Annotated in this window: 48 protein-coding genes, 2 tRNA genes and 2 riboswitches (2 of these 52 cut by a window edge); of the genes, 32 read left to right on the top strand and 18 right to left on the bottom strand. The window is 63.9% G+C overall.

The window, feature by feature from the left end; all coding sequences use genetic code 11:
- Together xth and PO883_RS10070 are read right to left on the bottom strand one after the other, a co-directional pair.
- Positions 1-716: the 5' portion of an exodeoxyribonuclease III gene (xth, locus tag PO883_RS10075; RefSeq protein WP_289309626.1), read on the bottom strand. 73 nt of this gene lie to the left of the window's left edge; only the first 716 of its 789 coding nucleotides appear in the window; it begins with the start codon at positions 714-716; its stop codon lies off the left edge, out of view.
- 86 nt (positions 717-802) lie between these two features.
- On the bottom strand, positions 803-1372 hold the full coding sequence (locus PO883_RS10070) for a hypothetical protein (protein ID WP_289309625.1): 570 nt from the start codon (positions 1370-1372) through the stop codon (positions 803-805).
- A 177-nt stretch (positions 1373-1549) separates the two neighbouring features.
- On the opposite strand from PO883_RS10070, the gene PO883_RS10065 reads away from it, so the two are divergent.
- The 8 genes from PO883_RS10065 to PO883_RS10030 all read left to right on the top strand — a co-directional run bounded on the left by PO883_RS10065 (position 1550) and on the right by PO883_RS10030 (position 14241).
- A complete protein-coding gene (locus tag PO883_RS10065; RefSeq protein ID WP_289309624.1) occupies positions 1550-3118 on the top strand; it encodes an ATP-binding protein in 1569 nt (522 codons plus the stop codon).
- Positions 3115-3804 (top strand): response regulator, encoded by a 690-nt coding sequence (locus PO883_RS10060; protein ID WP_289309623.1) that lies wholly within the window; start codon positions 3115-3117, stop codon positions 3802-3804. The genes PO883_RS10065 and PO883_RS10060 overlap by 4 nt, the downstream gene beginning before the upstream one ends.
- A 137-nt stretch (positions 3805-3941) precedes the next feature.
- Positions 3942-8576, top strand: coding sequence for an S-layer family protein (locus PO883_RS10055; RefSeq protein WP_289309622.1), 4635 nt, complete (start codon positions 3942-3944; stop codon positions 8574-8576).
- Between the two features lie 171 nt (positions 8577-8747).
- Positions 8748-9668 carry an STM4015 family protein gene (locus PO883_RS10050; RefSeq protein WP_289309621.1) on the top strand — a complete coding sequence of 307 codons (921 nt, stop codon included), beginning with the start codon at positions 8748-8750 and terminating at the stop codon, positions 9666-9668.
- Positions 9669-9701: 33 nt separating this feature from the next.
- A complete protein-coding gene (locus tag PO883_RS10045) occupies positions 9702-10961 on the top strand; it encodes an STM4014 family protein (RefSeq protein ID WP_289309620.1) in 1260 nt (419 codons plus the stop codon).
- Complete coding sequence (locus PO883_RS10040) at positions 10951-11784, top strand: STM4013/SEN3800 family hydrolase (protein ID WP_289309619.1); 834 nt, start codon at positions 10951-10953, stop codon at positions 11782-11784. The genes PO883_RS10045 and PO883_RS10040 overlap by 11 nt, the downstream gene beginning before the upstream one ends.
- Positions 11781-13160, top strand: coding sequence for an STM4012 family radical SAM protein (locus PO883_RS10035; RefSeq protein ID WP_289309618.1), 1380 nt, complete (start codon positions 11781-11783; stop codon positions 13158-13160). Before PO883_RS10040 ends, PO883_RS10035 begins: the two co-directional genes overlap by 4 nt.
- A gap of 145 nt (positions 13161-13305) precedes the next feature.
- Positions 13306-14241, top strand: coding sequence for an STM4011 family radical SAM protein (locus PO883_RS10030; protein WP_289309617.1), 936 nt, complete (start codon positions 13306-13308; stop codon positions 14239-14241).
- Between the two features lie 144 nt (positions 14242-14385).
- Here the strand turns inward: PO883_RS10030 and PO883_RS10025 are convergent, their stop codons facing one another.
- From PO883_RS10025 to PO883_RS10005, 5 genes are all read right to left on the bottom strand, one after another.
- Positions 14386-15630: a PepSY domain-containing protein gene (locus tag PO883_RS10025; RefSeq protein ID WP_289309616.1), complete on the bottom strand. Its 1245-nt coding sequence runs from the start codon at positions 15628-15630 to the stop codon at positions 14386-14388.
- 1 nt (position 15631) lies between these two features.
- Positions 15632-17803: a TonB-dependent siderophore receptor gene (locus PO883_RS10020; RefSeq protein WP_289309615.1), complete on the bottom strand. Its 2172-nt coding sequence runs from the start codon at positions 17801-17803 to the stop codon at positions 15632-15634.
- 571 nt (positions 17804-18374) lie between these two features.
- Positions 18375-18944 carry a hypothetical protein gene (locus PO883_RS10015; RefSeq protein ID WP_289309614.1) on the bottom strand — a complete coding sequence of 190 codons (570 nt, stop codon included), beginning with the start codon at positions 18942-18944 and terminating at the stop codon, positions 18375-18377.
- A 123-nt stretch (positions 18945-19067) separates the two neighbouring features.
- A complete protein-coding gene (locus PO883_RS10010; RefSeq protein WP_289309613.1) occupies positions 19068-20003 on the bottom strand; it encodes an NAD(P)/FAD-dependent oxidoreductase in 936 nt (311 codons plus the stop codon).
- 91 nt (positions 20004-20094) lie between these two features.
- The gene (locus PO883_RS10005; protein WP_289309612.1) at positions 20095-21009 is read right to left on the bottom strand and encodes a cation diffusion facilitator family transporter; all 915 of its coding nucleotides are present in this window, start codon (positions 21007-21009) and stop codon (positions 20095-20097) included.
- A gap of 128 nt (positions 21010-21137) precedes the next feature.
- Between PO883_RS10005 and PO883_RS10000 the strand changes: the two genes are divergently transcribed.
- The 12 genes from PO883_RS10000 to PO883_RS09945 all read left to right on the top strand — a co-directional run bounded on the left by PO883_RS10000 (position 21138) and on the right by PO883_RS09945 (position 32104).
- Positions 21138-21214, top strand: a tRNA-Val gene (locus tag PO883_RS10000).
- A 67-nt stretch (positions 21215-21281) separates the two neighbouring features.
- Positions 21282-21358: transfer RNA gene (locus tag PO883_RS09995), tRNA-Val, on the top strand.
- Between the two features lie 207 nt (positions 21359-21565).
- Positions 21566-23473 (top strand): threonine--tRNA ligase, encoded by a 1908-nt coding sequence (thrS, locus tag PO883_RS09990; RefSeq protein ID WP_289309611.1) that lies wholly within the window; start codon positions 21566-21568, stop codon positions 23471-23473.
- Positions 23427-24044: a translation initiation factor IF-3 gene (infC, locus tag PO883_RS09985; RefSeq protein ID WP_082692043.1), complete on the top strand. Its 618-nt coding sequence runs from the start codon at positions 23427-23429 to the stop codon at positions 24042-24044. The genes thrS and infC overlap by 47 nt, the downstream gene beginning before the upstream one ends.
- Before the next feature lie 460 nt (positions 24045-24504).
- Positions 24505-24702 (top strand): 50S ribosomal protein L35, encoded by a 198-nt coding sequence (gene rpmI, locus PO883_RS09980; RefSeq protein WP_054262960.1) that lies wholly within the window; start codon positions 24505-24507, stop codon positions 24700-24702.
- A gap of 27 nt (positions 24703-24729) precedes the next feature.
- Complete coding sequence (gene rplT / locus PO883_RS09975) at positions 24730-25089, top strand: 50S ribosomal protein L20 (RefSeq protein WP_054262959.1); 360 nt, start codon at positions 24730-24732, stop codon at positions 25087-25089.
- Positions 25090-25213: 124 nt separating this feature from the next.
- Entirely contained in the window at positions 25214-26230 is a 1017-nt protein-coding gene (pheS, locus tag PO883_RS09970; protein WP_099878065.1) for a phenylalanine--tRNA ligase subunit alpha, read from the top strand.
- Positions 26231-26247: 17 nt separating this feature from the next.
- Positions 26248-28674 (top strand): phenylalanine--tRNA ligase subunit beta, encoded by a 2427-nt coding sequence (pheT, locus tag PO883_RS09965; protein WP_289309610.1) that lies wholly within the window; start codon positions 26248-26250, stop codon positions 28672-28674.
- A 107-nt stretch (positions 28675-28781) separates the two neighbouring features.
- Complete coding sequence (locus PO883_RS09960) at positions 28782-29129, top strand: integration host factor subunit alpha (protein ID WP_054262956.1); 348 nt, start codon at positions 28782-28784, stop codon at positions 29127-29129.
- 9 nt (positions 29130-29138) lie between these two features.
- Entirely contained in the window at positions 29139-29549 is a 411-nt protein-coding gene (locus PO883_RS09955; protein ID WP_167086287.1) for a MerR family transcriptional regulator, read from the top strand.
- A gap of 188 nt (positions 29550-29737) precedes the next feature.
- Positions 29738-30370, top strand: a complete 633-nt coding sequence (locus PO883_RS09950; RefSeq protein ID WP_054262954.1) for a response regulator transcription factor — start codon at positions 29738-29740, stop codon at positions 30368-30370.
- Between the two features lie 201 nt (positions 30371-30571).
- On the top strand, positions 30572-32104 hold the full coding sequence (locus PO883_RS09945) for a CHASE3 domain-containing protein (RefSeq protein ID WP_289309609.1): 1533 nt from the start codon (positions 30572-30574) through the stop codon (positions 32102-32104).
- Here the strand turns inward: PO883_RS09945 and PO883_RS09940 are convergent.
- The gene (locus tag PO883_RS09940) at positions 32004-32813 is read right to left on the bottom strand and encodes a Crp/Fnr family transcriptional regulator (protein ID WP_289309608.1); all 810 of its coding nucleotides are present in this window, start codon (positions 32811-32813) and stop codon (positions 32004-32006) included. The two genes, PO883_RS09945 and PO883_RS09940, sit on opposite strands and share 101 nt — an antisense overlap.
- Positions 32814-33134: 321 nt before the next feature.
- On the opposite strand from PO883_RS09940, the gene PO883_RS09935 reads away from it, so the two are divergent.
- From PO883_RS09935 to PO883_RS09895, 9 genes are all read left to right on the top strand, one after another.
- Positions 33135-33800, top strand: coding sequence for a response regulator transcription factor (locus PO883_RS09935; protein ID WP_167086290.1), 666 nt, complete (start codon positions 33135-33137; stop codon positions 33798-33800).
- Complete coding sequence (locus tag PO883_RS09930) at positions 33797-35140, top strand: sensor histidine kinase (protein ID WP_289309607.1); 1344 nt, start codon at positions 33797-33799, stop codon at positions 35138-35140. Before PO883_RS09935 ends, PO883_RS09930 begins: the two co-directional genes overlap by 4 nt.
- A gap of 151 nt (positions 35141-35291) precedes the next feature.
- Positions 35292-35876 carry a GspH/FimT family pseudopilin gene (locus PO883_RS09925; protein ID WP_289309606.1) on the top strand — a complete coding sequence of 195 codons (585 nt, stop codon included), beginning with the start codon at positions 35292-35294 and terminating at the stop codon, positions 35874-35876.
- Positions 35877-35891: 15 nt separating this feature from the next.
- Complete coding sequence (pilV, locus tag PO883_RS09920; protein WP_289309605.1) at positions 35892-36335, top strand: type IV pilus modification protein PilV; 444 nt, start codon at positions 35892-35894, stop codon at positions 36333-36335.
- On the top strand, positions 36332-37144 hold the full coding sequence (locus PO883_RS09915) for a PilW family protein (RefSeq protein ID WP_167086369.1): 813 nt from the start codon (positions 36332-36334) through the stop codon (positions 37142-37144). The genes pilV and PO883_RS09915 overlap by 4 nt, the downstream gene beginning before the upstream one ends.
- Positions 37144-37698 carry a PilX N-terminal domain-containing pilus assembly protein gene (locus PO883_RS09910; protein ID WP_289309604.1) on the top strand — a complete coding sequence of 185 codons (555 nt, stop codon included), beginning with the start codon at positions 37144-37146 and terminating at the stop codon, positions 37696-37698. Before PO883_RS09915 ends, PO883_RS09910 begins: the two co-directional genes overlap by 1 nt.
- A gap of 32 nt (positions 37699-37730) precedes the next feature.
- The gene (locus PO883_RS09905) at positions 37731-41201 is read left to right on the top strand and encodes a pilus assembly protein (protein ID WP_289309603.1); all 3471 of its coding nucleotides are present in this window, start codon (positions 37731-37733) and stop codon (positions 41199-41201) included.
- Entirely contained in the window at positions 41198-41614 is a 417-nt protein-coding gene (locus PO883_RS09900) for a type IV pilin protein (protein WP_167086296.1), read from the top strand. The genes PO883_RS09905 and PO883_RS09900 overlap by 4 nt, the downstream gene beginning before the upstream one ends.
- A 118-nt stretch (positions 41615-41732) precedes the next feature.
- Positions 41733-43394, top strand: coding sequence for a peptide chain release factor 3 (locus tag PO883_RS09895; protein ID WP_289309671.1), 1662 nt, complete (start codon positions 41733-41735; stop codon positions 43392-43394).
- Positions 43395-43401: 7 nt separating this feature from the next.
- Here PO883_RS09895 and PO883_RS09890 read toward each other — a convergent pair whose 3' ends face one another.
- The 5 genes from PO883_RS09890 to PO883_RS09870 form a co-directional block, all read right to left on the bottom strand.
- Positions 43402-45318: a putative bifunctional diguanylate cyclase/phosphodiesterase gene (locus PO883_RS09890; protein ID WP_373890048.1), complete on the bottom strand. Its 1917-nt coding sequence runs from the start codon at positions 45316-45318 to the stop codon at positions 43402-43404.
- Entirely contained in the window at positions 45315-45854 is a 540-nt protein-coding gene (locus PO883_RS09885; protein WP_289309602.1) for a YfiR family protein, read from the bottom strand. Before PO883_RS09885 ends, PO883_RS09890 begins: the two co-directional genes overlap by 4 nt.
- Positions 45844-47856: a TonB-dependent siderophore receptor gene (locus tag PO883_RS09880; RefSeq protein WP_289309601.1), complete on the bottom strand. Its 2013-nt coding sequence runs from the start codon at positions 47854-47856 to the stop codon at positions 45844-45846. Before PO883_RS09880 ends, PO883_RS09885 begins: the two co-directional genes overlap by 11 nt.
- 104 nt (positions 47857-47960) lie before the next feature.
- Positions 47961-48347 (bottom strand): cupin domain-containing protein, encoded by a 387-nt coding sequence (locus tag PO883_RS09875; protein ID WP_308605841.1) that lies wholly within the window; start codon positions 48345-48347, stop codon positions 47961-47963.
- On the bottom strand, positions 48344-48718 hold the full coding sequence (locus PO883_RS09870) for a hypothetical protein (protein WP_289309600.1): 375 nt from the start codon (positions 48716-48718) through the stop codon (positions 48344-48346). Before PO883_RS09870 ends, PO883_RS09875 begins: the two co-directional genes overlap by 4 nt.
- A gap of 215 nt (positions 48719-48933) precedes the next feature.
- On the opposite strand from PO883_RS09870, the gene PO883_RS09865 reads away from it, so the two are divergent.
- Complete coding sequence (locus tag PO883_RS09865) at positions 48934-49371, top strand: cache domain-containing protein (RefSeq protein WP_308605858.1); 438 nt, start codon at positions 48934-48936, stop codon at positions 49369-49371.
- Position 49372: 1 nt separating this feature from the next.
- On the top strand, positions 49373-50995 hold the full coding sequence (locus PO883_RS09860; RefSeq protein WP_289309598.1) for a methyl-accepting chemotaxis protein: 1623 nt from the start codon (positions 49373-49375) through the stop codon (positions 50993-50995).
- A 73-nt stretch (positions 50996-51068) separates the two neighbouring features.
- Here the strand turns inward: PO883_RS09860 and gcvP are convergent, their stop codons facing one another.
- The 3 genes from gcvP to gcvT all read right to left on the bottom strand — a co-directional run bounded on the left by gcvP (position 51069) and on the right by gcvT (position 55629).
- Positions 51069-53966: an aminomethyl-transferring glycine dehydrogenase gene (gene gcvP / locus PO883_RS09855; protein ID WP_289309597.1), complete on the bottom strand. Its 2898-nt coding sequence runs from the start codon at positions 53964-53966 to the stop codon at positions 51069-51071.
- A gap of 102 nt (positions 53967-54068) precedes the next feature.
- Complete coding sequence (gene gcvH / locus PO883_RS09850; RefSeq protein ID WP_054262937.1) at positions 54069-54449, bottom strand: glycine cleavage system protein GcvH; 381 nt, start codon at positions 54447-54449, stop codon at positions 54069-54071.
- Between the two features lie 61 nt (positions 54450-54510).
- Entirely contained in the window at positions 54511-55629 is a 1119-nt protein-coding gene (gcvT, locus tag PO883_RS09845) for a glycine cleavage system aminomethyltransferase GcvT (RefSeq protein ID WP_289309596.1), read from the bottom strand.
- A 72-nt stretch (positions 55630-55701) separates the two neighbouring features.
- Positions 55702-55807: riboswitch (glycine riboswitch) on the bottom strand.
- 18 nt (positions 55808-55825) lie between these two features.
- Positions 55826-55911, bottom strand: a riboswitch (glycine riboswitch).
- A gap of 126 nt (positions 55912-56037) precedes the next feature.
- Here gcvT and PO883_RS09840 point away from each other — a divergent pair.
- Positions 56038-56598 carry an ATP-dependent Clp protease proteolytic subunit gene (locus PO883_RS09840; protein WP_167086303.1) on the top strand — a complete coding sequence of 187 codons (561 nt, stop codon included), beginning with the start codon at positions 56038-56040 and terminating at the stop codon, positions 56596-56598.
- A gap of 174 nt (positions 56599-56772) precedes the next feature.
- Here the strand turns inward: PO883_RS09840 and PO883_RS09835 are convergent, their stop codons facing one another.
- Positions 56773-57051: a hypothetical protein gene (locus PO883_RS09835; RefSeq protein WP_289309595.1), complete on the bottom strand. Its 279-nt coding sequence runs from the start codon at positions 57049-57051 to the stop codon at positions 56773-56775.
- Between the two features lie 182 nt (positions 57052-57233).
- Positions 57234-57671, bottom strand: the 3' portion of a protein-coding gene (locus tag PO883_RS09830; protein ID WP_289309594.1) for a hypothetical protein. 165 nt of this gene lie beyond the right edge of the window; 438 of the gene's 603 nt are visible here — the last part of the coding sequence; its start codon lies off the right edge, out of view; it ends in the stop codon at positions 57234-57236.

The following is a 57671-nucleotide window of genomic DNA, read 5'->3' as shown; positions in this document are numbered from 1 at the left end:
ACGTCGCGGTCGACATTGGCCGCCGTCAGCGCGCCGGCCAGCATGGGACTGAGCAGCAGATGGTCGATGCGCAGGCCGGCATCGCGTCCGTACGCATCGCGGAAGTAATCCCAGAAGGTAAAAATACGCTGGTCCGGATGCATGCTGCGCAGCGCGTCGGTCCAGCCCTGCGCCATCAGGCGCTGGAAGGCGTCGCGCGTTTCGGGCCGGAACAGGGCGTCGGTGACCCAGCGCTCGGGCTTGTAGGCGTCCAGTTCGGTCGGGATGGCGTTGAAATCGCCCGCCAGCACCACCGGCGCGCCGCTGGCCAGCAAGTCTTCGGCATGGGTAATCAGGCGCTCGAACCAGGCCAGCTTGTAATCGAACTTGGGACCGGGAAAGGGGTTGCCGTTGGGCAGGTACAGGCAGGCGACCAGCACGCCGTCGATGGCCGCTTCCAGGTAGCGGCTTTGCTCATCCGCATCGTCGCCCGGCAAGCCGCGCCGCACTTCGACCGGCGTGGTGCCGCGCGCCAGGATCGCCACCCCGTTCCAGCTCTTCTGGCCGATCCAGAGGGCCTGGTAGCCGGCCTCGTTGATCGCCGCTTCAGGAAAGCGTTCCTGCGGCGCCTTGAGTTCCTGGAGGCAGGCGACGTCCGGCTGGGTTTCTTCCAGCCATTCAAGCAGGGCGGGAAGGCGGCTGCCGATGCCGTTGATGTTGAAGGTGGCGATGCGCATGGGGTCTCCGCGTGAAGTGTCTGGGATGCTATTTTGACCGCAAATGCGCATCGGCTGCCGCACATGATGACCTTGGGTAGCGCCCCTTATTGCTCCGGCGGCCAGTAGGCTTCCGGCTGCGCGTCCCCGACCGGGGGCGTGACCGTCATCGCCACGAAGCCGACAATGTCGTCGTCGCCGGTCAGGATGCCGGCTTGCAGGAATACATGGCGCCCGTTGACGAACCAGTAGCGGGTACGGTCGCTGTCGCAGTCCATCAGGGCGCCCTGTTCGTATTCCGGCGTCCATTCGGTGTCGTCGCGGCTGTCGCCCTCGTGGTCGTCGTCGTACTCCCCGACATCCATCACGCTGCTCCAGTCGCGCGGGCGGTGGCCCAGCGGCGCACCGAGCACCTGCCCGGCTTGCTCCAGCACCTGGTCGAACGCGGCCCAGATGCGCACTTCCAGTTCATCGTCGTCGTCTTTTTCGGCATCCTCGTCGTACTGGAAGTCCACGCCGTCGCTGGTGAAGACGAGCACTTTGCGGTGCGGACCGTTGCGGAAAAAATTGGTGACCCTGCTGTACAAGGTTTGGTCGACGGGTTCTCCGACCTCGGCGGGGAAGCCGGTGAGGATGGCTTCTTTCAGCTGTTCAAGTTTGGCGGCGATGTCGTGCATGGGCTTGTTTATCGGCGTTGTGATGGCCGGTGCAGTATATCGCCATGCGCCTTAGTGACGCAGCAACAACTTTCCATGTGCAGATTGCTTTTAGGAATTGATAGTTTCGGATAGAATTGCTTTTTCCTGCGTACTGACGCGCGCGCTTTCCCGAGGTACGCTGTTGTTCACTTTCCCATGACCTTACGCTGGCACAGCACGCCCCTGGCGCGCACGGTCCTGGTTTGCCTGGTGGTCGGGGCGACCTGCCTGCGGCTGGACTGGCTTGCCACGCAGTCCTTCCATGCGCGCGAGCACGCACGGGTGGCCGAACATGTCGCCGCGCTGCGCTCGATGCTGGAACAGCGCCTGCACCTGCATCTGGCGCCGCTGGCGGCCGGGGCGGCCGTGATCCAGCTGAAACCGGATTTGACGCCGCAGCAATTCCAGCGTCTTGGCCAGAGCTTGCTCAAGGATGCGCCCGCCGTGCGCACCCTGGCGCTGTCGCCGCATGCCGTGGTGCGCGATGTGTTTCCTCCCGAGCAAGCGCGCGAGCTGCATGCGATGCCCGGGGTGGAGCAAAGCGCGCGCGACGGCACGCTGCGGCTGGCCGGACCGATGCGGCTCAGCGATGGCGCGCTCGGCATCGTGGCGCGCCGCCCGGTCTACCTGGACCCGGACAGCCGCCTGCAATTCTGGGGGTTTGTCAGCGCGGTGATCGATTACGAACGCTTCATCGTGCTGGCGCGGCCCCTGCTGGCGGCGCCGGATATCGACATCGCGCTGCGCCATGTCAGTCCCTCCGGCGCGCCGGGGGCCGCTTTCCACGGTGTGCCCGCCACCTTTGATGGACTGGCGGAAACGGCGCTGATCTCCACCCCCGACGGTTTCTGGCAGGTCGGCGCGCGCCTGCGCGGCGGCTGGGACCAGCCGCGCCCGTACTCGCTGGCGCTGCGCCTGCTGATGCTGGCCGTCCTGCTGGTCACCGGCACGGCCACGTGGCTGCTGCGTGCCCGTGGTTTGCGCAACAAAATGCTGCTGCGCAAACTGGAGTCGGGCGAGGCGGCCAGGGTGCAGTGGGTGGCCGACACCTCGCACGAGTTGCGCACGCCGATCACGATCCTGGCGACCCACCTGGATGCCATGCAGGACGGCATCATCGCGCCCACGCCGGCCAAGCTGGCGGTACTGTCGGACACGGTCAAGGAGATGGAGAGGCTGGTATCCGACCTGCACGTACTGGCGCGCGCCGACGCGGGTGCGCAGGCACTGCGCTGCGAACCCGTCGATCTGGCCGAGCTGTGCGGCGAGGTGGCGGCCGCCTTCGCGCCGCGCCTGGCCAGCCATCCGCTGCGCTACAGCCTGGCTGACACCTTGCCGGCCGGCTGCGTGGCGCAGGGCGACCGCCAGCGTCTGGGCCAGGTGCTGGCCAATTTGCTGGGCAATTCCCTGCGCTACACCGATGCCGGCGGCCAGCTGCGGGTGGCGCTGGCGCTGGAAGGCCAGCAGATCGTCATCCGTGTCGAGGATTCCGCCCCCGGCGTGCCGGATGCCGCGCTGGGGCGCCTGTTCGAGCGTTTCTACCGCGTCGACGAGTCGCGCAGCCGGGCCAGCGGCGGTTCCGGGCTGGGCCTGGCAATCTGCGAGGCCATCGTGGCCGGCCACGGAGGCCGCATGCAGGCCAGCCATTCGGCGCTGGGCGGCCTGTGCATCGACATCCTGCTGCCGGCCCACGCGCCGCGCGCCCACCACGGAGATTGCCCATGACATTGCCCCTCGTTTTGCTGGTCGAGGATGAGCCGCGCATTGCCGAGATTCAGCTTGCCTACCTGCGCCAGGCCGGCATGCGCACCGAGCACCTGCTGCGCGGCGACGAGGTGGTCGACTGGGTGCGCGCCAACAGGCCCGACCTGGTGCTGCTCGACCTGATGCTGCCCGGCCTGGATGGCACCGCCGTGTGCGGCCAGTTGCGCGCCTTTACCGACGTGCCGGTGATCATGGTCACCGCGCGGGTGGAGGAAATCGACCGCCTGCTCGGTTTCGACGTGGGGGCCGACGATTATCTGTGCAAGCCGTTCAGCCCGCGCGAGCTGGTGGCGCGCGCGCAGGTCTGCTTGCGCCGGCGCGGCAAGACTGCGGCCGGAGCGCGCACGCCGACCAGCGCACTGTCGATCGACGAGGAACGCCAGTGCGCCACCTGGAACGGGGCGCGGCTGGAGTTGACGGCGCAGCAATTCCGCCTGCTGAGCGTGATGGCGCGCCAGCCGGGCCGTATTTTTTCACGCGCGCAACTGCTGGAACTGGCGTTCGAGGCTGGCAGCGAGCGCTTCGACCGCGCCATCGATAGCCAGATCAAGAATCTGCGCAAAAAGCTGTCCCTGCAGGTTGCGGACCAGGAATTGATTCATTCGGTGTACGGCGTCGGCTACCGCTTCGAATACCAGCCAGCCTGATCGCCATAGCGGGCGCCCTCCTGGAGGCCATGCCCGAATCCATCATTGCTCCACATTTCGCCATCATTGCACCACATTTGCTCTTCAATATGCAGGCTCGGCACATATCGATGCCATCCATGCACCAGGGAGAGAAAATGAGTTTTGGAAAATGGGTCAAGAAAACAGTCAACAAGGTCGGCAAGTCGTTTAGCGATGTCGTCAACGACACGGTCAAGGATATCGGCAGTGGCATCGACGACATCGGCAAGAGTTTCGACGACATGGGCGACGCGGCGCGCGGTATTGCCGAGGACATCGCCAAACTGGGCTATACCAAGAAAAATTTCGGCAACGGTAACGACAATTTCACGTCCAGTTCGGTAGGCGGCAACTTTTTGTATGGGGGCGGCGGCAACGATACCCTGCGCGTCACGGCCGGGGCGTACAACGTGCTCAAGGGCGAAGATGGCGACGATACGCTCAGCGTGCAGGTCGGCGGCTACAACAAGCTCGACGGCGGCAACGGCAACGACAACCTGTCCGTCAGCGCGGGCGCCGATAACATCCTGATCGGCGGCGAAGGCGACGATACCATCTCGATCGGGGCCGGCGCGAGCGCCGAGATCGATGGCGGCGGCGGCAACGACCGCATCAGCGTGGCGGCCGGCGGCGCGGTCAAGGTGACCGACTGGAACGGCAACAACACCATCAGCTACAACGCCTTGTCGGGATCGGTCAACACGGGCGGCGGCAACGATACCGTCACCGGCACCGGCGGCAAGAACACCATCAATACCAATGATGGCGACGACAAGGTCGACATGAGCGGCGTGAGCAACACGGTGAACGTGGGCAACGGCAACAATACCGTCAACCTGGGCGGCGGCAGCAATGTGGTCAACGCCGGCAACGGCAGCGACCGCATCACGGTTGGCGGCGGCCGGAATGTGGTCAACGCGGGCGATGGCGCCAACGTCATCAAGGCCGATGGCATCGCCAACAAGATCGCGACCGGCAGCGGCGCCGACAAGGTGACCGTGGGTGCCGTGTCGAACGAGATCAGTACCGGCGCGGGCAACGATGACGTCATTGCCAGCAGCGCCAGCAACATCATCGATACGGGCGACGGCAACGATACGGTCAAGGTCGACGGCGCATCGAACATTGTTCGCACCGGCAACAACGACGATAGCGTCAATGCAACGGGCGGCTCGAATGTGCTGGAACTGGGCAGCGGCAACAACAGCGCCAATGCGGCCGGCTTGTCGAACGTCATCAAGGCGGGCGATGGCAATGACAGCGTGGTGGCCATGGGCGGCGTCAACACCGTTTCGCTCGCCCACGGCGACAACAGCGTCACCGTCGGTGGCGGCGCCAACATCGTGACGACCGGCAATGGCAACGACCAGATCAACGCTGACGGCGGCAGCAATACTTTGACCATCGGCAACGGCAGCGACAAGCTGGTGGCGCTGGGCGGCATCAACGTGGTGGTTGCGGGCGATGGCAACGACAACCTCATCGCCGGTGGCGGCGCCAACGTGATCGGCAGTGGCGGCGGCAGCAACAGCGTCCTGGTGGGTGGCTTGCTGAACGTGGTCTACAGCGGCGGCGGCAGCAACAAGGTCGGCGCACTCGGCAATACCAACGCGCTGGTGAGCAATGGCGCGTCGAACCTGCTGGCGGCGGTCGGCAATACCAATGTGGTGCTGGCCAACGGCGGCAAGAATACCGTGCTGGCGGCCGGCATGGGCAATCTGGTCGCCAGCACGGTCGGCGGCAACACGGTCGCGGCGGTCGGCGGCGCCAATGTCATCCTGACCGAAGTGGGCGGGATGCTCGATGCCGCCAGCGGCGGCCTGGGCAAGGTGCTGGCCGGCGCGGTGCCGGACAAGACCATTGCCACGGCGATCAACAGCGCCACCGGCAAGCTGAGCGCCGCCATCCAGAGCGGCAGCGGCAAGGATGTGGTGATCGCGGTCGGCGGCACCAACGTAATTTATACAGGCGCGCAGGACGATGTGGTCGCTGCCATCGGCGGCAATAACGTGCTGCTGGCCAATGGCGGCAATAACGTCAGCACGGCCATCGGCTCGAATAACCTGATGATCAATAGCGCCGGCAACAACGTGATCACGACTCTGGGCAGCGCAAATGTGGTGCTGACCGGCGTGGGCGAGGGCATCACCGACCTGGCCAAAAAACTGGACAAGGCCGTGTCCGGCAGCGCCACCAGCGCGATTTCCAAATTCCTCGGCAACACCTTGGCCAAGGGCGACGGCAATGACATCGTCACCGCCATCGGCTCGGCCAACGTGGTCTACACCGGCACCGGCAACGATGTCGTCACCACGCTGGGCTCGACCAACGTGGTGTGGGCAGGCGCGGGCAACGACGTGGTGACCACGGCTGGCTCGAACAATATCGTGTGGGCCGACGCTGGCGTGGATCTCGTCAGCGCTGCAGGCAACAATAACCTGATCGTGACCGGCAATTATGCAGAGGTGGCAGCCACCGCCGTCGGCCTGGTCGATGCGGTCGCCGCTGGCGTCGCGGCCATCGATCTGGTCGGCAAGGCCGGCCTGGCTGGCGCGGCCAGCAGCCAGGGCGGCACGGAAGTGGTCACCGTGATGGGCAAGAACAATGTGGTGGTCGGCGCCAGCGGCGCGACCGTGATCACTGCGCTGGGCAGCAATAATCTGCTGGTGACCGGCGCCGGTGACGATGTCATCAGCGCGGCCGGCAGCAAGACCGGCATCGTGGCCGGTGCCGGCAACGATGTGGTGACCGCGCTCGGCTCGACCAACGTGGTCGTGGCGGGCGAGGGCAACAACGTCGTCACCGCCATCGGCAAGGGCAACCTGCTCAGCGGCGGAAGCGGCAACGATGTGCTCACGGCGATTGCGGTCGGCTCCGCCGGCACCACCAAATCGAACCTGAACGTGGTGCTCGGCGGCGACGGCAACAATGTCATGACCGTGGTCGGCAAGGACAATATCGCCATCAGCGGCAGCGGCAAGGATGTGCTGGTCATGGCATCGTACGGCTCGCAAGAGAAAACGACCGAAACCGGCAAGGAAGGCGCCGATACCACGACCACCAGCACCACCAAGTTCGACACCCAGTCGAACGTGGCCTGGACCGGCGGCGGCGACGACACCGCCGTGCTGTACGGCTCCCACAATGTGCTGGTCGCCGACAGCGGCAACGATACCGTGATCGTGGTCAATGCCGGCAGCAAGCTCGATTACAAGAGCGAAACGACGAATGGCGCCAATGAAGTGGTGTCGTCGACCAAGGTCAGCGCCGATACGGGCTTTAATTTCGTGCACACCGGCAGCGGCAACGATACGCTGGTGCTGGCCGGCACCACCACCATCGGCATGGGCGGCGAGGGCAATGACTTGATCGTCACCGCGGCGCAAAACAATATCGCCATCGGCGGTGCGGGCAATGACGTCATCATCGGCTTGTCGGAAATGACGGTCTTCAATGCGGTGGAAAGCCTGGTCGAGAACGACTTCGAGTCGGCCGGCGACTGGATCGGCGGAGCCATGAACTACAACTTTGTCTCGTCCCAGGTCAAGGCATTGACCAGCGGCAGCCTGAGCAAGCTCAATCTCGTCGGCAACGTGTTGCTGGGCGGCGAGGGCAACGATACCGTGTTCGCCACCAATGCCGGCACCTACATCAGCGGCGGCAATGGCGACGACGTGATGATGGGCATGGGCTGGGGTGTCATTACCCAGTTGCTGGGCAAGGATGCGAGCAAGCTGAACGGCGCCTGGACGTCGATGAGTGGCGGCTTTGCCGACCTCAGCAAGTATGTGGGCGACACCATGCTCAAGGACCTGTCGAGCGGCTGGGACCAGATGGGCGCGGGCATCAAGGCCAAGCTGGCGGCGGCAACCAGCAGCGCCGGCAGCCTGGGCGCGAGCCTGGACGGCGTGAGCGGCAAGGCGCTCGACGCGGTGTCGAGCGTGAGCGGGCTGGAACTGAGCGATTTCAGCGTCGCCGGTGGCCTGAAAAGCGCGGTCAATGGCGTGTCGGGCGGCGTGAACAGCGCGGTGGCGGGCATCGGCAAGGGCTTCAGCTATGCGGCCGACGCCGATGTGGCGGGCGCCTTGGCGGATAGCGCGAGCTTCCTCAGCAGCAAGGTTGCCGTGGGCAGCGAGGCGACCTTCGATGGGCTGGAGTGGCTGACCGACAAGCTGGGCATCGACATGAACTTCGGCAATTTCAATGGCGCCGAAGGCCTGGTCGGCGGCTTCCTCGCGTATCTGATCGGCTACAAATATGCGGGCGACAACGACTTGCATGGCGGCGCCGGTAACGACACCTTGTACAGCGGCATGGGCAACGATGACTTGCGCGGCGACAGCGGCACCGATACCTACGTTATCTCGATGGGCGACGGCAAGGACACGATCTATGAAACCGCGGGCGGCAATGACATCATCAAGTTCGCGGCCAACAGCATTTTCTCGGGCGTGAAGATGGAGGCGGCCGGCGTCAAGGCCAGTTTCAGCGGCAAGGACCTGGTGCTCAATTACGTCAACGACAAGGTCTCCTTCGCCAAGGTCATCATCGCCGACTATGCCAGCGTCGACCTGAAGGAAGTGCAGGTGATCGACCAGGCCGGCGCCCTCGTGTCTACTATTGGTATGCATAGCCTGATCGCCGGCGCTGGCGACAGCGACCCGTACGCGATGACCTCGGTGTGGACAGTGAACCATCTCGATGCCTTCGCCGAGCTCATTCTCGTGGGCACGCACCAGCAGGCGGCATAAAGCGGCTTGGCCGGGACAAAAAACGCAGCGCGCGCAAGCCGCTGCGTTTTTTTGTTGCTGGCCCTGTCGCGCGGCGTAGGCAAGGCAGTAATCTTTCCATCAGCATGGTAAAATTTCAAGATTGCCAGGGCGATTGGCGCCATCGGCCTCTACTTTTTCCGGACGCACAACATGTCGATTTCAGAAAGCACTGTCACCTTTTTCAACAGGACGGTCACCGAGTACGATGGCGAAGAACCGGTCGAGTTGTCCGACCATATCGTCTACCGTTTGTCACTCGACTACGACGACGAGCGCACGATGACGGAACTGATCGAAGAGTTCCTCGGCCGCGTCGACAAATCCCAGCTCGACGCGCTCATTATCGGCAAGTGGAGCGATGACTGCGATGAGAGTTCGGAGTCCATCGTCAATCTCCTGGTCGCGCATGCGGCCGAGCTGCCCGCGATGCGCGCCCTGTTCATCGGCGACATGACGTATGAAGAGTGCGAAATTTCCTGGATCATGCAGAGCGACGTGACGCCGCTGCTGAACGCGTTTCCGCTGCTGGAAGAGTTCCGCGTGCGCGGTTCCAACCATCTGGAAATTCAACCGTTCACCCACGCGCACCTGCGCAAGCTGGTGATCGAAAGCGGCGGCTTGCCGTCCGAACTGGTCGAAGCGCTGACGGCATCGACCATACCGGCGCTGACCCATCTGGAGCTGTGGCTGGGCACCGATGAATATGGTTTCTCCGGGAGCGTGGACCTGTACCAGCGCCTGGTGGCCAAGCTGCGCACCCCGACCCTGGAATACCTGGGCTTGCGCGATGCCTCCATCGCCGACGAACTGGCCGAGTGGCTGGCGCAAGACGAGGTGGTCGCTTGCCTGGACACGCTCGACCTGTCGCTCGGCATCCTCGGTGACGTCGGCGCCGAAGCCTTGTTCAACAGCCCGTACGTGCCCAAGCTGCAAACCCTGGACCTGGAACACCACTACATTTCCGAAGCGTGGCAGGAAAAGCTCAAGACCTTGCCGATCACGGTCGACCTGTCCGATCCGCAAGAGATCGACGACGAGGACGACTCACGCTACGTGGCCGTCTCCGAGTAAGGTGGCGCCACTGTCCGAGCCGGGCTGGCGCGCATGCTAGACGGCATCCATGGCGAACGCAGGCCGGACGGCGAGCCGAAAGGCAAGCCGAACGCCGATCCGAACGCCGATCCGAACGGCGATCCGAACGGAAAGCCGAACGCCGATCCGAACGGCGATCCGAACGGCAAGCCGAACGGCAAGCCGAACGGCAAGCCCTTCGTGTTGTTGGGTGTGCGTGGCGGCAAGCGGGAAAAGCTGGCCCAGGCGGGGCGTGCCGCGCTCGGCCTGCCTGCGGCGGAACTCGTCGATTGGGCCGAGTGGCTGGAACAGCCGGCGCTGCTGAGCGCCAGACTGGCCAGGGAGCCGTGCGTGTTCAAGATTGACTCGCCGGGCGACGATGCGCGCCTGCACGATATGCTGATCCGCCTGGGCTGCAAGGAGCTTGGCCTCGGCATGCCGCGCTTGCCTGATCGCGGGGAAATTTCCGTATCCGGTGCATGGTTCGCCGGGTTCACCCAGGCCCTGCGGGGCTTGGCGGCGGAGCTTTCGGCGCTGCCCCATGTCCAAACGATGAACGCGCCGCATGAGCTGCTGCTGATGACGGACAAGCTGGCTTGCCAGCAGCACTTTGCTGCGCGCGGCATTCCGGTTCCCCGTTTGCTCGGTCCCATCGAGGGGTATGCGCACCTGCGCGCCGTTCTCGACGAGCACGGTCTCAATCAAGTTTTCCTGAAAACGCGCTACGGATCGAGCGCGTCCGGCGTGGTGGCGTACCGCCGCAACAGCCGCGGGGCCGAGCAAGCCACCAGTTCCGCCGACCTCGTGCACGGGGAGGGCGGGGCGCGTCTCTACAACGTCAAGCGCTTGCGCAGCTACAATGCGCAGGCCGATATTGTGCAACTGGTCGACTTGCTGGCGGGCCAGCAAACCTACGCCGAAGCGTGGATTCCCAAACCGCGCCACGGCGATGGCCATTACGACGTGCGCGTGGTGACCCTGGGCGGCCAGCCGGCGCACCGGGTGGCGCGGGTCGGCACGCGCATGATGACCAATCTGCACCTCGACAACCAGCGCGCCGACGTGGCGAGCTTGCTGGGTGAAAAGGATCATGCCGCGCTGGAACAGACCGCGCGCGCGGCAGCCGCTACTTTTCCGCAAAGCCACGTCATCGGCCTCGATATCGTCGTGCGCAAGGAACGCGCTCACGTGCTCGAAGCGAATGCCTTCGGCGACCTGCTGCCCAAGCTGTTGTGGCAGGGGCACGATACCTATGCCGCACAGTGGCACACCTTCGCATCCCATGAAGCCTGATCCACGCTCGATTCCCGACATGAACCGGGTGGTCGGCAGTCATGACATTGTGTTCATCACGCTCGACACCCTGCGCTACGACGTGGCCCAGCGGATGTACGAGGCGGGCGAGCTGCCGGTGCTCGGACCGCATTTGCCGCCCGGCGGCTGGGAATGCCGGCACAGCCCGGCCAGCTTTACCTATGCGGCCCATCACGCGTTTTTTGCCGGCTTTTTGCCCACGCCCGACCGTCCCGGACGGCATCCGCGCCTGTTCGCGACCGCTTTTCGCGGCAGCGAGACGACCTCGGCCCACACCCACGAATTTGCGCAGGAGAGCGTACCGGCCGGGCTGGCTGGCGCTGGCTACCGTACCATCTGCATCGGCGGGGTCGGCTTCTTCAACAAGGAAACGGCACTCGGCTGCGTCTTGCCGGGCATGTTCCAGGAGAGCCACTGGAAGCGCTCGCTGGGCGTGGAAGGCCGCGACTCGACCGAGCGCCAGGTGGCGCTGGCGATTGCGCGTTTGAATGCGCTGGGCCAGCAGCGGGTGTTCTTGTTTATCAACGTCGCGGCTATCCATGCGCCCAATCGTGGCTACCTGCCGGGCTGCAAGAGCGACAATCTCGACAGCCACGCCGCGGCGCTACGCTATGTGGACGGGGCGCTGGCGCCCCTGTTCGCCGCCTGCGCGGCGCGGGCGCCGACGTTTGCCATCGTCTGCTCCGACCACGGCAGCGCCTACGGTGAAGATGGCTTTCGCGGCCATCGCATCGCTCACGAAACCGTATGGAACGTTCCATACGCACATTTCTTTATCGACTTTAAGGGAACGACGCCATGAACCATCCCGCCACACCCGGCACGCTCGCCCAGCGCATGCGTCACACGCCGTACCAGGCGTATTCCTATTCCTATCCGCACAAGGCGGCCTACCGAACGCTGGCGGCGCCAGCCTCGCTGGAGGATTTATGGGCCGGACAGGACCGTTCGGCCCTGTTCGCCTATATCCACATCCCGTTCTGCGAAATGCGCTGCGGTTTCTGTAATCTGTTTGCGATGGCACGTCCGCAACCGGACATGGTGGAACGTTATGTGGCGCAGGTGGTCCAACAGATGCGTGTACTCGACAAGGTGCTGGGCGAGCGCAAGTTTGCGCGTTTTGCGCTCGGCGGCGGCACGCCCACGTTCTTGTCGGCGGCGCAGTTGCAAACGCTGCTCGACGGCGCGCGCGATATCCTGGGCATCGATTTGCAGACCACGCCGGCCGGCATCGAAGCCTCGCCCGAAACCGTGACGCCGGAGCGCATGGCGGTGTGCCGCAGCATGGGCATCGACCGTGTCAGCCTGGGCATCCAGAGCTTTGCGGCGGGCGAGATGCGGTCGCTGGCGCGGCCGCAGCAGAACGAGGTGGTGACGCGGGCGATCGGCTATATCCGCGATGCGGGTTTCCCGACGCTCAACCTCGACCTGATTTACGGCATTGGCGGGCAGACGGTGGAGAGCCTGCTGGCGTCGATCGACAGTGCGCTGGCGTTCAAGCCGGAGGAGTTGTATCTGTATCCCTTGTACGTGCGCCAGCATACGGGGCTGGGCAAGATTGCCAACAGAAAGGGGGCCGCTTCATTCGATCCGATTGTGCTCAATCAAGAAGGCGACAGCCGTATGCAATTGTACGAGGCGGCGCGCGACCATTTGCGCGCGCGTGGCTACGTGCAGGTGTCGATGCGCATGTTCCGCGCACCCCATGCGCCTGATGACGCGGGGCCGTCCTATTGCTGCCAGAACGATGGCATGGTGGGTTTGGGTACCGGTGCGCGTTCGTACACGCGGGACCTGCATTATTCGACCGATTACGCGGTCGGGCGGGCCGACACGATCGGCATCATCGACAGTTACCTGGCGCTGGACGCCGACAGTTTTACCCATGCGCACCATGGTTTTGCACTTGGGCCGGACGAGCAGCGGCGCCGCTATGTGATCCAGTCGCTGCTGACCGATCCGGGGCTCGATCCGGCGGCGTATACGCAGCGTTTCGGCGGCGATTGCATGCAGGATTTGCCGCAGTTGCATGAGCTGGGCGAGCTGGGCTTGCTGGAAGAGGGCAGTGCGATGCTGCGCCTGAACGACCGCGGGTATGAATACGCCGACACCATTGGTCCGTGGCTGGCGTCGGAAGGCGTGCGCCTGCTGATGGCTGACGGCGGCACGACATGCTGAGCATTTGTCTGGGCGAGCGGTATTGGGTGGGCAATTCCGGCGCCATCCCGCACCCGAATGAGCGGAGCGTTGGCGGCGCAGTCCGGGGTGGACCGTGGCTCGCCCCGCAAGGCGTACGCCTGCCGATGATCGACGGCGGCACGGCATGCTGAGCATGTTGCCGGCTGCCGCGCTTGGGCAAGCGCAAGGGGCGCAAGCGCCCGTGCAGCCGCCGCTGTTGTCGCTGCTGTATCGGGGCACTCTGTCGGGATGCAATTACGACTGTGCCTACTGCCCCTTCGCCAAGCGGCGCGACAGCCGGGCCACGCTTGCCCGCGATGCACTCGAAGTGGCGCGTTTTGTCGCCTGGGTGGGTGCGCAAGAGCGGCCCATCAGCGTGCTGTTCACCCCGTGGGGAGAGGGCATGATCCGGCGCCACTATCGCGATGCCATCACGGCCCTGTCCGGCATGGCGCACGTGCGGCAGGTGGCGATCCAGACCAATCTGTCGGGGCCGCTGGCCTGGCTGGAACAGGCCGACAAACGCAAGGTGGGGCTGTGGTGCACTTACCATCCGAGCCAGGTGCGGATGGAGCGCTTCGTCGAGCGTTGCGAGCGGCTGGAGCGGATGGGCGTTCATTTTTCGGTGGGCATCGTGGCGATGCGCGAGCATTTCGACGCTATCCGCGCCTTGCGCGCCGCGCTGCCGCAACAGCATTATCTCTGGCTTAACGCCTACGACCGGCGTGGACCGGCGTACTACCAGCCCGAGGATCTGGCGTGGCTCGATGCCATGGACCCGTGGTTCGGCTACAGCCGTAATCCCGAGATGTCGCGCGGGAAAGCGTGCCGCGCCGGGTCGGAAGCGCTCTCAGTTGATGGCGATGGCGAAGTGCAGCGCTGCCATTTCGTGCCGCAGCGGCTGGGCAATCTGTACGCGGATCGCCTGGACGACATGCTCGTCGAAAAGCCGTGCAGCCGCCTGAGGAAATGCGACTGCTATATCGGTTATGTGCACCGCCAGGACTTGCCGTTTTATGATGACTTCGGCGCGGGTGTGCTGGCGCGGATTCCATTGAGGCTAGTGCCGGTGCGGGGTTGAATTTCATTGCTGCCCGATGGCCCAGATAGAGGTCTCGGCAGGCTAACTGGCTAGCGCAAGCATTTGGAGTAAGTCGCTCCATGCCATAAATTACTGAACGAAAATGCCCCGCTCTACATCCTGCGGGGCGCCATTGCACGCGATTTACTCAAGCACGGTTGCGCTTCCCTGGCGTACCGGTTGCAGCGCTGGTGCGGGAACGGTGCGCGTCACCAGCCGCGCGCGCCGCTTGCGCACCCAGATGATCACCCCCGTCACGCTCAGCATGGCCACCATCACGCCCAGGAAGGACAGGATGATACGGCCGGTCAGGCCTGCAATCCGCCCGGAGTGCAGGGGGAACTGGAGTTGCAGGAAGATATCGCCCGCGCTGCCGGTACCGGGTACGCGGTCGGCGATCAGCCTGCCATCCTTGCCGTCGAAATAGAGCCAGGGGTTGCCCAGGCCGACATCGCCGTGGTCGTTGCCCGGCTCAAAGAAACCGACCCCGTACAGCCCGAATGCCGACGCGTAAAACACCCCGCCGACCGGCGCTGTCCAGCCGCGTTTGGTCCCTTCGACGCGCGCCAGCGCCGCCACCTCGTTGCGGCTGAGAAGTGCCGGTATCGGTTTGTCCGGCGGATTCATGGTCCGGCTGGAGAAGGCATCCGGGCTCAGTGTGGAGACGGCGGACACCAGCGGCCGCACCACGGGATCGGTCAGGTTCATCGACACCGAGGTGATTGCCAGCACCAGCAGCAACAGCCAGACCCACACCCCGCCGGAGCGGTGCAGGTCGAAGTTGAGCTTGTGCCCGCCGGCTTGCCAGCGGAAGGCGAAGGACTTGCGCCAACTGCGCCAGGTGGGAAACGACAGGTACAGCGCGATGACGCAATCGAGTACCCAGACCATGGCGATGATGCCCATGAACCAGATCCCCAGTTCGATGCCTTTGACTTCCGGAATATGCATCGAGTAGTGCAGCTTGTACAGGAAGGGCAGCAGGTTCTCGCGCGACAGCGAAATCTCGCCCCACTGGCGCTTGGCCTGCACCTTGCCGGTCACCGGATCGACGCCGATCTGGTTGAATCCCAGCTCGTACGGCTTGCCGGTGGCCGGATCGATCTTGCCCTCGACCGACATCATCGAGGTGTGGCCCGGCTCGACCCCGGTCATGACGTAACCGATGCGCAGGCGCGGATCGGCCGCTTCAATGGCGCGCGCCAGTTCGTTGCCGGGAATCTGGCGCTGGGCTGTCTCGCCGCTGTGGGCGTGAAACAGGTCCGGGTTCAGGGCCGCGTCCAGTTCATGGTCGAACGAGATCAGGGCGCCCGTTGCACCGGAAATGAACAGGAAGATCGCTACGCCCAGTCCGAACCAGCGGTGGAGCAAGACCAGTGCAGGGCGCATATCAGTATGTCCAGTTGAGGGTGGCGCTGGCGTTGCGTGGCGCCGCGTAATAAGCCTGGTTCCAGTACAGCGAGGTCAGGTACTTCTTATCCGTGACGTTGTTCAGGTTCAGGGCGAGCGTCACGTTGCGGTTGATCTCGTAGCGCGCCATCAGGCCCAGCACGGCGTAGCTGTCCTGGCGCGTGACGACGCCTGGCTTGTGCTCGCGCTTGATATCGCTCTGCCAGTTGAGGTTGGCGCCGACCTTGAGCTGCGGCACGGCCGGGAGGCGCCAGGTGGTCGACATGCGCAGCAGGCGGCGCGGCACGTAGGTCTTGGCGGCCTTGCCCTGGCTGTCTTCCACCTTCAGGCGGGTAAAGCCGGCGCTGGCCATCCAGCCTTTGCTCAATTCGCCCGAGAGTTCCACTTCGGCGCCGGTCGATTCGGCATCGATGCCGTGATAGTAAGCCTTGGCGCCATTCATGTCGGCCTGTTCGGCGGTATTGTTCTGGCGCGCGCGGAAGATGGCGCCGGAGAAGCTGGCCTTGCCATCGAACAGGTCGCCCTTGAAGCCGGCCTCGGCGCTGCTGCCCATGATCGGATCGAGCGCGACGCCGTTGATGTCCTGTTCGCTTTGCGGGCTGAAAATCTCGGTGTAGCTGGTGTACAGGCTGAGCTGGGGCGCCAGGTCGTAGACCAGGCCCACGTAGGGCGAGGTCTTGCTGGCCGATTTTTGCTTGCTGCTGCCGTAGGACAGGCCGCTGGAATCGGCCTTGGTCGCGTTAAAGCCGGCCAGCAGCTTGAGCTTGTCGGCCAGCGCGAAGCGTGCCGCCGCGTACACGGTCTTGCGCGCGTCTTCGTAGCTGCTGCCGTCGAAACGGTCATCGAATTCCGGTTGCGGATAGCCGCCGGTAAAGTCGGTGGCCGCCGTGAGCGGGGTGCCGATGCCGCAGCCGTAGCCGGACAGGTCGCCCAGGCGCGAGCGCGACCAGCTGGCCCCAAAAGCCAGGTCGTGCTGGCGCCCCGCCAACGTGAACTGTCCGCTGGCGCCGATGTCGAACAAGGTCTGGCTATGATCGGAGCGGTAGGCGGACGGGTAGGAAAACAAGCCGGCGCCTGTTGCTTTGTCCGGCGTGCCGTACACGTAAAACAATTTCGAGCGGGACGATTCCTTGTTGTGGCTCAGGGTCGATTTGAGCGCCCAGCCCTGGCCCAGTTGATGATTCAGTTCGGCAAAGCTGCCGTTGGTCTTGTTATCCCAGTGCGACCAGTTGGCCGAGGTGTTGGTGCCGCTCGGGTAGTTGGTCGGGCTGCCGTCGGTGTAGTACAGGGGCAGGGCGCCCCACATGCCGCCGCTGGACTTGTTGTCTTGCCAGGCGTGGCCGATGCTGAGCAGGGTATCGCTGCCCAGTTTGGCTTCGACGATGCCGTAGGCAACGTTTTTCCTGGTGGCGTAGCGGTCCAGGTAGGAATCGCCCTGCTGGCTGACCACCACCACGCGGCCCTTGACGCTGCCGCTGTCGTTGAGCGGGCTCGACACGTCGGCATCGAGCCGGCGCGTGTCCCACGAGCCGAGGGTCAGGCCGGCGCTGGCCGCCAGGCTGGGGCCGGGACGCTTGCGGATGAAATTGACGGTGGCGGACGGGTTGCCGGTGGACGCGGCCAGGCCATTGGCGCCGCGCACGATGTCGACGCGGTCGAACAGGGCGGTGTCGAGCTTGCCCATCATGTTGCCGAATACCAGAGGCGTGCCGACCCCGTCGACCTGGAAATTGATGATGTCGAAGCCGCGCGCGACATAATAGGTGCGGTCGGTTTCGACTTTTTCGACGGTAACGCCGGTGGTGTTGGCGAGCACGTCGTTGACGTTGTCGAGACGGAAATCGTCCATGCGCGCGCGCGTGACGACCGATACCGACTGCGGGGTTTCGCGCAGGGTCAGGTTGAGTTTGCTCGCGCTATCGCTGTCGCGTGCCTGGTAGCCGTTCTGGTCGTTCGCTCCGGTGATTGTAATGACGGGCAAGACGGCCGCGTCGGGCGCCGTAACGGGCGCCGTAACGGGCGCCGTAACGGGCGCCTCGTCGGCGGCGCTGGCGGCGCCGGCATGGCCGAGCGCGAGCGACAGGGCGAGAACCAGCGGGCGCAAGCGGGGATGGGAAGACGACGGGACGGACGTGTTGATACGGCGCGGCATGCAAAAACTCCTGGAGTGAGAAAGATCGTCACTGGCTTGGAGACTGCAACCTGGCTTGTCAACGATGGGGTGCACTGCCGTAAAGACAAATGCGAATGATTCTCATTTTACCAAAAAGGGCAAGCGGGCGCAAACCTGGGGGGATGGTGATGGGCGGTGGGCAATAGTGTGTCGGCTGCGAGTGGCAGTGCATTGAAGCGGAGCATCTGCCCAGGCCCTATTGAAGGGCCATTACCAGATCGTCCCCCCCGCGCAGGCGGGAACGCATGCGTTCCCGTCCAAGGCCTGTGCATTATCGCGGGCTTCGGCCCCCGCCTGCGCGCTACACATTGCCTATATCCTTGCAACACTCAATAAAATCAAGCACTTACAGCGGCTTTCAGTGACGCAACTAGCTTCTACGTGTTTGATTTTTAAGCTGGTTTCAACAATGTGGGCATAGCATAACGCCTGCGCCTGCGCGGGGGCGACGGCTTTGAGGAAAGCGCGCATTGCCGATCACGCCTGCTACAGCCCGCCCGCGACCCGCAACGTGGAGCATCGCAGACAGTACGGCCATCTGGGGTGATGGTTAATAGTCGCAGCGGTAGAAATTTCCCATGATCGGCACCACGCGGCCGGCGCATTCGGCGAAGGGGAACAGCTCGCTGCTGGACCATGCCACGTGACCCTTGGGCTCGGCAATGCGGCCGCTGGCATCGTAGATCACATAGGTGGTATCGGTCCCGACCGTGCCCCAGTCATAGGCCAGCACGGGGCGCTTGCCGGGCGGGTGGGTTTGCATCTTTTTATCGAAGGCCTGGCCTTCCGACATCAGGTGCACCACGTTGGAGGCGCGCCCGACAGTGGCTTGCAGCAGTTCCGGCACGGAAAACAGCGCCGCCAGCACGACGATGTAGGTCGCCATCGAGGCGGCCCGGCGCCAGTGGTGGTGGTGCAGGGCGCGCACCAGCCCGAACACCGAACACAGGCCGCCAAGCAGCGCGACCGGGAGGATCAGCATCCCCGCCACGCCCGAAAATGGCACTACCAGCACGAAGGCCAGCAGCGATGCGCTCAGGAGCCAGATGGGCCAACTGAAGTAGGCGTCGCCGCGGTGTGTGGGCGACGCGTGTTTGCTGCCGTGGGCGATAGTTGCCATGATCGTAAGCTTTCGCAAGTTGACTGGCGGCGTGTTTTTGTCCTGCCCGGCCAGTGGCGTGGCCTATATTGTCACTACCTTGCCGTTAGCGCAATTTGTTTTTGCTGTCGTGCTGGCCTTCCTCTATACGGGCCGCTCGCGAAAATGATAAGGCAAGACATTGTGAATCCGGGTTGCGGCCACTGCGGCTTGCCCGGCGGCTACACTAATCTGGTTCAATCCCTGGGCCACGTCGCCGATGGCGTACACGCCTTGCACGGTGGTGGACTGGTGCCGGTCGACCTTCAGTTCCATGCAGGCCGAGGTCTGCGCGCCGAGGGGCACCGCCAGGTCGGAACGCGCCGTTTCGCCCAGCATGGGGTAGAGCACGTCGCTGTGGTAGGACTCGCCGTCTTCCGTGTGCATGACCGGCGTCATGCGCTCGCTCATGGTCACGCCCAGCAGCGGCGAGGTGGTGTAGCGGATGCCGGCCTCAAGCAGGCGCTGGCGGTCGGCCGGGTCGACCAGGGCTTCCCGGGTACGCTCGAACAGCATCACGTCGGCGGAAAAGGTGCGCATGAACAGCGCATGCCCGACCGGGTTGGTGTCGGAGGTGACCACGGCAATTTTCTGGTCGATCACGTCGAAACCATCGCACACGGGGCACAGCCGGACCGCGCCGCAGGCCACGGCTTCGAGGAAATTTTCGATGGGCATGCCGGTATCGGCGATGCCGGTCGCCAGCAGCACGGTGCGGGCGCGGATTTCTCCGCCCTCATGCGCGGCCACGAAGCAGCCGTCTTCGCGTACCAGGCGGGTCACTTCGCCCTGGATTACCTCGCCGCCGTAGCGCTGGAGCTGGTGGCGCAGTTTGTCGAGCAATGCCTGGCCGTGGATGCCGTCCGGGAAGCCGGGATAGTTATGCGTGACCGGAATCCAGCCGAGCCGGCTGTTGCCTTTGTCGACCAGGATAATATTGCGGCGGAAACGGCGCAGGTAAATGGCCGCCGTCAGCCCGCCGGGGCCGCCGCCAATGATCAGGGTGTCGTGGATGATGGGGGAGGGCGTGTAGGGGATCATGCCGCATTATCCCAACGGCACCTCAGGCGCGGCATCGGTGCGCCTCCCGCTGTCGGGTAAGACGGGGCTTACAGCGCCACGTGACGGCGAGTTAGTCGTGCGACTCGGGTTGCAGGGTCACATGGTCGATGCCGTGGCGGGTCAGCAGCATCTCCTTGACCGTGGCCAGCACCTGCGGCCAGTCGCGCAGGTTGCCGATGCGCAGATGGCCGATCAGGGCCGGTTGTCCCGGCGACATATCCCACACGTGCAGGTCGTGCACCGACAGCACGCCCGGCACGGCGGCCAGGTCGGCGCCGACTTGCAGGTAATCGATCTGGTGCGGCACACCTTCCATCAAGGCGTGGTAGGAGTCGCGCAGGATGCCGACGGTCGACTTCAGGATCAGCATGGAGACAAAGAGCGACAGCAGCGGGTCGATCGGCATCCAGCCGGTGAAGTAAATCACGGCGCCGGCCGCGATCGCCGCGATCGAGCCCAGGATGTCGCCCATCACGTGCACCAGCGCGGCACGGGTGTTCATGCTTTCCTGGTCGCGCGAGAGCAGCCAGGCCACCAGCAGATTGATGGCCAGGCCGATGAAGGCGACCACGAACACGGTGCCGCCCTGTACCTGCTGCGGCGCGCTGAAACGGTGCACCGCTTCAAATACGATCCAGCCGACCACGGCCAGCATGGCCAGCGCGTTGACAAAGGCGGCCAGCGCTTCGGCACGGCCGAAGCCGAACGAGTGGCGCGCCGAAGGCGGACGCTTGGCGATCTGTTGCGCCAGCAGCGCCAGGCCCAGCGCGGCGGCGTCGGTGACCATGTGGCCGGCGTCGGAAATGAGGGCCAGCGAATGGGAGAGGAAGCCGGTCAGCACTTCGATCACGGCGAATGCCAGGGTCAGGCTCAGGGCGAAGGCGAGCGCGCCCTGGCTGCGGCCGACGCTGACGTGGGCATGTTTGGCATCGCCCTTGTGGTGGGCGTGCAGGTGGGCGGAGGAGGGTGTCGGTTTAGCGTGCATGGGCAGGAGTGTAATGGAAAAAGGTGTCCGATTTCCCTGCCGCCAGCCGGGGTACTTTCCGGCACCTGAACATTGCGTTTAAAAAGCGCTTGTCATCCCGGGGATGGCTCTCTATAATGCTGGTCTTCGGGCGGTTAGTTCAGCTGGTTAGAATACTTGGTCGACATCCAAGGGGTCGGGGATTCGAATTCCTCACCGCCCACCAGTTTTTGCAGTACAAGGTAGTAAATGCAGTAAGGCAGAGTTGTTCCAGCAACGCTCATGCTATATCAGGGCGGTTAGTTCAGCTGGTTAGAATACTTGGTCGACATCCAAGGGGTCGGGGATTCGAATTCCTCACCGCCCACCAGAACATGCAGTACTGAGTAAGAGAGAGAAAGGCACCATGGTTATGACACCGCGAACTACGACGGAGTTGTTCCAGCGACGCTAGTCGAGGTGTTTTCTTTTGCTTATTCAAAATGAAAAAACGCGGCTAGTCCGCGTTTTTTTTCGTCCGCGTTTTTGTTTGCACTTTTGTTTGTACTTAAATAGCAGTTTCGTTCAGGAGAACAGCATGGTTTCAGTCCGCCTTCCCGATGGTTCAGAGCGCCAGTTTGATGGCCCAGTCACCGTAGCCCAGGTCGCAGCCAGCATCGGTACAGGCCTGGCCAAAGCGGCGCTGGCCGGCAAAGTCGACGGCAAAGTCGTCGATACCTCCTTCCTGATCGAGCAAAATGCCGATCTGGCCATCATCACCGATAAAGATCCCGAAGGGCTGGACGTGATCCGTCACTCCACCGCCCACTTGCTGGCTTACGCGGTCAAGGAACTGTATCCGGAAGCCCAGGTCACCATCGGCCCGGTCATCGAGAATGGCTTCTTCTACGATTTCGCGTATAAGCGCCCGTTCACGCCGGAAGACCTGGTGGCGATCGAAAAGAAAATGGCCGAACTGGTCAAAAAAGACGAGAAAGTCACGCGCAGCGTGCTGCCACGCGACGAGGCGGTGGCCTACTTCAAGTCGATCGGCGAAGCCTACAAGGCGGAAATCATTTCCTCTATTCCTGCCGGTGAAGACGTGTCGCTGTACGCCGAAGGCGGTTTCACCGACCTGTGCCGCGGCCCGCACGTGCCGAACACCGGCAAGCTGAAAGTGTTCAAGCTGATGAAAGTGGCGGGTGCCTACTGGCGCGGCGACTCCAAGAACGAAATGCTGCAGCGTATCTACGGCACCGCCTGGCTCAAGAAGGAAGACCAGGAACTCTACCTGCACAATCTGGAAGAGGCGGAAAAGCGCGACCACCGCAAGCTGGGCAAGGCGCTCGACTTCTTCCACTTCCAGGATGAAGCGCCGGGCTTGATCTTCTGGCATCCGAAGGGCTGGTCGATCTGGCAACAGGTTGAGCAATACATGCGCAATGTGTACCAGGTCAATGGCTATCAGGAAGTCAAGGCGCCGCAGATTCTGGACCGCGGCCTGTGGGAAAAAACCGGCCACTGGGATAACTATCGCGACAATATGTTCGTCACCGAGTCGGAAAACCGCTCGTACGCGCTGAAGCCGATGAATTGCCCTGGCCACATCCAGATTTTCAATTCCGGCATGAAGAGCTACCGCGACCTGCCGCTGCGCTACGGCGAGTTCGGCCAGTGCCACCGCAACGAGCCGTCCGGCGCGCTGCACGGCATGATGCGGGTGCGCGGCTTTACCCAGGACGATGGCCACATTTTCTGTACCGACGAGCAGATTCCGGGTGAAGTGGCAGCCTTCCACGCACAGGCGATGGAAGTCTACACCGCCTTCGGTTTTGAAAACATCGACGTCAAGCTGGCCCTGCGTCCGGACAGCCGCATCGGCAGCGAGGAAAGCTGGGATATCGCCGAGGAAGCGCTGCGCAGCGCGCTGCGTGCTTGCGGCGTCTCGTGGACCGAACTGCCGGGCGAGGGTGCGTTCTACGGACCGAAGATCGAGTACCACCTGAAAGACAGCCTGGGTCGCGCATGGCAGGTCGGTACGGTGCAGATCGATCCATCGATGCCGGGCCGCCTGGGTGCCGAGTACACGGCTGCCGACAACACCAAGAAGGTGCCGGTCATGCTGCACCGCGCGATCGTCGGTTCGCTGGAGCGTTTCATCGGCATCCTGATCGAAAACTACGCCGGCGCGATGCCGCTGTGGCTGGCGCCGGTGCAGGTGGCGGTGCTCAATATCTCGGACGCGCAAGCCGACTACACCCAGGAAATCGCAACGAAGTTGCGCAAACTGGGGTACCGCGTTCACGCTGATTTGCGCAACGAGAAAATTACGTTTAAAATACGTGAACATTCCGTCCAAAAACTGCCGTACATCCTCGTGATTGGCGACAAGGAACGGGATGCCAACACTGTGGCCGTGCGAGCTCGTGGCAATGTCGATTTGGGCGTAATGTCCATCGATGCCCTGGTGGAACGCCTCAAACACGAGGTCGATTCCAAGGCTTGAGAGTTCATTCTCGACGCGGCTAATTCATCAGATTTTAAAAGGAAACAACATAGCTACTGACAAGTCGCATCGCATCAATGGCGAAATCACCGCCCCCGAAATGCGTTTATCCGGGGTGGAAAACGAGCCGCTTGGCATTGTGAGCCTGGCTGAGGCTTTTCGTCTGGCCGAAGAAGCGAACGTAGATCTGGTGGAAATTGCGCCAACCGCGCAACCACCGGTATGCCGTCTGATGGACTACGGCAAGTTCAAATATTCGGAACAGAAGAAGGCGCACGAAGCCAAATTGAAGCAAAAGATCATTCTCGTGAAGGAAGTCAAATTCCGTCCGGGTACTGATGATGGCGATTACAATATCAAGCTGAAAAACCTGATGAAGTTCCTCGATGAGGGTGACAAAACCAAGATCACGCTGCGTTTCCGCGGCCGTGAGATGGCGCACCAGGACATCGGCTTCCGCATGCTGGAACGTTTGAAGGCCGATCTTGAGCCGTATGGCCAGGTCGAGCAGTTCCCGAAGATGGAAGGTCGTCAGATGATCATGATCCTCTCGCCGAAGAAGAAGAAATAAAGCAAAGAACGGGCTGCCCAGGCAGCTTGTGCAAAGAAGCGCCCCGCCACGCAAGTGCCAGGGGCGCTTTGTTTTGTGGGGCGGCTATACAGCATCGTCGTCCATTTCGCTATCTTTTGATCCGTCGTTCCCGCGCCACGGCGGCACTCGGCGGGAACCCAAGTCCGTTCCGTAGTCGATGGCTGCGTTGCGAACTTGGGCCCCCGCCGAGTACCGTCTTGGCGCGGGGGGGGGGGCGACGGTTTTGAGGGGGGGGGCTTCCGAGATCGCTTCGATATGTAACCGTGTACCCCAAAGAAACTTTGCCCCCACAAGCTTGCATTCGCAGGCACTTTCTGTGTTATGATCTCCGGCTTCCTCCTTCACTGGCGGAAGACAATGTGAAAGCAGGCATCTAAGTGCAGCACAGCGTTGCCACCTGCAATCCTATAATGGAGCTGTCCGGAAGGACAGAACTGCTATGCCTAAAATGAAGACCAAAAGCTCCGCGAAGAAGCGTTTTCGCGTGCGTCCAGGTGGAACCGTTAAATCGGGTCACGCTTTCAAACGTCACATCCTGACCAAGAAAACCACCAAGAGCAAGCGCCAACTGCGCGGAATCACGAACGTCGATGCAGCGGATGTCAAGTCCGTCATGCGTATGATGCCGTCGGCTTAATCTCACCACTCAATTTAAGGAGTTACTATGCCTAGAGTAAAACGTGGGGTTACAGCTCGTGCCCGTCATAAGAAAATTCTTGTACAAGCTAAAGGCTACCGTGGTCGCCGCAGCCGTGTATACCGTGTTGCCAAGCAAGCAGTCATGCGCGCTGGCCAATACGCTTACCGCGATCGCCGCAACAAGAAACGCGTATTCCGCCGCCTGTGGATCGCCCGTATCAACGCCGCTTCCCGTGAGCATGGCGTAACGTACAGCGTATTCATGAACGGCCTGAAAAAAGCATCTATCGAACTGGACCGTAAAGTCCTGGCCGATATGGCTGTGATGGACAAGCCGGCCTTCGCCGCGATTGTCGCAGCAGTGAAAGCCAAGATCGCTGCGTAAGCAATGATCGATGCAAGTGCCATCTCCGGGTGGCGCGCAAAGAGCGGGGCAGAGGTTCAAACCTGTGCCCCGTTTTTGATTGTGGCGCGTGCGCCAGTCCCGCTCAACAGGAAAAAAACATCGCATGAACTCCCTGGAAGAACTCGTCGTCTCGGCACAGGCTGACTTTATCGCCGCCGAAGATGCTGCCGCACTGGAAAACGCCAAAGCCAAGTACCTTGGCAAGACTGGCCAGATTACCGAGCAAATGAAGGGCCTGGGCAAGCTCGACCCGGAACAGAAAAAGGCCCAGGGCGCGCTGATCAACGCCGCCAAGGTCCAGATCGAAAACGCCCTGACCGCACGGCGCGATGCGCTGGCTAATGCCCAGCTCGAAGAGCGCCTGAACGCCGAAGCGATCGATATCACCCTGCCGGGGCGCGGACGCTCTGGCGGCGGCATCCACCCGGTGATGCGCACCTGGGAACGGGTCGAGGAAATCTTCCGCTCGATCGGTTTCGATGTGGCCGACGGCCCCGAAATCGAGACCGACTGGACCAATTTCACGGCGCTCAACAGCCCGGAAAACCACCCGGCCCGCTCGATGCAGGATACCTTCTACATCGAAGGCAACGACAGCACCGGCAAACCGCTGCTGCTGCGCACCCACACCAGCCCGATGCAGGTACGCTACGCGCGCACCCACACGCCGCCGATCAAGGTGATCGCGCCCGGCCGCACCTACCGCGTCGACAGCGATGCGACCCACTCGCCGATGTTCCACCAGGTCGAAGGCCTGTGGATCGCCGAAGACATTTCGTTTGCCGACCTGAAGGGCGTGTACCTGAACTTCGTCAAGGCTTTCTTCGAGACCGACGACTTGCAGGTGCGCTTCCGTCCCTCGTACTTCCCGTTCACCGAACCGTCGGCCGAGATCGACATTGCCTTCGGCAGCGGCCCGCTCAAAGGGCGCTGGCTGGAAGTGTCGGGCGCCGGCCAGGTGCACCCGACCGTGGTGCGCAACTTCGGGCTCGACCCGGAAAAATTCATTGGCTTCGCGTTCGGCTCCGGCCTCGAGCGCCTGACGATGCTGCGTTATGGGATCAACGACCTGCGCCTGTTCTACGAAGGCGACCTGCGCTTCCTGAAGCAATTTAACTAATTCAAGGTTCACTGATTATGCAATTTTCCGAAAATTGGCTCCGTACCATGGTCGATCCGAAGATGACTTCGGATGAACTGGCTCACCTGCTGACCATGTCCGGCCTGGAAGTGGAAGAAGTCGAAGCGGTCGCGCCGCCATTCTCGAACGTGGTCGTGGCCGAAGTGCTGGAAGTGGCCAAGCATCCGAACGCGGACCGCCTGAACGTGTGCAAGGTCAACGTCGGCACCGGCACCTTGCTCAATATCGTGTGCGGCGCGCCGAATGTGCGCGCCGGCATGAAGGCCATCTGCGCCATGGCTGGCGCGATCCTGCCGCCGGGCGCGGACGGCAAGCCGTTCGTGATCAAGGTCGGCGAGCTGCGCGGCGTGGAATCGCAGGGCATGATGTGCTCGGCCAAGGAATTGAAACTGTCCGAGGAAACGAGCGGCCTGATGGAGTTGCCGGAAGATGCGCCGGTCGGCCAGAATATCCGCGACTACCTCGCGCTGAACGACCTCAAGTTCACCATCAAGCTCACCCCGAACAAGGCGGACTGCCTGTCGGTGCTGGGCGTGGCGCGCGAAGTGTCGGCCCTGACCGGCACCCCATTGACCCTGCCGCAGACCCGTTCCGTGCCGGTCAACGGCAGCGAAATCCTGCCGGTGAAGATCAGCGCGCCGGACCTGTGCGGCCGCTTTTCGGGACGCGTCATCCGCGGCCTGAACGCCAGGGCAGCCACGCCGGACTGGATCCGCCAGCGCCTCGAGCGCAGCGGCCAGCGTCCGCTGTCGGCCCTGATCGATATTTCCAACTATGTCATGCTGGAACTGGGCCGTCCGTCGCACGTGTTCGACATGGACAAGATCCATGGTGCGCTCGATGTGCGCTGGGGTAAGAAGGGCGAGTCCCTGAAACTCTTGAACGGCAATACCATCGAGGTGGACGACTGGGTCGGCGTGATCGCCGACGACAAGGAACTCGAATCGCTGGCCGGCATCATGGGCGGCGACGCCACTGCGGTCTCGCTCGACACCAGCAATATCTACCTGGAAGCGGCGTTCTGGTGGCCGAACGCCATCCAGGGCCGCGCGCGCCGCTTCAATTTTTCAACCGATGCGGCGCACCGCTTCGAGCGCGGCGTCGATTTCGCCACGACCGTCGAGCACATCGAGCGCATCACCGCGCTGATCGTTGAAATCTGCGGCACCCAGGACACCGTGGTCAGCCCGATCGACGACCAGATCGTCAACGTGCCGCTGCCGAAAGCGGTCACCCTGCGCACCGCGCGCGCGCAAAAGGTGATCGGGGTGCCGATCACCGACGCCATGGTGGCCGACATTTTCACCCGCCTGGGCTTGCCGTTCACGCAGGAACCCGGCCTGTTCTCGGTCACCGCGCCGACCTACCGTTTCGACATCGAAATCGAGGAAGACTTGATCGAGGAAGTGGCGCGCGTGTATGGCTTCGAGAACATCCCGGCGCTGCCGCCGGTGGCTGCCAGCCAGATGATCATCGCGCCGGAAAACACCCGTTCGCTGTTCGCCGTGCGCCACCAGCTGGCCGACCTCGGCTACCAGGAAGTGGTGAACATGAGTTTCGTCGATTCCGCATGGGAAACCGACTTCTCGGACAATACCGACCAGATCAAGCTGGTCAACCCGATCGCCAGCCAGATGAACGTGATGCGTTCCTCGCTGATCGGTTCGCTGGTGGCCAATGTGCGCTATAACCTGAACCGCAAGGCGGGCAGGGTGCGCGCATTTGAAGTGGGCGCGATTTTCCGCCGCAATGCGCAAGCGCTTGATGGTCCGCTGTCGGTGGCCGGTTTCGACCAGCCCAAGCGCGTGGCGGGAGTTGCCTACGGTCCGGCGCTGGACGAACAATGGTCGCTCAAGTCGGCCCCAGTCGACTATTTCGACGTCAAGGCCGATGTGGAAGCCCTGTTCGCGCCGCGCACCCTGCGCTTCGTGAAGACGGCCCACCCGGCCCTGCATCCGGGGCGCTCGGCGGTCATCGAGCTCGACGGCAAGGATATCGGTTTCATCGGTGAACTGCATCCGCGCTGGCTGCAAAAATACGATTTGCCGCAGGCACCGGTCTTGTTCGAGGTGGATGCCATTGCATTGCAGCTACGATCCGTGCCAAGCTATGAAGAGATCTCGAAATTCCCGGGCGCCACGCGCGACCTGGCGTTCGTCGTCAAAAACACGGTGGCGGCGCAAGACTTGCTCGATGCTTTTGCCGCGGAACTGCAAGTAAATCCAGCAGGAAAGATTGTGCAAGCCATTGTTTTGTTTGATGAATATCGCGGAAAAGGGATCGAGGCCGACGAAAAAAGCCTTGCTTTCCGCTTTGGCTTGCAAGATACTCAAACCACCCTGCAGGACGATGTGGTCGAAGGCGTCATGAAGGCGCTGGCGGCCTCGGCCCAGCAGAAACATGACGCGAAGCTGCGTTCATAACCGATCCCACGAGCAGTAACGATACGAGGCAGGGCTGTAAAATTAATAACAACGACGTTGATTCCGCCGTACTCCAGTCGGCGCTGGCAGCCGACCTGCACCGTGCGATGCAGGTCGCCAGGGTTCGCCAGGACGCGGAGAAGAATCTCCCGACCCTGACCAAGGCCGAGCTGGCCGAACTGCTGTTCGAGCAGGTCGGCCTGAACAAGCGCGAAGCCAAGGACATGGTCGAGACCTTCTTCGACGAGATCAGGAATGCGCTCGAACGCGGCGAAGCGGTGAAGTTGTCGGGCTTCGGCAACTTCCAGCTGCGCGACAAGCCGCAGCGGCCCGGGCGCAATCCCAAGACCGGCGAAGAAATCCCGATCACGGCGCGCCGCGTCGTGACCTTCCACGCCAGCCAGAAGCTCAAGGGCATGGTCGAAGAAACCAGCCCGATGGCGCGCGCCGCCTAAAGTGAACCGATGAACGATCGTGCGAGCAAGGCTGATCTGATCGTGCTGCCGGCTATCCCGGCCAAGCGCTATTTCACGATTGGCGAAGTGAGCGAGTTGTGCGGCGTCAAACCGCACGTACTTCGCTACTGGGAGCAGGAATTTACCCAGCTTAAACCGGTCAAACGACGAGGAAACCGCCGCTATTACCAGCACCATGAGGTGTTGCTGATCCGTCGTATCCGTGAACTGTTGTACGAACAAGGCTTTACGATCAGTGGTGCGCGCAATAAACTCGATAGCCGCTTCGGGCAGCTGCTCGCGCCGCCGTCCGACGATGCTGGCGCGGCTGACGCCGTGGCGGCGCCGCCCAAGCTCGACCGGGCGGCGATCCGCAGCGAACTGGTCGCCATTCTGGCCCTGCTCACAGGCCCGGGCTAGGGCGGCGCGGGGGTCGCACCGTGCAGCGCAGGGGCCTCGTGCCCCTTTGCCGTTTTTGCAGCGCCGCGCGCGCTGTCATACGTGTTTGTACTGAACAGCCAGAGTGCTAGAATACTAACGCATGCGCAGTGCCGGGCGCGTGGTTTGCCTCGGCTCTTTCCTATGCAAGGATAATTTAAGGGAAGACAATGATACGCGTTGCCATATGTGACGATCACCAGATAGTACGTGCAGGTTTTAAACAGATTTTTTCTTCGTCGCCCGACTTCGATGTCGTGGCCGAAGGGGCCACCGGGCGCGAAGCGCTGGACATCGCGCGCCGCGAAATTTGCGACGTGCTGCTGCTCGATATCGCCATGCCTGACCAGAGCGGCATCGACATCCTGCGCACCATCCGCCAGGGGCAGCCGAACCTGCCGGTACTGATCCTGTCCGGCTATCCGGCCCAGCAATATGCGCTGAACCTGTTCAAGATGGGCGCCAACGGTTATCTGAACAAGGAATGCGAGGCCGACGAGCTCAAGACGGCGGTGCGTACCGTGTTCCAGGGCCGCCGCTACGTCAGTTCGACCGTCGGCGAATTGCTGGCCCAGAGTTTCGACCGCGATCCCAACACGGCGCTGCATACCGAGCTGTCGGACCGCGAGTTCCAGGTCTTCCTGCGCCTGGCCAAGGGCGCGACCGTGTCCGATATCGGCGTGGCCCTGTCGCTGAGCATCAAGACGGTGTCGACCTACCGCACCCGGATCATGGAAAAAATGGGCTTGCAGTCGAACAGCGACCTGACCTATTACGCCATGAAAAACAACCTGCTCGACTGATCCGCCGCCGGGCTGGCCCCGGCGCCGCCTGGCCCGCACCGTCCCGCCCTGCCGCCCGGCGCGGCGCCACCATCCCCGCCGCGCCATGCGCGCGCACCTGCCCGTCACTACCCCTTACAGTCCAGCTCGGCTGCGCCCCGGCAGTTACGGGACTATAATTGCCCCCTGGCCGGCTCTGCAGTGCGCAAAAGGATTTCCTGGATGTATTTTTCCACCGAACCACCCGTCGCAACCGGGTTACCGTTCTATAAGACGGTGGTGTGCCTGACGTGCGTGCTGATCCTCATCATCAATGGCGTCAGCCTGTTCCTCAACCTCGGTTCGCTCAAGGGCGCCAACGAGATCCAGGGCCAGACCGCCAAGGTGATCGACAAGGTCCAGTATGTGAACGTGCTGATCATGGATGCCGAAAGCAGCTTGCGCGGCTATTTCCTGTCCGGTTCCGAAGTCTACCTGGGGCCGCTGCGCACGGCGTCGTCCGAGATCGATGCCCAGTTCGGCGAACTCGACCGCCTGCTGGCCGACAGTCCTTCCCAGCGCCGCAACCTGGCCCAGCTGCACACCCTGGTCTACCGCCGGCTCGATACCATGAACCAGGTGCTCGACGTGTACCGCCAGGGCGGGCTGGCGGACATCCTCAAGATTGCCGGGACCTCGGACAGCAAGGCCGAGATGGATGAAATCCGCCTGCAAGTGGTGATCCTGGTGCAGGAACAGAATGAATTGCTGTCTGCCCGCAGCGCCACCTTTTACCGCGAATACCAGCATGCGGTGTTCTTGGGAATCAGCATCAACGCCATGGCGATCCTGGTGCTGGCCCTGTTCTACCGCCTGATCCGGCGCAGCTACTTCGCCCGCGCCACGACCCAGCGCGCGCTGGAAAACGCCAACGACAACCTCGAATCGATGGTGGTGCTGCGCACCGAACAGCTGTCGGTGCTCTCGCGCCACCTGATCAGCGTGAGCGAGGAGGAAAAGGCGCGCCTGGCGCGCGAGCTGCACGATGAACTGGGCGCCAATCTGACGTCGATCAATATCGACATGAATGCCGTGGCCGACACCGTGCGCGCCACCCAGCCCGCGCTGGCCGTGATGCTCGACCGCGCACGCGCGACCCTGGTCGATACGGTGGAATTGAAGCGCCGCATCGTCGAAGACTTGCGCCCCAGCCTGCTCGACCACCTGGGCTTGTCCGCCGCCGTGCAAAGCTATTGCGAGGAGTTCGGCCGGGTCACGGGGCTCGATTGCGAAGCGCTGATCGATGGCGACGTCGATGTCGCCGGCCCCATGCACGCGATTGCCGTGTTCCGCATCGTGCAAGAGTCGCTCAACAACATCGCCAAGTATGCCCAGGCGCGCCAGGTGATCGTGCACCTGGGGCGCGAAGCGGGTGGCTTGTCGCTGGAAGTGAGCGATGACGGCGTCGGCATCGAGAGCGAGGCCGTGGCCAAGCCCAAGTCGCACGGCTTGCTGGGAATGCGCGAACGCGCCTTGCTGCTGGGGGGGAGTTTGCGGGTGAAGCGCGGAGTCAATAACCTGGGAACCTGCGTGGAAGCGTTCATTCCCCTGTCGCGCGTCGCCGACAGCGGCGACAACGGCAACCCGGCGCCGCAAGACCCGACGCCGCTGCCATTTAGCGGGCTACATCCATCAGAAGGCGATCGTACTCGGTCTTTGCGACCTTATAGCATTCGCCGGCATACTCCTCCAGGCCCTGACGGTCAATCACCGTGATATTGCCGCGGCGGTATTGAATCAAGCCATCGTCCTGCAGCTTGCCGGCGGCGGCCGTGATGCTTTCACGGCGTACGCCGAGCATGATGGAAATGAGTTCCTGGGTCACTTTCAGTTCGTTCGATGCGGAGCGGTCGAGGCGGTCGAGCAGCCAGCGGCACAGCTTTTGTTCGATCGAGCTGTGCCGTCCGCCGACGGCATTCTGGGCCATCTGGGCGAACAGCGCATTGGTGTAGCGCATCAGCAGCTGGGGCAGGGCGCCGCCCTGGTTGAAGGCGTCGCGCAGGTACTGGGTCTTGAGGCGGTAGCCGTAGCCCGCGCTCTGGACCACGGCGCTGCACATGGCGCGTTCGCCCATGAACAGCGACATGCCGACCACGCCTTCATGTCCGACCACGGCGATCTCGGTGGTGGCGCCATCTTCCATGACGTACAGCAGGGAAACGATGGCCGTCGTCGGAAAGTACACGTTTTCGAGCTTGCTGCCGTATTCAAACAGTTCTTTGCCAAAAGGCAGGGCCACGAGTTCCAGGTGATCGAACAGGGTTTCGAGATCGTGACGGGGAAGGGCGGCCAGCAACTCGTTCTGCTGGGTACCGCTAAAGCTGACAACGGGGCGGGACACAACTTTTAACTCGTGCGCTTTGGCAGGAATCTGGCCGACCGGCGCTGGGTTTTGGACGGTAGCACCAAGTTGAGTGTTGTTCATTTTTATTCCTCACTATCTGAGACGGACTTCAAGGGCGCTTCACCTGGACTTGCAGCGAATCGCGATGTACGAACAGTAAAGCCTCCGTCTGTTGGCGAACATAAGACTGGTAGTCGCCCCCCTGTAGGTTCAAAGCATAAATCCTTGTGGGCCCAGTCCTACTGGGGGAAATCGCTACAAATGGTCATCCTGCTCATCTTTTTAGGTGGGTGAACGCACGGAATATGCACAAAACCGCCCTTGTGGCCTGCGGCAAGGCTTGGGATTTGCCCCTGCCATGCCTCATAATATGAATATCACAACTTACCGAGAGCCACGCGCATGCACGTATTACTGGTCGAAGACGATGCCGTGCTGGCCGATGGCCTGACCCGCCTGCTGCAAGGCCACGGCATGGTGGTCGACGTGGTCGGCAGCGGTACCCAGGCCGACCAGTTGCTGCAGCGCGCCGAGGTGGCGGTGGTGGTGCTCGATATCGGCCTGCCCGGCATCGATGGCTTCGAGGTGGTGCGGCGCTTGCGCGCGCGCGGCAGCAATGTGCCGGTGCTCTTGCTGACCGCGCGCGACGCCATCGAAGACCGGGTGCGCGGGCTGGAACTGGGCGCCGACGATTACCTGGTCAAGCCCTTCGCCACGCCCGAACTGGTGGCGCGCATCAAGGCCCTGGCCAGGCGCAACACGCCCAAGCCGGTCAGCCTGTCGCTGGGACGGCTGACGCTCGACACCTACACCAAGCGCGCCCGCATCGACGAGCGCGTGATCGACCTGTCGGTGCGCGAGTGGGCCGTGCTCGAATACCTGCTGCAGCACGGCGCGCGGGTCGTGTCCAAGCAGCAGATCATCGACGCCATCCTGCCGTGGGGCGAAGACCTGACCCTGAACGCGGTCGAAGTCTATATTTCGCGCCTGCGCCTGAAGATCGCCGACGCCGGCATCAGCATCCGCACCATCCGCGGCTTTGGCTACATGCTCGAACAGCATCCATGATCAGTATCCGGCTGCGCCTGCTGAAATGGCTGATCGTGCCGATTTTGCTGATCAATGTGGCGGGCGCGGCGCTGACCTACATGCTGGCCTGGATTCCGGCCCAGCTGGCGTTCGACCAGAGCCTGGCCGATGCCGCCGGTGCGCTGGCGGCGCGCCTGCGTCCGGGCCATGGCAGGGCCGAGATCGACCTGCCGCGCCAGGCCGAGCAGGTGCTGCGGGCCGACGATGCCGATGTCCTGTATTTCATCGTGCGCGGCGAGGATGGCAAGGCGCTGGCCGGCGACAGCGATTTTCCGGCGCTGGCCACGCCCAGTAGCCAGGCCTATGACGACACCATCCGCGGCGAACCGGTGCGGGTCACCAGCCGCATGGTGCTGGCCGGCGGCGAAAAGATCCGCATCGGCGTGGCCAAGACGCTGCGCAAGCGCAAGCAAATCCGCTCGGCCACGGTGCGCGCGCTGATGCTGGTCGAGTCCCTGTTTACCGTGGCGCTGGTCGGGCTGATCTGGTTTTCGGTCACCAACGGCCTGCAACCGCTGGCGCGCATGCGCGCCAACCTGCTGGCGCGCGAGGGTAACGAGCTCGCGCCCATCGATGGCGCCGCCATTCCCGATGAACTCAGTCCGGTCGTCAACGCCTTCAATGAGCTGCTCGACAAGGTGCAAACCGGCGCGCGCGCCCAGCACGATTTTTTGGCCGACGTCGCGCACCAGCTGCGCACGCCCCTGGCCGGGCTCAAGCTGCAGCTCGAATGGCTGGGCGCGCGCCACCAGGCCGACCCCGACACCGTCCATTCGGTGCGCCTGATGCTGCTCTCGAACGAACGCATGATCCGCCAGACCAACCAGTTGCTGGCCCTGGCGCGCGCCGAGCCGGCCCGCTTCGAAAAAACCCGGCTCGAACGGCTCGACCTGGCGGTGCTGATCGAGCAGGTAATCCAGTATTTCGTCGACGAAGCGGGCAAGAAACGCATCGATATCGGTTTCGAGCTGCAGCCGACCCGGGTCAGCGGCGACAGTTTCCTGCTGCGCGACCTGATCGACAACCTGATCGACAATGCCGTGCGCTACACCCCGGACGCGGGCACCGTGACGGTCCGCTGTTATCGGGAAGGCAAGTGCGGGGTGCTGGTGGTGGAAGATTCCGGCCCCGGCATCCCGCCGCACCAGCGCGCCACGGTGTTCCAGCGCTTCGTGCGCCTCGACGACAAGATTCCCGGCAGCGGCCTGGGGCTGGCGATCGTGCGCGACATCGCCCAGGCCCACGGCGCCACGGTCGAGATCGGCAACGGCCCTGGCGGCGCCGGCGTGCAATTCGTGGTCAGGTTTCCCGCCAGCTGAGCATGGTTGTCGTATTTATCGCGCGAAAAGGCGGTTTACTTCGCCTTGTCAGCATTCTGTCAGCCTTTCCTCAGTGTAATGCAAGCTTCGTTCTTTATAATTAGCAACAACAGGGGCATTCCGTCCCGGCTATCTACTTCAAAGGTGCAGGATGATGTTATCTGCGAAACCAAACAGAGCACGCGGCTTTTCGCTCACCGAGTTGCTGGTCACGCTGACCATTATCGGCGTGACCAGTGCCATCGGCTTTCCCATGTTGACCGAATACGTCGACGATGCGGCCGTGTCGACCCAGGCCGATCTGATGCTCGACACGCTCAATTACACCCGCTCCGAAGCGGTCAAGCGCAATACCCGGGTCACGATGTGCCGCAGCGCCACGGGCACGAGCTGCGCGGTGGGGGTCACCTCCGGCGACTGGCGCATGGGCTGGATTGTTTTTGTCGATGACACCGTCGGCGGCACTGTCGGGCAGGTCGACGCCACCGAAACCGTGCTGCGCGCGCAATCGAAGTTTTCGGGACGCGGCCAGCTGGTCGCTACCGGCGGCGTGCAGAACTTTGTGTCGTATGCCAGCAATGGCCAGACCAGGGATCAGGCCGGGTTGGCCATTGCCGGCAATTTCTTCATGTGCGGCAAATCGGTCAAGACCAAGCGCAGGCGCATTGCGCTGACCGCCGGCACCGGCTGGGTCGGAGCGACGATCCTCAGCCCCGCAAGCAGCTGCTCAGCTTAAAAAGGAGATTCAGAAATGCGACGTCAACAGGGTTTTTCGATGCTTGAAGTATTGATCACGATGATCGTGATCAGTGTCGGCTTGCTCGGCATTGCCGGGCTCATCATCACCAACATGAAAGCCAACCACAGCGCCTACTCGCGCGGCCAGGCGACCATCCTGGCGATGGATATCATCGACCGCATGCGCGCCAACCGCAATATCGCCCAGGCCGGCGCGCCGTACGTGATCGATGTCAATGCGGCCACCCCGGCCGCGGCGGCGACCGTGGGCGACCGTGACATCAAGGAATGGCGCGATGCGCTTGCCAGTGCGCTCAAGGAAGGCACCGGCGGGGTGGCCTTCGACGTCTCTGGCAATGTGACCGTCACCATCCAGTGGGACGACACGCGCGCCACGGGCGACGGCAGCAAGATCGGCCTGAAGAAGCAAACATTTACGCAGGAGACGCGGTTATGACAGTTCGTCCAAGCGCGCCGCGCCAGCTCGGCGCAAGCAAGCAGCAGGGTATCGGCCTGGTAGAAGTGCTGGTGGCCATGACGGTCGGCCTGGTGCTGCTCGGTGGGGTGGGCTATATGTTCATCGGCTCGAAGCAGATGAACACGGCCCAGACCGATATGGTTCGCATCCAGGAGAGTACCCGCAATGCCCTCGACGTGGTTGGCACGGCCCTGCGCCAGGCCGGCTACCGGCTCAATATGAACCGCATCGAAATCGAGGGCCGGTCGGTCGAAGGCACCGTCGGTGGCGACTCGGATACCCTGATCGTGCGCCACGATCCGAACTGGGTTGTCGATACGGCCGTGCCGCCGAACCGCATGCTGGGCCGCGAGCGCAACTGCGTCGGGGTCGACATCACCTCCGACAATGCATTCAATCCGGCGACGGCGGGTGCCCAGATCAACAATAACCTGATCATCTACCAATTCAGGGTCTTGAACGGTCAGCTGATGTGCTACGCCAACGCCTCCGCGACAGCGCCCGGCACGGGCGTGGTCGTGGCCGACAATGTCGAGCGGATGAAGATCACCTACGGGATCGGCGTCGGGGGCGGCCAGGAAACGGTCACCACCTATGTGGCGGCACCGGCCGATTTCACCCACGTGTCGGCCGTGCGCGTCAGCCTGCTGTTGCGCGGCCCGTCCGGCGGCGTCACGGTCGGCCCGCAAACGGTCAGTTTCAATGGTGCCAACGTCACCACCAATGATGGCCACCTGCGCCGGGTTGTCACCGCCACCTTCAACGTTCGCAATCGGTCGAGGTTCTAATGTCCCACGCTACTTTTTTCCGTCCACGGGCCACGCAATCGGGCGCCGTTCTGGTGACCGGACTGGTTTTTTTACTGGTCCTGACGATGTTCGTCCTCGCCCTGGTGCGTAGCGGCACGCTCGAAGAGCGCATGGCGCGCAATGCGCGCGACCAGCACATGGCGCGGGAAGCGGCCGAAGCGATCTTGCGCGACGGCGAAACCGTGTTGTTCAACAAGGCGCCCTTCGATCCTTACGATTCCTCGGCGTTTTCGCCGAAGTGTCCGAATGGGCTGTGCTTCAAGCCGGGCGCCGCGTCCAGCTGGGATAGCGTCGACTGGAAAGATCCGGCCGTCACGCGCGGCTTCTCCGCTGCCACCCTCGACCTGGCTGAGATCACGACCCAGCCACGTTATATCGTTGAAATGATCACGCCACCTGCGAAGGCAAGCAGTTCCGGAGACTGCGATTACGGTGTCGTACGGCTTACCGCGCGTGGCCAGGGTAATGGCGGCGCGACCTCCTTTGTGCAAACCACCGTGCGCTTTCGTGTGTATTCCAAAATTTGCGATTAGTACTGCAACCACCCTTCTGCGGGAGAATTCTCATGCAACTGAAAACAAAAGTCGCCGTCGGGGCGGGCCTAGTCGGCCTGGCCACCGCGGCAATCGTCACCGTCATGGCGGCAGCGCCATTCGATTCGGCCCAGCAGCCGATCGGCTATGTCGGCCAGCCGGTCGCGTCCAATAGCAATGTGGGCAGTGGCACTGCCCGGATGTTTGCCATCGATTACAACGCCGCCACCCTGGGCGGCAACGTGCACTCGTTTCCGATCAGTACCACGGGCGCCATCGGCACCACCGATAACTGGAGCGGCGGTGCCGAGGCCATGATCGCGGCCCAGGCGCTGGCAGGCAAGCGCAATATCGTGACCATGAGCGACGCAGCGACCCCGTCCGGTATTCCATTTACCTGGGCCACGCTGTCGACCGCCCAGCGCAACCTGGTCGACAAGGCTTCGGCCACCGCCAATAGCTCAGTGTCGCCGGTCGTCAGTTACCTGCGCGGCGTCAAGACCGGCGAAGGCACCACCTACCGTGTCCGTACCAGTTCGCTCGGCACGATCATCCATTCGACCCCGGTCTACTGGAAAGATGCGTCAGGCAATGAAACCGTGTATGTCGGCGCCAACGACGGCATGATGCACGCCATCGATGCGGTCACCGGCAATGAGCGCTTTGCCTACATTCCCCGCACCTTGTTGCCGCGACTGGAAGTACTCTCGAGCAAAACTTTCACGCCGCAATACTACGTCGATGGCCGTCTGGACGTGCGCAAGTTCAGCACCAAGACCGTTCTGGTCGGCACCCTGGGCGGCGGCGGCAAAGCCGTTTTTGCGCTCGATGTGAGCGATGGCGCGGCCGCCACCGAAGCGGGCGCCGCGGCAAAAGTCATGTGGGAAGTGAACAATACCTCCACCGGCTTTGCCAACCTGGGCGATACCTATGGCGCGCCAGTGCTGACCCGCTTGCTCAAAAAGAAGGCAGTTTTGCCAACCGAGCAAAACGAGTATTATGAAGCGCTGGTGATGGGCAATGGCTACAACAACAAGGGTACAGGTGCTGCCTCCTTGCTGGTGATCGATGCCCTGACCGGTAAGCTGATCAAGGAAATCACCACCCCGGGCGGCAGCCCGACGGCGCCGAACGGCCTGTCGTCGCCGTCGCTGTGGGATACGGACGAAGACGGTGTCAAGGACACCGCCTACGCCGGCGACATCGACGGCAGCCTGTGGAAGTTCAATCTGAACGACCTGACGGCGGCGCCGGTGCAGGTGCACGTGCGCGAGGACAGCGATCCGGCGCGCGCCATCACCACGGCCCCGGGCCTGGTGCGCCACCCGAGCGGCGGCGTGCTGGTGGCGTTCGTCACCGGCCGTTTGTTTAATGAGGCCGACATGAAAGTGAACGATACCGTTCATTACGCTTACGGCATCCGCGACATTTCCGCCAGCAGCCTGCCGCTGCTCGAGCAGACCCTGACCGAGTACACCTTCGGTACCGGCGCCAGCGCAATCCGGGTACGGACATCGAGCAACAAGCCGATGAACTGGCTCACGAACCGCGGCTGGAAAGTAGCGCTGCCGAAAGGCGAACGCGTGGTTGGCGATGGTATCTTTATCATGGGCGATGTGTTCCAGTTCTTCAGTACCAATCCGACGGTCAGCACCACGGCCAAACCGCCTGGCGAAAACTGGTGGATGCAACTGAACTGGCTCACTGGCGGCAGTACCGGCGATGTCATTTTCGATCTGAACAGCGATGCCAAGTTTAACTCCGATGACATGGTCAAGGAGGCCGGCACCAACCTGAACCTGCCACCGGTAGGCCGCCATATGGGTGGGGGCGTGCGTTCGCAGCTGATCGGGCTGTCGGCTGGCGGCCTGGACGTATACCAGTCCAATTTCGACCAGAACGATGCACCGAAACCGGACACGATCAACGTCAGCACCGCCACCGTCGGCGGCGAGCGCGGGGTCGCGGGCGGCCACTTCGATACCGATATTTTCTGCTACGGCAAGTGCGGCGGCGCCACGACCTTAGGTTACTTTGGTGGTCCGGCTTCCGCCAGCGGACGGTACGCATTCGGGCGTGAAGCGACCACTGGTGCGGTTGCTAACCAGAACTACATTCACGTCCACGAATACGACGATATTTACGACGTGCTCGGCCTGAATATGCTGCACCCGAGCCAGGATGAGCAACGCCTTTCCTTGACCGTCGCCTCGTCGCAAGACACGTATTCGCCGAACCTGCCGCTCTTGATGAGCCAGAACAGCGGCCCGCCGAATCCGACGATCGTGTCGACCAGCAACTGGACTGGCAAGACGTCGAATGGCCAGGCCTCGCCTTCGAGTACCTATACGGAGGGCGCACGCACGGCTGTGGCCGGTTATCCGGTGACGGTGGTCGCCGCCGACGGCTCGATCACCTTCACGACCCAGGTCACCTATCTCACCACGCGCCGCTCCGTCGAAGTGAGGAACGTCCAAAAAGTATGGGGTACCAACAACACCTATTCGTATGAACAGCGGGTCATCGTCAGCACGTGGACCACGACCCAGACCATGGTCGATACGATCCCGAATACGCGCTTCAAGGTATTGGTGTCGAATCAAGCTTATTCGCCGGCCATCAAACTGAGCCTCCTCGGTTCGGACGGCACCGGCACGGGTGGCACCTACAGTGGCGCGGTGACGGGTTACCAGACCGGTGCCCTGACGGTTTCCACAATGCCTGCTTACAAGATGAATGACATCAAGGACTTGCAGGTATCGATGCCGCTCGACGCCTTCGTCGCCCGCGACTGGGGCAGCGGCATCGTGCGTAACGGCGTCCATCCGATCAAGCCGCAATGCGCCGGCGTGGTCGATGGCTACTCCGATCTGGGCCCGAAAGGCGAGTGGCGCAACGGTGCGCTGACCGTCCAGGTGGTCAAAGCCGACATCGCCCAAAGCGACGTCCAGCTCAACGTGGCGGGCCGTCCGGACCTGGGCTACCGCTTGGTTAATGGCAAACTGCAGGACAAGCTGGTTGCCGAGTATCTGATCTATTGGCACCATCCGACCAATCTGTGCATGGGCGATCCAGGCTGGACATTTGCCGCTGCGCCGGATAACGAGGCGTCCACCGCCATGCAAGGTTCGCCGGCACCCGGCGCGCTCGATCCGAAGGGTTCGTTCCAGCAAGGTAATGGCGATCCTGCGCCACCGACCAAGCCGGCGACCAATCCGCCACCGGTCGTCGTCGTCAATCCTGACGGCAGCACGACCACGACGACGATCAAGTACACCGACCTGGCAAGCGGCGGTTACGTGATTGAAACCACGGTCAAGATCAGCTGGCCGGCCTCGTCGGGCAGCCCGACAACCGGTATCGTCACGGGTGGCGCGGTCAGTCCCGGTGGGACCGACCCGTCCTGCACGGTCAACTGTGGTGGTGGTGTCGTCGATAAAAAAGGGCTACTGCAGGAAACAGCCACACTGGGCCGTATTAACTGGAGGGAGCTGCAGCGATGAAACACTTTCATTTGAATCGGCCGGCCGCCGGCTTCACCCTGATCGAATTGATGATCACGGTGGCCATCGTCGGAGTCCTGTCGGCGGTCGCGTTCGAGTCGTACACGAAGAACGTGCTCAAGTCCCAGCGTTCGGTCGCCAAGGGCGTGTTGATGCAAAACGCCCAGTTTCTCGAGCGTTACAACACGACCAAGGGCGACTATGCGGGGGGAACCCTGTCCTCGGCCACCTCGCCCAAGGACGTGGCTGTTGGGGCGGTGCGGTATAACATCACCAACACCATTTCGGCGGACGGATCGACCTTCTTGCTGAAGGCAACGCCGACCATCAAGCAGGCAGCCGATGAGTGCGGCACATTGACCTTGAGCAACACCGGGGTCCAGGGCCCCACCACGCCGGCCGACTGCTGGTAAGTAAATAAATAGCAGGACCCGGGCGCGGCTCTCCGCCGCGCCCGAATCAGTTCACACGAGCAGGGCAAGTATCGGTAAAATCGACGGTTTTGTGCGAGGCCATGTTATGGCTGAGAATATGGCCAACGATACCGATACTTCCCTTCCCGATTCAGACCTTCCCGCACCGGGCGCGACGGCCGCCCCCGCGGCGATTGCCCGCGAAGTTGCGCGCCGCCGTACCTTCGGCATCATTTCCCACCCCGACGCCGGCAAGACCACGCTGACCGAAAAGCTGCTGCTGTTTTCGGGCGCGATCCAGATGGCCGGCACCGTCAAGGCCCGCAAGAGCGGCCGCCACGCCACCTCCGACTGGATGGAAATCGAAAAGCAGCGCGGCATTTCCGTGGCCAGCTCGGTGATGCAGTTCGAGCATCGCGACCACGTCATCAACCTGCTCGACACCCCCGGCCACCAGGACTTTTCGGAAGACACCTACCGCGTGCTCACCGCCGTCGACTCGGCCCTGATGGTGATCGACGCGGCCAAGGGCGTGGAAGCGCAGACCATCAAGCTGCTGGCCGTGTGCCGCATGCGCAGCACCCCGATCGTCACCTTCATGAACAAGATGGACCGCGAAACGCGCGATCCGCTCGACCTGCTCGACGAACTCGAATCGGTCCTGAAAATCCAGTGCGCCCCGGTGACCTGGCCGATCGGCATGGGCAAGAACTTCCGCGGCGTGTACCACCTGCTGCGCGATGAAATCATGCTGTTCAAGGCCGGCGAGGAAAAGGCCGACGGCGCCTTCGAGATCGTCAAGGGCATCGACAATCCGAAACTGGCGGCCATGTTCCCGCTCGAAATCGAGCAGCTCAAGATGGAAGTGGAACTGGTGCACGGCGCTTCGCACCCGTTCGACCTGGCGCAATTCCTGGCCGGCGTGCAGACCCCCGTGTTCTTCGGTTCGGCGATCAACAACTTCGGCGTGCGCGAAATCCTCTCGGCGCTGGTCGACTGGGCCCCGGCCCCGCGCGAGCGCGACGCCACCGTGCGCGTGGTGGCCCCGGGCGAGCAGCCATTCTCCGGATTCGTCTTCAAGATCCAGGCCAATATGGACCCGGCCCACCGCGACCGCATCGCCTTCCTGCGCGTGTGCTCGGGGCGCTTCGAGCGCGGCATGAAGGTCAAGCACCTGCGCCTGGGACGCGAGATCAAGGTCTCGTCGGTGGTCACCTTCATGGCCTCCTCGCGCGAGCAGGTCGAGGAAGCCTACGCCGGCGACATCATCGGCCTGCCGAACCACGGCAACATGCAGATCGGCGACAGCTTCTCGGAAGGCGAGATGCTGCAATTTACCGGCATTCCGTACTTTGCGCCGGACTTCTTCCGCTCGGTGCGGATCCGCAATCCGCTCAAGATCAAGCAGCTCCACAAGGGCTTGCAGCAATTGGGCGAAGAGGGCGCGGTGCAGGTCTTCAAGCCGGTGCAGGGTGGCGAGCTGGTACTGGGCGCGGTCGGGGTGCTGCAGTTCGAAGTGGTGGCCAGCCGCCTGCTCAACGAGTATGGGGTGGATGCCGTGTTCGAAGGCACCAGCATCAGCAGCGCGCGCTGGGTCAGCGGCGACGACAAGCGCATCCTGGCCGATTTCGAGTCGGCGCTGGGCCACAACGTGGCCTACGATGCGGCTGGCAACATGGCTTACCTGGCCACTTCCAACGTCAACCTGCGCCTGACCGAAGAGCGCTGGCCCAAGCTGACCTTCCACGCCACCCGCGAGCACGCGGTCAAGCTGGCGTAAGCCGACTCTATGCCCGCTCGCCCCAGCTGCTGCGCTTTTCGCGCAGCAGCGCGGTCAGCTGCGCGGCCGGCATCGGCCGCGCAAAATAATATCCCTGCATGATGTCGCAGCCGGCCTGGCGCAGGAAGTCGAGCTGCGCCAGGGTTTCCACGCCCTCGGCCACCACGCTTAACTGCAGGCTGTGCGCCATCGCGATGATGGCCGTGGCGATCGCCTCGCCGTCGCCCGGCACGTCGTGCACGAAACTGCGGTCGATCTTCAACTGGTCGATCGGGAAGCGCTTCAGGTACGCCATCGACGAGTAGCCCGTGCCGAAATCGTCAATCGACAGATGGATGCCGGCCGCCTGCAAGCCATGCAGCAGGTCCAGATTGGCGTTCACGTTCTCCATCAGGACCCCCTCGGTGATTTCCAGTTCCAGCAGGCTGGCCGGCAGGGTGGTTTCGTCGAGGATGGCGCGGATTTCGTCCATCAGGGCGCCGTCGCGGGTCTGGCGCGCCGACAGGTTCACCGCCACGTGCACCAGCGTGTCGAGCAAACCCTGGTCGCGCCACGCCGCCGCCTGGCGGCAGGCGCTGCGCAGCACCCAGCCGCCGAGCGCCACGATGATCCCGGTCTCTTCGGCCACCGGAATGAATTCGGCCGGGCTGACGTGCCCCAGTTCGCGGCAATGCCAGCGCGTGAGCGCCTCCACCCCCACCACGCACCCGCTGCGCACGTCGATCTGCGGCTGGTAGTGCAGTTCCAGTTCGCCCAGGTCGAGCGCGCGGCGCAGGTTCGCTTCGAGCTTGAGGCGCTTCTGGGCGCGCTGCTCCATGGCCGGCTGGAACGCTTGAAAACCGTTCTTGCCCTTGGCCTTGGCGTGGTACATGGCGGTGTCGGCGCTGCGCATCAGGGTGCGCGCGTCGCGCGCGTCGCGCGGATAGACGGCCACGCCGATACTGGCGCTCATATGCAGCTGGTGTCCTTCCACCTGGAACGGCGCGGCCAGCGCGGCGAGGATCTTGCGCGCCACTTCATCGACTTCGTCCGGCTCTCCGGCGGCCGTCTCGCGCGGATCGACGATGATCACGAATTCGTCGCCGCCGATGCGGCAGATGATGTCGTTCTCGCGCAGGGTGTGCACCAGGCGCGCGGCCACCAGTTTGAGCAGGTGGTCGCCGCTGTCGTGGCCGAGCGTATCGTTGACCACCTTGAAGTTATCCAGGTCGAGCAGCAGCAGGCCGACCTCGCCCTCGGCCCGGTCGGCGCGCTCGAGCGCGAACGGCAGGCGCTCGTTGTATTCGTGGCGGTTGGGCAGGGCCGTGACCGAATCGACGTGCGCCAGATGGTGCAGGTGCTCCTCGGCGCGGCGCACCGCGCGCCGCATCGACGACACCAGCGCATAGGCCAGCGCGAGCGACGCCAGGGCCACCGCCAGGGTCAGGCCGGCGTAGGTGAGCAGGCGCGCGAACAGCTGCTCCAGGGTGGCGCGGATCAATACCACGCCGACCCGCTGCTGGTTCACGCGCACCACGTGCACCACTTCCACCACGTCGGGCCCGTAGCGGTAACCGGCATCCAGCAGGGCGCCATCGGGTGCGGCCGGCTGGGCGCCGGTGCCGCGCTGGTAGTGCGCCAGCAGCACGCCGCGCGCGTCGAAAATGCTGGCGCTGTCCACGCTGGGCGAGACCGCCAGGCCCGCCAGCGTTTCCTCGCCCGCCTTGACATCGTTGAACAGCAGGGCCGCGCTGCTGTTGTTGCCGACGATCTGGGCCTGCACCCGCAAGTCGTCCGCCAGCACGCCGCGCATCGACAGGAACTGGAAGACGATCAAGGCCAGGCTGGCCACGAACAGCGCGGCGGCGGCCGTCAGGATGGTGGTCAGCGCCAGCTTCTTGCCGAGCAGGCGCGGAGCGCTCATGAGCGCCGGGCGCGCGCTCACTGCACGCTCCTGGCAAGGCGCAGCAGCTTGGAACTAAGGTTCAGCCGGGCCGCGCGCGCCGGCGCCATGTCGACGTCGAACACGATGCGTTCATCCATCACCGCCATAGCGATGACCACGCCGTCCGGACCGATCACGCGGTCGTCCGAGACGGTCAGTACCGGCGCGCCGGCCAGCTCGCGGCGCAGCTCGCGCCAGCGCTCGCGGTCGATCTGTTCGACCACCAGCACATGGCAGCCGCGCGGGGAAGCGCCGGCATGGCGCACCGCGATGGGGTGGCCGTTGACGACCTTGTCGTGCAGTTTGCTCAGCGACGCGAACAGCGCGCCGCCGGCGTTGGCGCACAGGCTGATCGGCGCGCCGCCCGCCAGCGCTTCCGGTGGCCACTCGGCGAACACGGTGAAATTGAAGACAAAGGCGGCCTTCATCGCGTTCTCCGGCACCGGGTCGGCGCGCGCCGCCGCCGCGGCGGCCAGGCCGGCCGCCAGCAGCCAGAAAAAGCGCCGCGCGCGTGGAGGACGGCGTTCAGAAGGCATACGCCAGCCTTGCGCGCAGGCGCCGCCCGTCCTGCGCGATCACGCCCTGGCGGTGTTCGATGGAGGCGGGATCGGCATACGCGCGGTCGAACAGATTGGTCACGCCGAGCGAGAGTTCAACATTGCGCAGCAGGCGCGCGCGCACCAGGTTCGCGTTGACCACCACATAGCGCCCGGCCGTGCCCGACATGCCATGGCGCGCGCCCGCATACTGGCCTTCGAGCGCGGCGCGCCAGCCGTCGGCGCCGAGCGGTGCGGACAGATTGAGCTTGGCCAGGCGCGCCGGCGCGTTGACCGGCTGCCCGAGCGCGTCGCTGACCCGGAACGCGCTGTAGCTGGTGCGCAGCGACAGGCCGCCCAGGGTGCCGCGTTCGTATTCGATTTCCACGCCGCGCGCGCCCAGGCGGCCGGTATTTTCGAAGCGCACGCTGGCCGGCTCGTGCTGTTCGACCGGCGCGATCAGGTTGGACAAGGCGGTGCGAAATGCCGACACGCTCACGCGCGCATTCTCGCCGAACTGCCGCACCAGCGCCAGTTCGGCCGAGCGCACCCGTTCCTCGCGCAAGCCCGGATTGCCGGTCTGGCCGTCGGCGCCGGGGAAGGCATAGAATTTCTCATAACTGTTGGGCGAGCGGAAGGCAGCGCCGTAGATCGCCTTGACGGTGGTGGCCGCGGCCACATCCCAGATCAGCGCTGCGCGCGGACTCCATACGCCGCCGCTGCCGCTGTTGCGGTCGTAGCGCAGGCCCAGGTTGAGCAGCACGGCCGCGCCCAGCGCCACCTGGTCTTGCAGATACAGGCCGGCGCGCCGCCCGCTGCGGCGGTCGTCCAGGTAGCTGTAAAACGGCGCGACGTCGAAACTGTACTGGTGCAGGCGGTAGTCGCGCTGCAGGTCGATCCCGGCCAGCACGGTGTGCCCGGCCAGGCGCGTGCTCAGCACGCTGGCGTCGATGCCCCACCAGCGCGCGCCGCTGCCGTCGTGGCTGAGCGTGCGCGCCTCGTCCTGCGCCACGTAATCGCCGAACGAATCGTACTGGCCCCAGAACAGGCGCGCCTTGAGCTGTTCGAGCGCGCCGGGATCGCTGCGCCAGGCCGCGTTGACATAGGTCTGGCGGTCGGTGGTGGCCGGGCGCGGATCGTTGAAGCTCTGGCCGTAGGAGGCGGTCGGGATGCCCTTGACCCGGTTTGCGTGGATCAGGCTCAGGGTGGCCGCGCCGTGCGTGGCGCGCGCGAAAAAGCGCTGCCCGCGTTCGTCATCGAGGCCGCTCGCCACGCCGTGGTTTTGCTCAGGCGTATCGAATTCGGGGAAGTACAGGTCGCGCCCATCGCTGCGCCAGGCGCTGGCGGCGAGCAGGTACTCGCTGCCCTGGGGCGAGCGCCAGCCAACGCTGGCTGCCGCCTTGCGCGCGCCGTCCTGGCCCGCTTCGAGCGAGCCGCGCGTGCCGGCCAGCGCGCCCGGCTGCCTGGTGATCACGTTGATCACGCCGATGATGGCGTTCGAGCCGTAGATTGACGACCCCGGGCCGGGCACGAACTCGATGCGTTCGACCAGGTCCAGGTCGAGCGGGAATTCGGCCCCCACCGGCGCCTGGTCGTACACCGCGTCGTTGATGCGGTTGCCGTCGACCTGCAGCAGGAAGCGGGTATTGAAGTCGCCCGGCCGCAGGATGCCGCGCTGGCCAAGATAGCTGTAGTTGCGGTCATAGCTGACCAGCATGCCGCGCACGCTGCGCGCCACGTCGGCCAGGGTGCTCCAGCCGAACTGGCGAATGTCGGCGGCCGTGATCACCGTCACCGACGAGGGTGCGCGGCGCGACTTTTGCATGAACCTGGAGGCGCTGTAGACCTCCATCGACATCAGCTGTTCGAGGGGCAGGGTGGTCAGGTCGGGGGTGTCGCCGGCGCGCGCGCCGGCGCTGGCGATGGCCAGCATCGACAGCGCCAGAACGCGCGCATGGCGCGGCAGGCGGAGCGGGGTCGGACGGGTGGGCGCTGGCATCATAGTGGGTACGTCTTGAGAATTGACGTACAACAACATCTTGGCAGCTTGTGGCTTGCTTGTACAGAAATGACCCTGCGCCTGTCGGCCCAGCGCCACAATCGGGTCTATTTGGCCGGGGTGGCCAGCGGCTTGCCCTGTTCGACCATGTAGACGCCGACCAGGCGCATGGTGGCGGCGCCGGGATTGTGGGCGTCATGCACGGTGCCGGCCGGGATCACGAAGGCCTCGCCGGCGCGTACCGTGCGCGGCGCGGCGCCGTCGATCAGCAGTTGGCCCTCGCCTTCGAGCACGTAGCCGATCTCGTCGCCCGGGTGGCTGTGGCGCCCGGCGCGCGCGCCGGCGGCCAGTTCGACCCGCATCACCACCGCCTCTGTATTGGGAAAGGACGATGCGGCCCTGAGCACCGGCGTGCGCACGATGCCGCCGGGCTGGGGCGCGGCGCAGCCGGCCAGCGCCAGCAAGCCGGCCGCCATCCAGCCAGGGCGGATCATGACGTGCCTTCCTGCTTGCGTGGCGGCGGCGCGCCCCGTTCCTGCGCGCGCGCCAGCAGCCAGGCGTCGACCAGGCTCGCCACCCAGCACGCCAGCATCACGGCGGCGGCGATATTCATCAGCGGCGTGGCCGTCGCGCCCTGCCGGTGCAGCTGCTCGGCGATCAGCACCGGGTCGGGGGCCAGGGAACCGCTCAGCACGTCGTCGACCATGCGCGAGGCGGTGTCGACCACCTGCTTGAAAAAATAGATGGCCGCGACCAGGCTCGGCACGATAAACAGGCAGGCGCGCGCGCGCCGGCCCAGGTAATACTGTCCGGCACCCGGAAACACCAAGCCCGACAATAGCAGGGCAAGCACAGAACGATTCATCTCTCTTCCTTGACTGATAGGCGCGATCCGCACGATTGATCCCGCGCAAACCGGCGCCCCGCGCGAACGCGTAAATTAACCTATGCGCTCAGGAAACATTGCGCCAACTCATCTTGCGCAGGCCGGCTGGCAGTCAATCATACCTGTCCCGGCGCCCGAATGCGCGTTCACCGACGTTGAAGGACATCATTGTGAAGATACTCATCAAGGCTGGCATGCTGCTGGCCTGTTTCTGGAGTGGCGCCGGCTGGAGCGCCCCTGCCGTGGCCGAGCCGGACGAAAAAGACGCGCTGGCGCTGGTGGAGAAGGGCGCGCGCTTCATGAAGCTGCGCGGCAAGGAAGAAATGATCCGGCTGATCAATACCCGCGACCCCGAGTACAACCGTGGCGCCCTGTACGTGGCCATGCGCGACCTGTCCGGCATCACGGTCGCGCACCCGACCACGGCGCTGATCGGCAAGGATTTGCGCGACGTGCCCGATGCCGACGGCAAGCTGTTCCGCCACGAAATGATCGCCATCGCCAACGGTCCCGGCCGCGGCTGGGTCGACTACAAGTTCAAGAACCCGGTCAGCGGCAAGGTCGAGGCCAAGACCACGTATGTGTTGCGTATTGGCGACGTGGCCCTGGAAGCCGGCGTCTACAAGCACTGACATGCTCGAGCGCCTGCGCATCGGTCCCAAGCTGCTGCTCGCACCCGGCCTGGTGCTGCTGTTGCTGATGCTTTCCTCGGGCAGCGCATGGTATGCGATGGTGCGCCAGAACCAGGCGGTCGACATCATCGTGGGCGAGCGCGCCGCCCGCATCCGCGACGCCAATGAACTGGTGGCCGATGCGCAGCACGCGCACGCGCGCATGTACCAGCTGCTGACCTGGATCAGCGCCAGCTTTTCCGCGCCGCGCATCGATGCGCTCGGGCAGGACATTTATCAGCGCCACGCAGCCATCGAACGCAAGTTCGCGGCCCTGGCCGGGCGCACCGGCAGCGCCGCTCCCGAGCACCGCTTCGTCACCCAGGCCGGAGCCGCGCATGGCGTCTACATGCGCGCCATTCTCGACGTGATCGAACTGTCCCAGGTCGACCATTCGATGAGCGCCAACGCCATGTCCAAGGCCGAACAAGCCTTCGGCGTGGTGGCCTTGCGCCTGTCGGAACTGGCGCGCCTGGAGCAGGAACTGAGCGAACGCGCGTCCGCGCGCGCCGCCGCCGATTTTGCGGCGCTGTCGGTCCTGATGCCGCTGCTGGTCGCCCTGTCGGTGGCCGGCACGCTCGGCATCACCATGCTGGTGCGGCGCGCGCTGCTGCGCGAAGTGCGCGATCTCAGCGAGACCGCCGGCGAACTGGCCAGCGGCAACCTGACGGTCAAGAAGCGCAGCTACGGACGCGATGAAATCGCCGACACCGCGCGCACGCTCGATGCCAGCATCGGCACCCTGAACGCGACCCTGAAAAGCATCCTGGTGTCGGCACGCTCGATCGACAGTGCCTCGCGCGACATCGCCTTAGGCAGTGCCGGCCTGGCCAGCCGCAACGCGGCCCAGGCCAACGTGCTCAAACACGCCGCCAGCGCGGTCGAGGGGCTGGGCGCCACGGCGGGCATGGCCGCCGACAGCGCGTACAGCGCCAACCGCCTGGCCGACGAAACCTCGGCGCAAGCCATGTGCGGCGGCGGTGTGCTCGACCGGCTGGTGCTGACCATGGCCGCGGTACGCGCCAGTTCGCAGCGCGTTGCGCAGCTTATCGGCGTGATCGACAACCTGGCTTGCCAGACCAATGCGCTGGCACTCAACGCGGCCGTCGAAGCGGCCAAGGCCGGCGAGCAGGGGCGCGGCTTTGCGGCAGTGGCGGGCGAGGTGCGGATACTGGCGCAGCGCTCGGCCAGCGCCGCGCGCGAGATCAAGGAACTCGTTGCGCAGGCGCTCGCCGAGATCGACGGCGGCAGCGCGGGCGCCTCGGAAGCGGGCATGCGCATGGTGGGCATCGCGCAATCGGTGCAGCAGGTGGGGGACATGGTCAGCCAGATCGGACAAGCCAGCGCGGGGCAGGCCGGCGGCATCGGCGCGGTGAGCGACGCGATCGTGCAGATGGACCAGATGACACGGCAGAATTCCGTGCTGGTGGAAGAAGCGGCATCGGCGGCGCAAAGGCTGCAGCGCCAGGCGCTGACCCTGTCGAAAGCGGTCAGCGGATTTCGCATCGACGACAGCGTGCCGGATGCGGCAGGGCCGCCGGCGAAAACCACGCCGCATCTGCGGCTGGCCTCGCGGCGGCCCTGACCTGGGCGGCCCTGACCTGGGCGGCCCTTACCCGGGCGGCCCTTACCCGGGCGGCCCAGGCGACACTACAGGCTTACTCGTAGTCGCTGATCGGCGCGCAGCCGCAGAACAGGTTGCGGTCGCCGTACACATTGTCGGCGCGGCCGACCGGCGGCCAGTACTTCTGCTTGCGCAGCGACGCCACCGGGAAGGCGGCTACCTCACGGCTGTACTTGTGTTCCCAGACGTCGGCGGTGACCACTTCGGCGGTGTGCGGCGCACCCTTGAGCGGGTTGTCCATGCGGTCGTATTCGCCGCGCTCGACCTTGACGATCTCGGCGTGGATCGCGATCATCGCATCGATGAAGCGGTCCATCTCGGCCTTCGATTCGCTTTCGGTCGGCTCGATCATCAGGGTGCCCGGTACCGGGAAGCTCATCGTCGGCGCATGGAAACCGAAGTCCATCAGGCGCTTGGCCACGTCTTCATTGCTGATGCCGGTGGCGTCGGTGATCGGACGCAGGTCCAGGATGCACTCGTGCGCCACCAGGCCATCGTGGCCGGTGTACAGCACAGGGTAGTGCGGCGCCAGGCGGCGCGCGATGTAGTTGGCGGCCAGGATCGCCGTTTCGGTGGCGGCGGTCAAGCCTTCGCCGCCCATCATCGCGATGTACATCCACGAGATCGGCAAGATGCTGGCCGAGCCGAACGGCGCCGCGCTGACCGCGCCGATGCCGGCTTCGTCGCGCGTGTAGCCGCTCGAACGCTGGTTCGGCAAGAACTTGGCCAGGTGCGCGCCCACGCCGATCGGACCGACGCCAGGGCCGCCGCCGCCGTGCGGAATGCAGAAGGTCTTGTGCAGGTTCAGGTGGCTCACATCGCCGCCGAAGCTGCCCGGTGCCGCCACGCCGACCAGCGCGTTCATGTTGGCGCCGTCGATGTAGACCTGGCCGCCGTGCGAATGGATGATCTCGCACAGCTCGGCAATGCCTTCCTCGAACACGCCGTGGGTCGACGGGTAGGTGACCATCACGCAGGCCAGGCTGGCGCTATGCTGTTCGGCCTTGGCGCGCAGGTCCGCCAGGTCGACGTTGCCGCGCTCGTCGCAGGCGGTGACGACCACCTTCATGCCGACCATATTGGCCGATGCCGGGTTGGTGCCGTGCGCCGAGGAGGGAATCAGGCAGATATTGCGGTGGCCTTCGCCGCGCGATTCATGGTAAGCCTTGATCACCAACAGGCCCGCGTACTCGCCCTGCGAGCCGGCGTTCGGCTGCAGCGACACGGCGGCATAGCCGGTCAGCGCGCACAGCATGTCTTCCAGCTGGCCGATCATGTCGCGGTAGCCGACCGTTTGCGCGTCCGGCGCGAACGGGTGGATGTTGGAGAACTCGGGCCAGGTGACCGGGATCATTTCGCTGGTCGCGTTGAGTTTCATGGTGCACGAGCCAAGCGGGATCATGGTGCGGTCCAGCGCCAGGTCCTTGTCGGCCAGGCCGCGCAGGTAGCGCAGCATTTCGTGTTCCGCGTGGTAGCGGTTGAAGGTCGGGTGGGTCAGGTAGGTGCTGGTACGCGCCAGCGCTTCCGGATAGGCGTCCTGCGCGCTCGCTTCGATGGCATCAAAATCGGGCGAAGCAGGGGCGGTCGAGACGCCCTGGGCGAAGATGGTCCACAGCAGCGCGATGTCTTCGCGGGTGGTGGTTTCATCGAGCGAGATGCCGACGTGGCTGGCGTCGACCTTGCGCAGGTTGACGCCGTGTTCGATGGCGATGGCATGCAGTTCGGCCGCGCGCGCGCTCTTGATGGTGAGCGTGTCGAAGTAGGTCTTGTTGACGACGTCGTAGCCGAGCTGGCCGAGCTTGGCGGCCACGATGGCGGTGAAGCGGTGCACGCGGCGCGCGATGCGCTGCAAGCCTTCAGGACCGTGGTAGACCGCGTACATCGATGCCATCACCGCCAGCAGCACCTGCGCGGTGCAGATGTTGGAGGTGGCTTTTTCGCGGCGGATGTGCTGCTCGCGCGTTTGCAGCGCCAGGCGGTACGCCTTGTTGCCCTGGGCATCGATGGTCACGCCCACCAGGCGGCCGGCCATGCTGCGCTTGAATTCGTCGCGCGTGGCCAGGTAGCCGGCGTGCGGGCCGCCGAAACCGAGCGGCACGCCGAAGCGCTGGCTGTTACCGACGACGACGTCGCAGCCCCAGTCGCCCGGCGGCGCCAGCAGGGTCAGTGCCAGCAGGTCGGCGCAAGCGATCACCATGGCGCCGGCCGCATGCAGTTTTTCGACGGCGGCGCGGTAGTCGCGTACATCGCCATTCACGCCCGGGTACTGGATCAGCACACCGAAGCAGGGCTCGGACAGGCCGGCGATGTCGGCCGCCGCGATGGTGCGCACTTCCACGCCGATCGGCTGGGCGCGCGTCTGCACCACTTCCAGCGTTTGCGGCAGCACGTCGTCGGCCACGTAGAACACGTTCGAGGCGGACTTGCCGACGCGCTGGATCAGCGTCATCGCCTCGGCGGCGGCGGTGCCTTCGTCGAGCATCGACGAATTGGCGATGCCCATGCCGGTCAGGTCGGTGATCATTTGCTGGAAGTTCAGGATCGCTTCCAGGCGGCCTTGCGAAATCTCGGGCTGGTACGGCGTGTAGGCGGTGTACCAGGCCGGGTTTTCAAAGATATTGCGCAGGATGACGCCTGGCGTATGGCTGTTGAAGTAGCCCTGGCCGATCATCGACTTCATGACCTTGTTCTTGGCGGCCAGCGCCTTGAGTTTGCCCAGCGCAGCCTGTTCCGGCATCGGGTCGAAGAACTGGCCCAGTTCCAGCTTGCTCTTCTTGCGGATGTTGGCGGGCACGATGGCGTCGATCAGCGCCGCGCGCGATGGATAGCCGAGCGTGGCCAGCATGGCTGCCTGTTCGGCGGTGGACGGGCCGATATGGCGCGGAATGAACGAATCGCGTGCTTCGAGTTGGGTCAGGCTGGTGCGGGTCATGGTAGTCGGGGCCGAAAAAGGACTGCCACCGGCGCTGTCGGATACACGGCGCGGCGGCGAACTGGAAAGAAACGGCCGCCAGCGGGCGGCGGCCAGGAGTTTTTATTCTGCGGTGGCTTTGCCGTAGGCAGCGGCGTCGAGCAGGCCATTGATGGCGCCGGCGTCGCTTGGTTTGAGCTTGAACAGCCAGGCCGCGAAGGCGTCGGTATTGATCGAGTCCGGCGCGTCGGCGACGGCGTCGTTGACGGCGATGCACTCGCCCGATACTGGCGCGTAGATGTCGCTGGCCGCTTTCACCGATTCGACCACGGCGGCGTCGTCGCCGGCGGTGAAGACCTTGCCTACCTTCGGCAGTTCGACGAAGACGATATCGCCCAGCGCGTCCTGCGCATATTCGGTGATGCCGACGGTGAGGGTGCCGTCAGCTTCGGCGCGTACCCATTCGTGGGACTCGGTGTATTTCAGGTCGGCTGGGATGTTCATAATGTTTGCTCCAAGAGGTCGCGGTCGATGTAAATGCTACTTAATGAGTGTGTTGCCCCGATCAGGCAGCGAGGATTTTACCGTTTCGCACGAACGGCAGCTTGATCACGCTGGCGGCGAGCTTTTTGTCGCGGATTTCAACGTGCACGGTGTCGCCCACGGCCACGCCCATCGGCACGCGCGCCAGGGCGATCGCTTCCTGCATGGTCGGGCTGAAGGTGCCGCTGGTGATTTCGCCGGTGCTGCCATCCTGCGCGACCACTTTCTGGTGCGCGCGCAGGATGCCGCCTTTTTCGCGCAGGATCAGGCCCACGTACTGCGCGTTCTGGCCCATCGCCTTGAGCGCGGTCTTGCCGATGAAGTCGCGCTCGGCGTTCAGGTCGACGGTCCAGGCCAGGCCGGCGTCGAGCGGGTTGACCGTGTCGTCCATGTCCTGTCCGTACAGATTCATGCCCGCTTCCAGGCGCAGGGTGTCGCGCGCGCCCAGGCCGGCCGGCTTGACGCCGGCGGCGACCAGCGCATTCCACAGCGCCTCGGCCTGGGAAGCGGGGAAGGCCAGCTCGAACCCGTCTTCGCCGGTGTAGCCGGTGCGCGCCACCATCACCTCGCCGAAGGCGGTGTCCTTGACGATGATGGCGTTGAACGGTTTGAGTGGCTCGGAAACCGCCTGGGTGGTCGGCAGCACCTGCCACACCTTGGCGCGCGCGTTCGGACCCTGGACGGCGATCAGCGCCATCGGCTCATTGCCGTCGCGGCGCTGGGTGATGGTCACGCCGCTCCTGGTGGCGTCGTTCTGGGCGCTGATCCAGGCCACGTCTTTTTCGGCGGTGCCGGCGTTGACGACCAGGCGGAACCAGGTCTCGCTGAAGAAGTAGACGATCAGGTCGTCGATGACGAAGCCCTGCGGATTGAGCATGCATGAATACAGTGCCTTGCCGGTCACCTGCAGCTTGTCGACGTTATTGGCCAGCAGGCCGCGCAGGAAAGGGCGGGCGTTGTCGCCTTCGATATCGACCACGCACATGTGCGAGACATCGAACATGCCGACATCGCTGCGCACCGCGTGGTGTTCTTCGATTTGCGAGCCGTAGTTGACGGGCATGTCCCAGCCGCCGAAATCGACCATCTTGGCGCCGGCGGCGCGGTGTGCGGAATTGAGCGGGGTCGCTTTAAGCGTCATGGAATCCTCAGGGCAGAATGAATGGGGGTACGACGAGCAGACGTGGAGCGGCTCTTGCCGTTCCGGTATGCTTCGCGCCCCTCTGTCCTTGGTACCTGAGAGATAGCGGATTGACGTCCGCTTGCCCCTTCGGTGGGCCGCCGGCATGGTGCCGCGGCCGCTCTCCAGAGTTCAGCCGGTAGCGCTGCGCGCCGCCGACCCCTGACCGGTCCTTTTGCCTGAGAGTTTTTGGGTGATGCCCCTTCGGCGGCAGCGTGCGCTGCCCTCTCCCGATCAAGACTGTGGAGGATATGCCAGCAGGGCGTAACTGTCAACCTTGCCTGGTGTGCGCACGAATGAGATACGCATGGAAAACCGTGCTTCGTCCGATTTGTTAAAATAATTCATCTACTTTGCGAGCAGACAGCCATGAGCGAAGAAAAATCCACCAAAGAGACCGATGCCTGGTTCACCTTGTCGGGCGATGTCAACAGCGATATGGTGCACCGCGTGTTCGAGGCGGTGTCCGGCATGAGCGAAAACGGGGTCGAAACGGCGCACGTGCTGATCCAGTCGAACGGCGGCTACGTCAGCGACGGCCTGTGCCTGTACAACTTCCTGTCGAACTCGCCCGTCAAGTTTGTCATGTACAACGCCGGGGCGGTGGCGTCGATCGCCGTCATCCTGTTTCTGTCCGGCACGCGCCGCTACGCCAGCGAGACTGCGCGCTTCATGGTGCACAAGTCGCATGCGACGGCCTCGCCCGGCGCGCGTCCGGATGCGCTCAATATTATTGTCGAAGGCTTGCGCGCCGACGATGCGCGCACCGAATCGATCTTGCGCAAGCATATCGAGCTGCTGCCGGAGCAGTGGGCAATCCACCAGTATTCCGATCTGCACCTGACCGCGCGCGATGCCAAGGTCGCCCGCATGATCAATGACGTGGCCGACTTTGCGCCGCCCAAGGGCGTTCACATTCGCAATATCTGAACGCGCCGCCGTGATCGGCCCTTGCGGTGCCGGTCGCGGCGGCCTGGTCCGGCGTGCCGCCAAAAATAGAGCCTGTCAACGGCCGGGCCGATGCAGGCTCTTTCTATTGTTCTCTGTTTAACCAGGGCATGGCGCCGCCTGCAAACCCGGCGACGCCCGGTGTGCTAGCGGTGATCAGCGTTTGTCGCCGCCACTTTTGCCGCCGCTGCTGCTGCCGGAATGCGATCCCGACTGCTTGCTGCCCGAACCCGAACCGGATTGCTTCGAGCCGCTCTCCTTGTCGTCATTCTTGTGGCTTTGGCGGCCGGCTTCCACGTGCTGCTCATGGGTTCCGCCCTGGGTGCCGCCGCCGGAGCGCGAACCGCTGCCGGAACCTTGCGAGCCCGACTGCTTGTTCGAGCTGGAACTATCGCTTTGCTTGCTGCCTTGACCGCTTTTCTGATTCGAGTTCATGTTCATTCCTTTTCAAAGTTTGAAAATGTCGTGCTCGCCGGTGATGCTGATGGGGAGCTCTCGTCAGCGTCTCCGGTAACACAATCATGCGAGCCGCACCGTTGAAGAGGTATCGGAATTCACCTTGAACTTGTGTAGGAGGAGTTCCTATAGGATTGCAACTAATGCACAGCGGAAATCGTTCACGATTGCGGGGGCGACTGCCCGGCCCGTGCCGCCTCGACTGCGGCATTGACGGCGAGAATGGTGGTGTGGAAGGCGAGGGCATCGATGATCCGGCTCAGCCGTGCCAGCCGGGCCGCCGCCTCGCCCGTTCCGGCCGCGGCGCTGTGCGGCGCCGGAACAGTGGGCGCCCGGCCGCTCCCATCGCCCGCGCCGTGCGTGGCGGCTGCGTCGCGCGGCGCGCCGCCCTCCATGGCACGCACGATCAGGCTGCGGCCGGCCGCGCCAGGCTTGCGCCGCAGCGGCGCCGCAGGCGCTACCGTCACTGCCCGCAGCCACAGCGCCAGCAGGATGGCCGCCGCCGCATTGGCGCCGATGCAAAACCAGACCCACAGGCGGGCGGCGGCGTAATCTTCCCCGGCGCACGCGGCGGCATCGTCGAGCGTGATCCCGGTCAA

Origin of the sequence: Massilia sp. DJPM01 (assembly GCF_030348125.1) — a bacterium.
Taxonomy (GTDB): Bacteria; Pseudomonadota; Gammaproteobacteria; order Burkholderiales; family Burkholderiaceae_D; genus Telluria_A; species Telluria_A frigida.
This window is presented reverse-complemented; position numbering and strand designations above follow the sequence as displayed.

Excerpts from the sequence above, each read along its gene's own strand:
- PO883_RS10070 (WP_289309625.1), bottom strand. The coding sequence starts at position 1,372 with ATGCACGACATCGCCGCCAAACTTGAACAGCTGAAAGAAGCCATCCTC.
- PO883_RS10065 (WP_289309624.1), top strand. The coding sequence starts at position 1,550 with ATGACCTTACGCTGGCACAGCACGCCCCTGGCGCGCACGGTCCTGGTT.
- PO883_RS10060 (WP_289309623.1), top strand. The coding sequence starts at position 3,115 with ATGACATTGCCCCTCGTTTTGCTGGTCGAGGATGAGCCGCGCATTGCC.
- PO883_RS10055 (WP_289309622.1), top strand. The coding sequence starts at position 3,942 with ATGAGTTTTGGAAAATGGGTCAAGAAAACAGTCAACAAGGTCGGCAAG.
- PO883_RS10050 (WP_289309621.1), top strand. The coding sequence starts at position 8,748 with ATGTCGATTTCAGAAAGCACTGTCACCTTTTTCAACAGGACGGTCACC.
- PO883_RS10045 (WP_289309620.1), top strand. The coding sequence starts at position 9,702 with ATGCTAGACGGCATCCATGGCGAACGCAGGCCGGACGGCGAGCCGAAA.
- PO883_RS10040 (WP_289309619.1), top strand. The coding sequence starts at position 10,951 with ATGAAGCCTGATCCACGCTCGATTCCCGACATGAACCGGGTGGTCGGC.
- PO883_RS10035 (WP_289309618.1), top strand. The coding sequence starts at position 11,781 with ATGAACCATCCCGCCACACCCGGCACGCTCGCCCAGCGCATGCGTCAC.
- PO883_RS10030 (WP_289309617.1), top strand. The coding sequence starts at position 13,306 with ATGCTGAGCATGTTGCCGGCTGCCGCGCTTGGGCAAGCGCAAGGGGCG.
- PO883_RS10025 (WP_289309616.1), bottom strand. The coding sequence starts at position 15,630 with ATGCGCCCTGCACTGGTCTTGCTCCACCGCTGGTTCGGACTGGGCGTA.
- PO883_RS10020 (WP_289309615.1), bottom strand. The coding sequence starts at position 17,803 with ATGCCGCGCCGTATCAACACGTCCGTCCCGTCGTCTTCCCATCCCCGC.
- PO883_RS10015 (WP_289309614.1), bottom strand. The coding sequence starts at position 18,944 with ATGGCAACTATCGCCCACGGCAGCAAACACGCGTCGCCCACACACCGC.
- PO883_RS10010 (WP_289309613.1), bottom strand. The coding sequence starts at position 20,003 with ATGATCCCCTACACGCCCTCCCCCATCATCCACGACACCCTGATCATT.
- PO883_RS10005 (WP_289309612.1), bottom strand. The coding sequence starts at position 21,009 with ATGCACGCTAAACCGACACCCTCCTCCGCCCACCTGCACGCCCACCAC.
- thrS (WP_289309611.1), top strand. The coding sequence starts at position 21,566 with ATGGTTTCAGTCCGCCTTCCCGATGGTTCAGAGCGCCAGTTTGATGGC.
- infC (WP_082692043.1), top strand. The coding sequence starts at position 23,427 with ATGCCCTGGTGGAACGCCTCAAACACGAGGTCGATTCCAAGGCTTGAG.
- rpmI (WP_054262960.1), top strand. The coding sequence starts at position 24,505 with ATGCCTAAAATGAAGACCAAAAGCTCCGCGAAGAAGCGTTTTCGCGTG.
- rplT (WP_054262959.1), top strand. The coding sequence starts at position 24,730 with ATGCCTAGAGTAAAACGTGGGGTTACAGCTCGTGCCCGTCATAAGAAA.
- pheS (WP_099878065.1), top strand. The coding sequence starts at position 25,214 with ATGAACTCCCTGGAAGAACTCGTCGTCTCGGCACAGGCTGACTTTATC.
- pheT (WP_289309610.1), top strand. The coding sequence starts at position 26,248 with ATGCAATTTTCCGAAAATTGGCTCCGTACCATGGTCGATCCGAAGATG.
- PO883_RS09960 (WP_054262956.1), top strand. The coding sequence starts at position 28,782 with ATGCAGGTCGCCAGGGTTCGCCAGGACGCGGAGAAGAATCTCCCGACC.
- PO883_RS09955 (WP_167086287.1), top strand. The coding sequence starts at position 29,139 with ATGAACGATCGTGCGAGCAAGGCTGATCTGATCGTGCTGCCGGCTATC.
- PO883_RS09950 (WP_054262954.1), top strand. The coding sequence starts at position 29,738 with ATGATACGCGTTGCCATATGTGACGATCACCAGATAGTACGTGCAGGT.
- PO883_RS09945 (WP_289309609.1), top strand. The coding sequence starts at position 30,572 with ATGTATTTTTCCACCGAACCACCCGTCGCAACCGGGTTACCGTTCTAT.
- PO883_RS09940 (WP_289309608.1), bottom strand. The coding sequence starts at position 32,813 with ATGAACAACACTCAACTTGGTGCTACCGTCCAAAACCCAGCGCCGGTC.
- PO883_RS09935 (WP_167086290.1), top strand. The coding sequence starts at position 33,135 with ATGCACGTATTACTGGTCGAAGACGATGCCGTGCTGGCCGATGGCCTG.
- PO883_RS09930 (WP_289309607.1), top strand. The coding sequence starts at position 33,797 with ATGATCAGTATCCGGCTGCGCCTGCTGAAATGGCTGATCGTGCCGATT.
- PO883_RS09925 (WP_289309606.1), top strand. The coding sequence starts at position 35,292 with ATGATGTTATCTGCGAAACCAAACAGAGCACGCGGCTTTTCGCTCACC.
- pilV (WP_289309605.1), top strand. The coding sequence starts at position 35,892 with ATGCGACGTCAACAGGGTTTTTCGATGCTTGAAGTATTGATCACGATG.
- PO883_RS09915 (WP_167086369.1), top strand. The coding sequence starts at position 36,332 with ATGACAGTTCGTCCAAGCGCGCCGCGCCAGCTCGGCGCAAGCAAGCAG.
- PO883_RS09910 (WP_289309604.1), top strand. The coding sequence starts at position 37,144 with ATGTCCCACGCTACTTTTTTCCGTCCACGGGCCACGCAATCGGGCGCC.
- PO883_RS09905 (WP_289309603.1), top strand. The coding sequence starts at position 37,731 with ATGCAACTGAAAACAAAAGTCGCCGTCGGGGCGGGCCTAGTCGGCCTG.
- PO883_RS09900 (WP_167086296.1), top strand. The coding sequence starts at position 41,198 with ATGAAACACTTTCATTTGAATCGGCCGGCCGCCGGCTTCACCCTGATC.
- PO883_RS09895 (WP_289309671.1), top strand. The coding sequence starts at position 41,733 with ATGGCCAACGATACCGATACTTCCCTTCCCGATTCAGACCTTCCCGCA.
- PO883_RS09885 (WP_289309602.1), bottom strand. The coding sequence starts at position 45,854 with ATGCCTTCTGAACGCCGTCCTCCACGCGCGCGGCGCTTTTTCTGGCTG.
- PO883_RS09880 (WP_289309601.1), bottom strand. The coding sequence starts at position 47,856 with ATGATGCCAGCGCCCACCCGTCCGACCCCGCTCCGCCTGCCGCGCCAT.
- PO883_RS09875 (WP_308605841.1), bottom strand. The coding sequence starts at position 48,347 with ATGATCCGCCCTGGCTGGATGGCGGCCGGCTTGCTGGCGCTGGCCGGC.
- PO883_RS09870 (WP_289309600.1), bottom strand. The coding sequence starts at position 48,718 with ATGAATCGTTCTGTGCTTGCCCTGCTATTGTCGGGCTTGGTGTTTCCG.
- PO883_RS09865 (WP_308605858.1), top strand. The coding sequence starts at position 48,934 with ATGCTGCTGGCCTGTTTCTGGAGTGGCGCCGGCTGGAGCGCCCCTGCC.
- PO883_RS09860 (WP_289309598.1), top strand. The coding sequence starts at position 49,373 with ATGCTCGAGCGCCTGCGCATCGGTCCCAAGCTGCTGCTCGCACCCGGC.
- gcvP (WP_289309597.1), bottom strand. The coding sequence starts at position 53,966 with ATGACCCGCACCAGCCTGACCCAACTCGAAGCACGCGATTCGTTCATT.
- gcvH (WP_054262937.1), bottom strand. The coding sequence starts at position 54,449 with ATGAACATCCCAGCCGACCTGAAATACACCGAGTCCCACGAATGGGTA.
- gcvT (WP_289309596.1), bottom strand. The coding sequence starts at position 55,629 with ATGACGCTTAAAGCGACCCCGCTCAATTCCGCACACCGCGCCGCCGGC.
- PO883_RS09840 (WP_167086303.1), top strand. The coding sequence starts at position 56,038 with ATGAGCGAAGAAAAATCCACCAAAGAGACCGATGCCTGGTTCACCTTG.
- PO883_RS09835 (WP_289309595.1), bottom strand. The coding sequence starts at position 57,051 with ATGAACTCGAATCAGAAAAGCGGTCAAGGCAGCAAGCAAAGCGATAGT.